The organism is Mycobacterium sp. 3519A (assembly GCF_900240945.1).
Classification (GTDB): domain Bacteria; phylum Actinomycetota; class Actinomycetes; order Mycobacteriales; family Mycobacteriaceae; genus Mycobacterium.
The window spans coordinates 970,982-1,028,652 of the sequence record NZ_OESG01000013.1; the positions used below are offsets into that span (position 1 = coordinate 970,982).

The 57,671-nt window shown below is 66.5% G+C and carries 56 protein-coding genes (1 of these 56 cut by a window edge); 39 read left to right on the top strand and 17 right to left on the bottom strand.

Features of this window, described 5'->3' with window-relative positions; genetic code table 11:
• A protein-coding gene (locus C1A30_RS12550; protein ID WP_101948633.1) for a glycosyltransferase crosses the window boundary here: on the top strand, positions 1-518 show its 3' end. Its footprint begins 613 nt before the window's first position; only the last 518 of its 1,131 coding nucleotides appear in the window; its start codon lies beyond the left edge, outside the window; it ends in the stop codon at positions 516-518.
• On the opposite strand, the gene C1A30_RS12555 is transcribed toward C1A30_RS12550, so the two are convergent.
• Positions 515-1,927 carry a cellulase family glycosylhydrolase gene (locus tag C1A30_RS12555; protein ID WP_235009848.1) on the bottom strand — a complete coding sequence of 471 codons (1,413 nt, stop codon included), beginning with the start codon at positions 1,925-1,927 and terminating at the stop codon, positions 515-517. The two genes, C1A30_RS12550 and C1A30_RS12555, sit on opposite strands and share 4 nt — an antisense overlap.
• Before the next feature lie 461 nt (positions 1,928-2,388).
• On the opposite strand from C1A30_RS12555, the gene C1A30_RS12560 reads away from it, so the two are divergent.
• The gene (locus C1A30_RS12560; RefSeq protein WP_142392596.1) at positions 2,389-3,855 is read left to right on the top strand and encodes a hypothetical protein; all 1,467 of its coding nucleotides are present in this window, start codon (positions 2,389-2,391) and stop codon (positions 3,853-3,855) included.
• A gap of 50 nt (positions 3,856-3,905) precedes the next feature.
• On the opposite strand, the gene C1A30_RS12565 is transcribed toward C1A30_RS12560, so the two are convergent.
• A complete protein-coding gene (locus C1A30_RS12565; RefSeq protein WP_101948636.1) occupies positions 3,906-5,348 on the bottom strand; it encodes an O-antigen ligase in 1,443 nt (480 codons plus the stop codon).
• 133 nt (positions 5,349-5,481) lie between these two features.
• Between C1A30_RS12565 and C1A30_RS12570 the strand changes: the two genes are divergently transcribed.
• From C1A30_RS12570 to C1A30_RS12630, 13 genes are all read left to right on the top strand, one after another.
• On the top strand, positions 5,482-7,002 hold the full coding sequence (locus tag C1A30_RS12570; RefSeq protein WP_235009850.1) for a polysaccharide biosynthesis tyrosine autokinase: 1,521 nt from the start codon (positions 5,482-5,484) through the stop codon (positions 7,000-7,002).
• Positions 7,003-7,004: 2 nt separating this feature from the next.
• Complete coding sequence (locus C1A30_RS12575; RefSeq protein WP_101948638.1) at positions 7,005-8,249, top strand: lipase family protein; 1,245 nt, start codon at positions 7,005-7,007, stop codon at positions 8,247-8,249.
• Positions 8,246-8,914 (top strand): YveK family protein, encoded by a 669-nt coding sequence (locus C1A30_RS12580; protein ID WP_101948639.1) that lies wholly within the window; start codon positions 8,246-8,248, stop codon positions 8,912-8,914. The genes C1A30_RS12575 and C1A30_RS12580 overlap by 4 nt, the downstream gene beginning before the upstream one ends.
• A complete protein-coding gene (locus C1A30_RS12585) occupies positions 8,911-10,221 on the top strand; it encodes a lipase family protein (protein WP_235009852.1) in 1,311 nt (436 codons plus the stop codon). The genes C1A30_RS12580 and C1A30_RS12585 overlap by 4 nt, the downstream gene beginning before the upstream one ends.
• On the top strand, positions 10,218-11,480 hold the full coding sequence (locus tag C1A30_RS12590; RefSeq protein ID WP_101948640.1) for an acyltransferase: 1,263 nt from the start codon (positions 10,218-10,220) through the stop codon (positions 11,478-11,480). The genes C1A30_RS12585 and C1A30_RS12590 overlap by 4 nt, the downstream gene beginning before the upstream one ends.
• A complete protein-coding gene (locus C1A30_RS12595; protein WP_101950156.1) occupies positions 11,480-12,700 on the top strand; it encodes a lipase family protein in 1,221 nt (406 codons plus the stop codon). Before C1A30_RS12590 ends, C1A30_RS12595 begins: the two co-directional genes overlap by 1 nt.
• Positions 12,687-13,571, top strand: coding sequence for a sialate O-acetylesterase (locus tag C1A30_RS12600; RefSeq protein ID WP_235009854.1), 885 nt, complete (start codon positions 12,687-12,689; stop codon positions 13,569-13,571). The genes C1A30_RS12595 and C1A30_RS12600 overlap by 14 nt, the downstream gene beginning before the upstream one ends.
• A complete protein-coding gene (locus C1A30_RS12605; RefSeq protein ID WP_101948641.1) occupies positions 13,558-14,169 on the top strand; it encodes a YdcF family protein in 612 nt (203 codons plus the stop codon). Before C1A30_RS12600 ends, C1A30_RS12605 begins: the two co-directional genes overlap by 14 nt.
• 21 nt (positions 14,170-14,190) lie before the next feature.
• Positions 14,191-15,591 carry an alpha/beta hydrolase family protein gene (locus tag C1A30_RS12610; RefSeq protein WP_101948642.1) on the top strand — a complete coding sequence of 467 codons (1,401 nt, stop codon included), beginning with the start codon at positions 14,191-14,193 and terminating at the stop codon, positions 15,589-15,591.
• Positions 15,592-15,994: 403 nt separating this feature from the next.
• Positions 15,995-17,485 carry a sugar transferase gene (locus C1A30_RS12615; protein WP_235009856.1) on the top strand — a complete coding sequence of 497 codons (1,491 nt, stop codon included), beginning with the start codon at positions 15,995-15,997 and terminating at the stop codon, positions 17,483-17,485.
• A 194-nt stretch (positions 17,486-17,679) separates the two neighbouring features.
• Positions 17,680-18,474, top strand: coding sequence for a biotin--[acetyl-CoA-carboxylase] ligase (locus tag C1A30_RS12620; RefSeq protein WP_101948643.1), 795 nt, complete (start codon positions 17,680-17,682; stop codon positions 18,472-18,474).
• Between the two features lie 103 nt (positions 18,475-18,577).
• Complete coding sequence (locus tag C1A30_RS12625) at positions 18,578-19,816, top strand: lipase family protein (protein ID WP_101948644.1); 1,239 nt, start codon at positions 18,578-18,580, stop codon at positions 19,814-19,816.
• Between the two features lie 40 nt (positions 19,817-19,856).
• Positions 19,857-20,375, top strand: coding sequence for a PH domain-containing protein (locus tag C1A30_RS12630; RefSeq protein WP_101948645.1), 519 nt, complete (start codon positions 19,857-19,859; stop codon positions 20,373-20,375).
• Here the strand turns inward: C1A30_RS12630 and C1A30_RS12635 are convergent.
• Complete coding sequence (locus C1A30_RS12635; protein WP_101948646.1) at positions 20,330-20,998, bottom strand: GtrA family protein; 669 nt, start codon at positions 20,996-20,998, stop codon at positions 20,330-20,332. The two genes, C1A30_RS12630 and C1A30_RS12635, sit on opposite strands and share 46 nt — an antisense overlap.
• 86 nt (positions 20,999-21,084) lie before the next feature.
• On the opposite strand from C1A30_RS12635, the gene C1A30_RS12640 reads away from it, so the two are divergent.
• From C1A30_RS12640 to C1A30_RS12660, 5 genes are read left to right on the top strand one after another with little or no spacing between them, the layout of a single operon-like run.
• Positions 21,085-22,314, top strand: a complete 1,230-nt coding sequence (locus C1A30_RS12640) for a 5-(carboxyamino)imidazole ribonucleotide synthase (RefSeq protein WP_369974154.1) — start codon at positions 21,085-21,087, stop codon at positions 22,312-22,314.
• Entirely contained in the window at positions 22,307-22,813 is a 507-nt protein-coding gene (purE, locus tag C1A30_RS12645; RefSeq protein ID WP_200828246.1) for a 5-(carboxyamino)imidazole ribonucleotide mutase, read from the top strand. The genes C1A30_RS12640 and purE overlap by 8 nt, the downstream gene beginning before the upstream one ends.
• An 11-nt stretch (positions 22,814-22,824) precedes the next feature.
• On the top strand, positions 22,825-23,649 hold the full coding sequence (locus C1A30_RS12650; protein ID WP_101948648.1) for a class I SAM-dependent methyltransferase: 825 nt from the start codon (positions 22,825-22,827) through the stop codon (positions 23,647-23,649).
• 28 nt (positions 23,650-23,677) lie between these two features.
• Positions 23,678-24,841, top strand: coding sequence for an acyl-CoA dehydrogenase (locus tag C1A30_RS12655; protein WP_101948649.1), 1,164 nt, complete (start codon positions 23,678-23,680; stop codon positions 24,839-24,841).
• Positions 24,842-24,884: 43 nt separating this feature from the next.
• The gene (locus tag C1A30_RS12660) at positions 24,885-25,244 is read left to right on the top strand and encodes a cupin domain-containing protein (RefSeq protein ID WP_200828247.1); all 360 of its coding nucleotides are present in this window, start codon (positions 24,885-24,887) and stop codon (positions 25,242-25,244) included.
• On the opposite strand, the gene C1A30_RS12665 is transcribed toward C1A30_RS12660, so the two are convergent.
• Genes C1A30_RS12665 through C1A30_RS12675 form a run of 3 tightly spaced genes read right to left on the bottom strand, consistent with a single transcriptional unit; the run spans position 25,241 to position 28,844 of the window.
• Positions 25,241-26,650, bottom strand: a complete 1,410-nt coding sequence (locus C1A30_RS12665) for a multicopper oxidase family protein (protein ID WP_101948651.1) — start codon at positions 26,648-26,650, stop codon at positions 25,241-25,243. The two genes, C1A30_RS12660 and C1A30_RS12665, sit on opposite strands and share 4 nt — an antisense overlap.
• 23 nt (positions 26,651-26,673) lie before the next feature.
• On the bottom strand, positions 26,674-27,378 hold the full coding sequence (locus tag C1A30_RS12670) for a TIGR03089 family protein (protein WP_101950159.1): 705 nt from the start codon (positions 27,376-27,378) through the stop codon (positions 26,674-26,676).
• Positions 27,375-28,844, bottom strand: a complete 1,470-nt coding sequence (locus tag C1A30_RS12675) for an LCP family protein (RefSeq protein WP_101948652.1) — start codon at positions 28,842-28,844, stop codon at positions 27,375-27,377. Before C1A30_RS12675 ends, C1A30_RS12670 begins: the two co-directional genes overlap by 4 nt.
• A 67-nt stretch (positions 28,845-28,911) precedes the next feature.
• Here C1A30_RS12675 and rfbD point away from each other — a divergent pair, with 67 nt between their 5' ends.
• Positions 28,912-29,760: a dTDP-4-dehydrorhamnose reductase gene (gene rfbD, locus C1A30_RS12680; RefSeq protein ID WP_101948653.1), complete on the top strand. Its 849-nt coding sequence runs from the start codon at positions 28,912-28,914 to the stop codon at positions 29,758-29,760.
• Here rfbD and C1A30_RS12685 read toward each other — a convergent pair whose 3' ends face one another.
• Entirely contained in the window at positions 29,761-31,425 is a 1,665-nt protein-coding gene (locus tag C1A30_RS12685; RefSeq protein ID WP_101948654.1) for a GMC family oxidoreductase, read from the bottom strand.
• Between the two features lie 161 nt (positions 31,426-31,586).
• Here C1A30_RS12685 and C1A30_RS12690 point away from each other — a divergent pair, with 161 nt between their 5' ends.
• From C1A30_RS12690 to C1A30_RS12700, 3 genes are all read left to right on the top strand, one after another.
• Positions 31,587-32,462 (top strand): glycosyltransferase family 2 protein, encoded by an 876-nt coding sequence (locus C1A30_RS12690; RefSeq protein WP_101948655.1) that lies wholly within the window; start codon positions 31,587-31,589, stop codon positions 32,460-32,462.
• Complete coding sequence (locus C1A30_RS12695; protein ID WP_067806881.1) at positions 32,462-33,541, top strand: sugar phosphate nucleotidyltransferase; 1,080 nt, start codon at positions 32,462-32,464, stop codon at positions 33,539-33,541. The genes C1A30_RS12690 and C1A30_RS12695 overlap by 1 nt, the downstream gene beginning before the upstream one ends.
• Before the next feature lie 86 nt (positions 33,542-33,627).
• Positions 33,628-34,881: an IS30 family transposase gene (locus tag C1A30_RS12700; RefSeq protein WP_235009817.1), complete on the top strand. Its 1,254-nt coding sequence runs from the start codon at positions 33,628-33,630 to the stop codon at positions 34,879-34,881.
• Here the strand turns inward: C1A30_RS12700 and C1A30_RS12705 are convergent.
• Genes C1A30_RS12705 through cofD form a run of 3 tightly spaced genes read right to left on the bottom strand, consistent with a single transcriptional unit; the run spans position 34,871 to position 37,778 of the window.
• A complete protein-coding gene (locus C1A30_RS12705) occupies positions 34,871-35,449 on the bottom strand; it encodes an NUDIX hydrolase (protein ID WP_101948656.1) in 579 nt (192 codons plus the stop codon). The two genes, C1A30_RS12700 and C1A30_RS12705, sit on opposite strands and share 11 nt — an antisense overlap.
• Positions 35,446-36,786, bottom strand: coding sequence for a coenzyme F420-0:L-glutamate ligase (locus tag C1A30_RS12710; RefSeq protein WP_101948657.1), 1,341 nt, complete (start codon positions 36,784-36,786; stop codon positions 35,446-35,448). The genes C1A30_RS12705 and C1A30_RS12710 overlap by 4 nt, the downstream gene beginning before the upstream one ends.
• On the bottom strand, positions 36,783-37,778 hold the full coding sequence (gene cofD, locus C1A30_RS12715; RefSeq protein WP_101950160.1) for a 2-phospho-L-lactate transferase: 996 nt from the start codon (positions 37,776-37,778) through the stop codon (positions 36,783-36,785). Before cofD ends, C1A30_RS12710 begins: the two co-directional genes overlap by 4 nt.
• A 425-nt stretch (positions 37,779-38,203) precedes the next feature.
• Here cofD and C1A30_RS12725 point away from each other — a divergent pair, with 425 nt between their 5' ends.
• Positions 38,204-38,473 (top strand): WhiB family transcriptional regulator, encoded by a 270-nt coding sequence (locus C1A30_RS12725; RefSeq protein WP_197518751.1) that lies wholly within the window; start codon positions 38,204-38,206, stop codon positions 38,471-38,473.
• 9 nt (positions 38,474-38,482) lie between these two features.
• Here C1A30_RS12725 and C1A30_RS12730 read toward each other — a convergent pair whose 3' ends face one another.
• On the bottom strand, positions 38,483-38,905 hold the full coding sequence (locus tag C1A30_RS12730) for a metallopeptidase family protein (RefSeq protein ID WP_067806873.1): 423 nt from the start codon (positions 38,903-38,905) through the stop codon (positions 38,483-38,485).
• Positions 38,906-39,034: 129 nt separating this feature from the next.
• Between C1A30_RS12730 and C1A30_RS12735 the strand changes: the two genes are divergently transcribed.
• From C1A30_RS12735 to manA, 4 genes are all read left to right on the top strand, one after another.
• The gene (locus C1A30_RS12735; protein ID WP_101948659.1) at positions 39,035-39,454 is read left to right on the top strand and encodes a DUF3499 domain-containing protein; all 420 of its coding nucleotides are present in this window, start codon (positions 39,035-39,037) and stop codon (positions 39,452-39,454) included.
• A gap of 83 nt (positions 39,455-39,537) precedes the next feature.
• Entirely contained in the window at positions 39,538-40,923 is a 1,386-nt protein-coding gene (locus C1A30_RS12740; protein ID WP_101948660.1) for a phosphomannomutase/phosphoglucomutase, read from the top strand.
• A complete protein-coding gene (locus C1A30_RS12745) occupies positions 40,920-42,011 on the top strand; it encodes a TobH protein (RefSeq protein WP_101948661.1) in 1,092 nt (363 codons plus the stop codon). Before C1A30_RS12740 ends, C1A30_RS12745 begins: the two co-directional genes overlap by 4 nt.
• A 4-nt stretch (positions 42,012-42,015) precedes the next feature.
• Positions 42,016-43,242 (top strand): mannose-6-phosphate isomerase, class I, encoded by a 1,227-nt coding sequence (manA, locus tag C1A30_RS12750; RefSeq protein WP_101948662.1) that lies wholly within the window; start codon positions 42,016-42,018, stop codon positions 43,240-43,242.
• On the opposite strand, the gene C1A30_RS12755 is transcribed toward manA, so the two are convergent.
• The 4 genes from C1A30_RS12755 to C1A30_RS12770 all read right to left on the bottom strand — a co-directional run bounded on the left by C1A30_RS12755 (position 43,239) and on the right by C1A30_RS12770 (position 47,879).
• Positions 43,239-44,177 carry a DUF808 domain-containing protein gene (locus C1A30_RS12755; RefSeq protein ID WP_101948663.1) on the bottom strand — a complete coding sequence of 313 codons (939 nt, stop codon included), beginning with the start codon at positions 44,175-44,177 and terminating at the stop codon, positions 43,239-43,241. The two genes, manA and C1A30_RS12755, sit on opposite strands and share 4 nt — an antisense overlap.
• A gap of 25 nt (positions 44,178-44,202) precedes the next feature.
• A complete protein-coding gene (locus tag C1A30_RS12760; RefSeq protein ID WP_101948664.1) occupies positions 44,203-44,505 on the bottom strand; it encodes a hypothetical protein in 303 nt (100 codons plus the stop codon).
• A 10-nt stretch (positions 44,506-44,515) separates the two neighbouring features.
• Positions 44,516-46,435 (bottom strand): acyl-CoA dehydrogenase family protein, encoded by a 1,920-nt coding sequence (locus C1A30_RS12765; protein WP_101948665.1) that lies wholly within the window; start codon positions 46,433-46,435, stop codon positions 44,516-44,518.
• A gap of 73 nt (positions 46,436-46,508) precedes the next feature.
• The gene (locus C1A30_RS12770; RefSeq protein WP_101948666.1) at positions 46,509-47,879 is read right to left on the bottom strand and encodes an NAD(P)/FAD-dependent oxidoreductase; all 1,371 of its coding nucleotides are present in this window, start codon (positions 47,877-47,879) and stop codon (positions 46,509-46,511) included.
• A 53-nt stretch (positions 47,880-47,932) separates the two neighbouring features.
• Between C1A30_RS12770 and C1A30_RS12775 the strand changes: the two genes are divergently transcribed.
• Positions 47,933-49,402, top strand: a complete 1,470-nt coding sequence (locus C1A30_RS12775) for an amino acid permease (RefSeq protein ID WP_101948667.1) — start codon at positions 47,933-47,935, stop codon at positions 49,400-49,402.
• Positions 49,403-49,407: 5 nt separating this feature from the next.
• Here the strand turns inward: C1A30_RS12775 and C1A30_RS12780 are convergent, their stop codons facing one another.
• Positions 49,408-50,259, bottom strand: a complete 852-nt coding sequence (locus C1A30_RS12780) for an oxidoreductase (RefSeq protein WP_101950162.1) — start codon at positions 50,257-50,259, stop codon at positions 49,408-49,410.
• 55 nt (positions 50,260-50,314) lie between these two features.
• Here C1A30_RS12780 and C1A30_RS12785 point away from each other — a divergent pair, with 55 nt between their 5' ends.
• From C1A30_RS12785 to C1A30_RS12815, 7 genes are all read left to right on the top strand, one after another.
• On the top strand, positions 50,315-50,932 hold the full coding sequence (locus C1A30_RS12785; protein WP_101948668.1) for a TetR/AcrR family transcriptional regulator: 618 nt from the start codon (positions 50,315-50,317) through the stop codon (positions 50,930-50,932).
• 163 nt (positions 50,933-51,095) lie between these two features.
• Entirely contained in the window at positions 51,096-52,295 is a 1,200-nt protein-coding gene (locus C1A30_RS12790) for an alkane 1-monooxygenase (protein WP_101950163.1), read from the top strand.
• A complete protein-coding gene (locus tag C1A30_RS12795; protein ID WP_101948669.1) occupies positions 52,295-52,456 on the top strand; it encodes a rubredoxin in 162 nt (53 codons plus the stop codon). The genes C1A30_RS12790 and C1A30_RS12795 overlap by 1 nt, the downstream gene beginning before the upstream one ends.
• An 83-nt stretch (positions 52,457-52,539) precedes the next feature.
• Complete coding sequence (locus C1A30_RS12800) at positions 52,540-52,722, top strand: rubredoxin (RefSeq protein ID WP_101948670.1); 183 nt, start codon at positions 52,540-52,542, stop codon at positions 52,720-52,722.
• Entirely contained in the window at positions 52,719-53,363 is a 645-nt protein-coding gene (locus tag C1A30_RS12805) for a TetR family transcriptional regulator (protein ID WP_101948671.1), read from the top strand. The genes C1A30_RS12800 and C1A30_RS12805 overlap by 4 nt, the downstream gene beginning before the upstream one ends.
• 87 nt (positions 53,364-53,450) lie before the next feature.
• Positions 53,451-54,920 (top strand): adenosylhomocysteinase, encoded by a 1,470-nt coding sequence (gene ahcY, locus C1A30_RS12810; protein ID WP_101948672.1) that lies wholly within the window; start codon positions 53,451-53,453, stop codon positions 54,918-54,920.
• Positions 54,921-55,009: 89 nt separating this feature from the next.
• Positions 55,010-55,561 carry a sigma-70 family RNA polymerase sigma factor gene (locus C1A30_RS12815; RefSeq protein WP_101948673.1) on the top strand — a complete coding sequence of 184 codons (552 nt, stop codon included), beginning with the start codon at positions 55,010-55,012 and terminating at the stop codon, positions 55,559-55,561.
• Here C1A30_RS12815 and C1A30_RS12820 read toward each other — a convergent pair.
• Positions 55,558-55,917, bottom strand: a complete 360-nt coding sequence (locus C1A30_RS12820; RefSeq protein WP_101948674.1) for a heme-binding protein — start codon at positions 55,915-55,917, stop codon at positions 55,558-55,560. The genes C1A30_RS12815 and C1A30_RS12820 overlap by 4 nt on opposite strands.
• Positions 55,918-56,285: 368 nt before the next feature.
• Between C1A30_RS12820 and C1A30_RS12825 the strand changes: the two genes are divergently transcribed.
• Both C1A30_RS12825 and mtrA read left to right on the top strand, forming a co-directional pair.
• Complete coding sequence (locus C1A30_RS12825) at positions 56,286-56,915, top strand: dTMP kinase (protein WP_101948675.1); 630 nt, start codon at positions 56,286-56,288, stop codon at positions 56,913-56,915.
• A gap of 48 nt (positions 56,916-56,963) precedes the next feature.
• Positions 56,964-57,650 carry a two-component system response regulator MtrA gene (gene mtrA / locus C1A30_RS12830; protein WP_014814652.1) on the top strand — a complete coding sequence of 229 codons (687 nt, stop codon included), beginning with the start codon at positions 56,964-56,966 and terminating at the stop codon, positions 57,648-57,650.
• The last annotated feature ends 21 nt before the right edge of the window (positions 57,651-57,671 follow it).

Sequence of the window (57,671 nt, forward strand, 5' to 3'; positions counted from 1 at the left end):
GACTGGCGTTCATGGGCTTACGTGACTGGCCGCCGAACCAGGAGGCGTTCCTGTACGCGCTGAGGTTGTGGCCGCGAATCGCCGCGGGCATTCCCGATGCGGAGTTGTGCGTGATCGGCAAGAAGAAGCCGGGCGCCGCGGACCCGGTGTATCCGGACGGGGTTCGCGACCTCGGTTTCGTCGACGACCTGCAGGCGTTTCTCGGCACCTGCCGGGCCATGATCGCGCCGATCAAAACCGGTGGCGGCGTCCGGGTGAAGATCCTCGACTCGCTGCGGATGGGGCTGCCGGTGATCGGCACCAGCGCCGCGATCGGGGACCTGGGGTCGCTGTTCGGCCTCGAAACCTTCGACGACGACGACGGTTTCGTCGAAGAGTGCCGCAGGCATCTGATGGATCAGTCGGCCGCCGCGGCGATCGGCGATCGGCTGTACGAGATCAATCGGCAGCGCTGGGAGCAGCGTCTGCCGCATCGCGCGGTGGAGGCGCTGCTGCGCGCCGACACCGTCGCGGCCTAGGTGAGCGTCACCTGCACGCCCGTGAACGGTGCCCACGTGATGAATCCGTGCTCGAAATCCATTCTGGCAGTGCCGCTTTGGGGGGAGTACTTGTCGCTGGTCGCCAACCCCAGCGCGGGGACGTAGGCCGCGGCCATCTGACCGTCCAGCCAGTGCGCACCGGTGGCCGGTGACCACCACGCCTTGATGCCGTTCTCGAATTGCTGCATGCCGTTGGCGAATTGGGTGGTCGGTGCGACCTTCTTGGGAATCACCAATTGGGCAATCGGGGTCGGTGCGGCGATGAACGAACCGGCCTTCGGTGTTTCGTAAAGCGTGCGCACCGTGCGCATCTGCGCCCACACCGTCGGGGTCGCCCGGAACACCGGGCTGAGCACCTCGCCGAGGTCCGGGCTGGTTTGTTTGGCGAACCGGGTGAACTCCAACGACTTGCCCGGCGCGAACAGCATGATCTGCTGCGCCGGTTTCGGCGTCCAGTCGCTGCGGTAGACGCCGAACGTGTCCTGCACGTCGGTGCTGCCGGTGGCCCGGTCACGCGTCGTGTAGATCAGCAGCGGGCCGGTGAACGGCATCTCCTGCCACTTGAGCAGGACGTCCTTGATGAACGCGGCCTGGTCGGCCTCGCTGACCTTCGACGTCGGCTGGCCGTACTCGGTGCACCAGATTCTCTTGGCGGCATCGCCGTTGGCGACCATCGTCTGACGCATGCCGATCAATTGGTTGACCGGAGAATTCGCGAGCGGAACGCCGTCGGAGAACTTCAGGGTGTAGTGGTACGGATGAAACGACAGCGCGTCGAAGAAGTTCTTCGCACCCGCGGCGTACATCTCGGAGACGAATCGGACCGGGTTGATGGTGACGTTTCCGAAATCGATCACCGCGCCGAGCACACCGCCGATGATCGTGACCGACGGGTCGACGGCCTTGATCTTCGGATAAGCGGCCTTCAACAGGTCGGTGTAGCCGGCGGCATCGGGGGCAGGCGTGTAGAAGGTGATCGCGTTGGGTTCGTTCCAGATCTCGTAGGCGGCGATCTTGCCCTGGTAGCGCTGGGCCACCTTCGCGGCGAAGTCGGCGTAGACGTCGGGGGACGCGGGCCGCCCGCTGAGTGGCCGCCCGCCCGGCGCCACCGCCCACGCCGGGGTCGAGTTGATGAACCCCATCACGGACAGGTTCTTCGCCACCGCGGCGTTGACGACCTTGTCGACGTTGGCCCAGTTCAGCGTGCCTCCCCTGACGGGCTCGATCCCCGCCCACGGGATCATCACCCGCACGGTGTCGACCTTCGTCAGCGCCCATTTGGCGGCCGTTTTGTCGACGTCGGCCTGCGTCATCCCGTACGTGTCGGCGTCGGCGAAACCAATTGTGGTGGGCAGCGGATTAATTGCGGCGGCGTCAATTACTGTCACCTGCCGCGGCTTTTGCCCCGGCATTACTGCGACGATTGCGATTACGCAGACAATCGCAATAGCGATAGCGGTAACGACCAAAAAGAAGGCGCGGTGAGATCCCCGATAATGCGCGCGTGGCACGTGAGTCTCCAAGAGTATGTCGGCGAGGAGTGCGGGATTTTCGATCTTGATCCAGGCGCTAGTTTGATGCATGGACCAGCAATTTCACGCCTACGACGGCAACGGGCGTGTCGCAAAAGAATGGCGCCGTCCAGTGTCGCGATTGCCAGGCCGCACCAAACGCATTCCCAGCAAATTCTGAATCGAGGATCATCGAGAAGGCGTCGCCGGTCGAATCGATGCCGTTACAGGTTTTCGGGGAGGCCGGGCAAGCTCGTCAGGTGCGGGCTTGCGGGGACCGATACCATGCTTGTCATCGCATCCAGCTAACGCCAACCTAGCTCAAGGGGGACGTGCCGATGGCCGGCCGCAAGCGAGACGTGATCCTGTACGAGCTCAACGAAGTCCCGTGGAGCATCGTCGACTATTACGTGCAGCGTCGCCCGAACTCGAATCTCGCCGGGCTGCTCGACGGAGGGCAGTCGCTGACCACCCGGCATTCCGACGACCCGAAGCTGGGCGGTCTGCAGCCGTGGCGGACCTGGCCTTCACTGCACAATTCGACGTACGACCACAACTCGTTCGATCTTGGCCAGGATCCGGGCACCTTTCGCGGCGATCCGATCTGGGATGTGGCCGAGCGCGCAGGCCTGCGCGTGGGGCTGTTCGGTCCGCTGCAGAGTTGGCCGGCGCGGCAGTTCCGGCACGGCGGCTTCTACGTGCCCGACACCTTCAGCCAGGACGCCAAGACCTATCCGGCGTCGCTGAGCAGTTTTCAGGCCTTCAACCTGGCGATGACCGGGCAGAACGGGTTCACCTCGGATGCGGCGCTGAACCCGCAGTCACTGCTGAAGACCGGCGTCGATCTGCTCCGCCAGGGGCTGACCCCGACGTCGGCGGCGACGCTCGCCGGTCATCTGGTCCGCGAAGTTCGCGACGAACGCTACAAGCAACTGCGCGCCTCGATGCAGGTGCTGCCCAGCTTCGACCTGTACTGGCGGCTGCACCGCAAGCATCAGCCCAACCTCAGCATCTTCTTCACCAATCACGTTGCGAGCATGATGCACCGGTTCTGGGGTGACGCGATCCCCGGCTACACCGACGAGCACGACTACGTCGCCGACGACGTCTACGGCAGCTTCATCATGACCGCGATGGATTTCACCGATCGCCAACTCGGCCGGATCCGCAAATACATGGCCTCGCACCCGGATTCGATGCTGGTGCTGGCCGCCAGCATGGGGCAGGGCCCGGTCGATCCCCGCTTCACCGACATCGGTCTGTTCGTGCTCGAGGAGCACGCCAAGCTGGTGTCCCGACTGGGCCTGCCGCCGGCAGAACCGGGCTTGACGATGTACCCGCATCTGTCGCTGGTGTTCGCCGACGAGGCCGCCGCGCAGGCGGCGGTGGCGCCGTTGGAGTCCGTCGTCGTCGAGAACGTCGGCCCGCTGTTCGCCCGCTTCAGGGTCCAAGGTCGCACCGTCACCTTTGCGATCGCCAACGTGATCGACAACCCCGAAGAGCGGCCGGAGGCCTCGATTTCGGTGCACCTCAAACCGGTGGGCGTCCAGACGGAAATCACGGTCACGCCATCGGATCTCGGCTTCACGTTGAAGTCCCGCGTCGGCGGTGACAACACGGCTTACCACATCCCGGAAGGGATCATGCTGGCCTACGGCGCAGGTGTCACCCGCGATCCGTCGCGCAAGGAGGTCGACGTCCTCGATGTCGCACCGTCGCTGCTGGCCAACGTGCTCGGTGTCGAGCCGGCCGATTCGATGCGCGGGGTGCCCAGCCTGTTCGAACAAGTGCCTGTCGCGCGGTAGGCGCCTGTAGCTGGCGTCTCCCATTCGCTAATGGCGCATGAGAGATCCGGTCACCGAATGGCGGCGGGAACCGGTTGGGTCAGTGCGCTGGCGTCCGGTGGCACCGCGGTTTCACCCAGTCGTCTGGATTCCTCGACGTAGACCATGAACGCCAGGAACATCGAGAACTGCAGCGCCATCACGGGCATGTCGACAACGGACTGCGCCAAATTCATGTACACCACGGCGATGCCGATGAACACGCCGCCGAAGACGGCATTCGGCAGCGAATCCGAGCGCATGGCGCGGTATCCCAGCACGCACCCGATGACGAGAATGGCGACGAAGATCAGGCCCGTGATGATGCCGCCGCGGTACACGGTGAGCAGCGGCGCATTGGATACGTAATTGAGGCTCTGGGCCGCTTGTCCGCTGCGGAATTCGGGCCTGTCCCAGCCGAGCCCGAAGACCCAATGGCCCGATAGCTGATGCGGGAAGTTGTGCAGTGCGGCCACCCGGTCCGATCGCCCTTTGTCGTCGCTGGCGAACGACGCCAGGACGCGATCGCGGATCATGGGGGTGAGGAACACAGCGGCCGCGCCGAGCAGCACGGCTCCGATGGCCAACTGCCGGTCGCGACTGCGCATGCTGTGGAACAGGAACACCAACAGCAGCCCGACCGCGACGCTGAACAGCGTGGCTCTGCTCAACGTGAGCAGCATGGCCGCGAACAGGATCACGGCCAGCGACGTCCGGATCCACCCGCGGAACAGGATCAGGCACAGCAGCAGCGCGATCGTCAGGCAGAAGCCCGCGCTGTTGGGCAGCACCCAGGTGCCGCCGAGTCGGATGGTCTTGCCCACCACGCCGGACCCCTCGTCGGAGTAGACGTAGAGCGCGGTGTTCTGGCGCAATTCGGCGCCGACGCCGTAGCCGAAGATCTTCAACGGTTTCAGCAGGCGTTGCTGCTGGTCGATGGTGGACATCGCGATGCCGGCGAGCGCGTTGACCGTTGCTGAGACCACGAAAACCCGACCGAACCGGGCCAGGTTTTCCCGTGACAGCCGAAGCAGGCCGACGATCAACAGCGAGGCGATCGCCCACCGGGTGAACGACATCAGGCTGAAAAGGGTGACTCCTGTGGCAATCACCGAAATGCCTGCTGCGACAATCAACAGCAAAACCGCAATTTCGAGCCTGGTGAGCCTGCTTCGCTCGGTGGTATGAATGAGCGCGGCCAGCAGTACCCCAGCGGCGAACAGCAAATACATCGGCACGTGTACGCCGGGCAGGTAGCCGAATGGAATAGCGCCCATCACCACGGCTAAGCCCCAATAAAGCCACAGTGGATGCCGCAAACCGATGTAGACCCCTACGACGAACGCGAGGAGGGCCACCAGCCCGAAGGTCGCCAGCCTGCCCTGGGTGATGACTGCCCAGACCCCCAGGGGGACTACAGCAACAGTTGCGGCGGCTAACATGTATTTGCCGAGCGGATTCCAGCGGGCCTTCACGAGGTCTATGGTGTCAGGTCGAACGATGTGACACCAGCTTGGCCCGAGAACTTCATAGACGCCTCGGGCGGCACAACCCGATACCCTAGACATTGTTTGCCGAGTTTTTCGAAAGGGCTGGATCTTGGAGATCATGGATTACCTGCGCATATTTCGCAGGTACTGGTGGCTGGTAGTGGTCCTGACGATCGTCGGCGCGGGCGGCGGGTATGTGACGACGCTTTTCCTGACCCCCGAATATCAGTCGACGGCCCGGTTGTTCGTGGCAACTCAGAACGGCACTTCTGTCACAGAGGCATACCAGAACAATCTCTTTTCTCAAGAACGGGTGAATTCATATGCCGGGTTGGCGACCAGCGAACAAGTCGCGGCCCGAGCAGTCGACCAGCTGAAGGCGCCCATTTCTCCCGAAGAACTCCGCAGCAAGATTGTCGCCGCCCCGGAAGGCAAAACCGTCCTGCTCGATGTCGCGGTCAGCGATCCCAACCCGGCCCAGGCCCAGACCTATGCGAACGCGGTGGCCGATCAGCTCGTCGGACTGGTCAGTGAACTGGAGACCTCGCGCCGCGGTGGCAGCCCTGCCGCGGGTGTCGTCGTGGTCGACGAAGCGAGCTATCCGACCGAAGCGACCGGACTCGGCTTCTGGACGATCATCGGCCTCGGCGCCGTCGCAGGCCTGGTGCTCGGCATCATCGCCGCCGTGCTGTGGGGCGTGTTCGACAAGCGACTGCGCGGCCGCGACTCCGTCGAGGGCACTGCGGGCACCAACCTGATCGGCGCGCTGCCGGAGGATTCGACGCGGCCCCGCGTCGAGGTGGTCGACCTGGACGGCAACGGCCTCTACGCGGAGCGCATCCGCGAGCTGCGCACCAACCTGCGCTTCGCCGTGCCCGCAGGCGGCAGCGGCCCCGCCCGCAGCCTGGCGGTGACCAGCGCGGGTAGCGGAGAAGGCCGCACCACCACGGCCATCGACCTGGCCGCCGCGCTGGCGGAATCGGGCCGCTCGGTGGTGCTGGTCGAAGGCGACCTGCGCAACCCGACGCTGGCGGATCGCCTGACGCTGGAACCGCAGGCCAGGATGGGCGCATCCGAGCGCGGGGTCAGCACGGTGCTCTCCGGTGAGCACGCGCTGCCCCAGGCGCTGATCGGCGACGTGCCGGTCGGCGCGCACGCCATCGCGCTGCTTCCCGCCGGCCCCAAGCCGCCGCGGCCGGGCGAGCTGTGGGCCAACGACCGCGCGGGGTCACTGTTCGAAGACCTCTCGCGCGGCTTCGACTACGTGATCGTCGACACGCCGCCACTGAACACCTACGCCGACGGCGCCAACGTGGGTGCGTTGTGCGACGGCGTGCTGGTGCTGTCACGCATTGGCCGCACCACCAGTTCGGCGCTGCGCCAAGCGATTCAGGCGCTGCGGGCCGCAAACGTCAGGATCCTCGGGCCGGTCGTCACCTTCGACCGCGTCGGCATGCTCACCAAGCGCCAGCACCGCAAGCAGGTCGAGCACGACGCCGCGGCCAACGGCGGACCCCGCAGCGATGAGCAGCGCGGCAACGACACGTCGGACGACACCGCGGTGATCGGCACGCAGGAAGGCCAGCTGGTCGGGTCGGGCGGCCAGCGGCGCCCCAGGGCCAGGCACGGAAGCGACTGATCGTGCGGTTGCGGCTTGTCGCAGCCGTTATCGGCGCGATGTCGATCCTGGCTGGCTGCGCCCCGAGTCCACCGGCGCCGCCACCGGATTACGACCGCCCACAACGGTCGCTGGTCCCGCCGTTCGTCGGCGCGGCCGAGTTGCCCCCGCCGAACCTGACCGACGACGGTCCCGGGTCGCTGGTGGACGTGAAGCCGTACACGAGCAGCGTGGTGCTGCAGAGCGCCAACGCGACCGCAGTGCGGGTGGTGTATCGCTCGACGTCGAGCACCGGCGATGCGACGGAGGTCTCCGGCATCGTCGCGGTGCCAGCGGGCAAGCCGCCGAAAGACGGATGGCCAATAGTGTCGTTCGGGCACTCCTTGACGGGCCTGGACATGAAGTGCGCGCCGTCGATGGCCAAGGAACTCGGCGGCTATTCGTCGGCGATGGTGACGCTGCTCAATCGCGGCTACGTGGTCGTGATGTCGGACTATCAGGGCTTGGGCATCAAGGGCGAGGACCACGACGCCACCGACTGGACCACCTTGGGCAACAACATGATCGACGCGGTCCGCGCCGCCCGCCGGGTGTCGCCTGACACCAGTGAGAACTGGGCCGCCGACGGCAGCGGCCAGGGCGGCCTTGCCGCATGGGCCGCGGCGCAGCGGGCCCGCGACTACGGCGCTGGGCTCAATATGGTTGGCGCCGTTGTGCTTTCGCCGTTCGCCGATCTCTCACCACTGGTGGACGTCGCGAACAAGGGCGCGTTGAGCGCGATGCAGAAGCGGTTGATGATGGTGCTGCTGGCCAACGAGGCAGCGCACGATCCCGGGTTTGACCTCGACCAGTACCGATCTGGTGTCGCCAAGGACAACTGGGATGTGCTGACCGACTGCGCGCCCACCGATCCGAACGCGGCGCAGAAGATCGCCAACCAGGTCAAGGCCGACGACCTGCGGCCCCGCGACGACGCTGCGGCCAACGCGCTGCGCGATCTGCTGAGCGGCGCCGCGTTGCCGGGCAACTCTGGGCCCGCGGCCGCGCCGGTCCTGGTCGTCTATGCCACCGACGACACCCTGGTGCCGCAGGCGGGCATCGCGCGGGCGCTGAAAAGCGCGTGCGCCAAGGGCGATCAGGTGGTGGTGATGAAGCTGATCGGCGACACCTCGACCACCAACTACCAGATCATCCAGACGTCGCTGAGTTGGCTGACCAACCGGTTCAACGGGGTGAAGCCGACCGACATCTGCGTCGGTGCGTCATGAGGTCGCCCGCCCGCGCACCGCTGGTGCGCGACTACCTGCAGATGCTGCGCAACGGCTGGATCGTGATCCTGTGCGCGACAGCGCTGTCCGTCGGCGCCGGCTGGCTGGCCTGGGAGACCTCGGCCCCGGTGTACAAGTCGACGGCCAAGGTGTTCGCGACGACGAAGGGCAGCGCGACACCGGTCGACGCCTACTACGGGCACCTCAACTCGGTGTCGCGCACGCTCACCATTCAGAGCCTGGCGCGCAGCCCGCAGGTCACCATGCGGACCATCGATCAACTCGGCCTCGAGCAGACACCGAGCGATCTGGCCAGCAAGATCACCGTGGTGGTGACCAACTCCGCGCTGATGGACATCATCGTCACCGGTGGTGATCCAGGACTGACGCGCCGCACCGCGAACGCGGTCGCGGCCAACCTGATGCAGCTCACCCGTGAGATCGGCGGCATCGACACCTCCAATGTCGACCTGACGTTGGTCGACAGCGGCAGTGTGCCGGAGCGAGTAGGTTCGATGTGGCAGTTCATGTTCCATGCGGGTGCGCTCGGCCTGGCCCTGAGCGCCATTCTGGTGCTCGGCTACGGCCTGGTGAGAAACAAACTGCTTGGCAAAAACCATGTCGGCCGCGTCGTTGACGAGGCTGTCGCGGGAAGGGATGCATGAACCGCGCTCCGATCGGAACTGCATTGGCGTGCCTGGCCCTGGTGGCCGGCATCGCCGTCTCGGGCTGCGGCAAGGACAAGGCGCCCCAGCAGGAGCCCGCGGCGGCCCAGGGCATGCACCTCGACGCCGACTACAGCGGCGCGGGCCAGGAGCCCGGCGCACTGTCGAATGCCACCACGCTGCCCACCATCGACCGCCGGTTGCGGGCCGCCACCTCGCTGGCCGCCCGCATCGAATACACCTCGACCTCCGGCATCACCGGCGGCACCGAACAGGTGACGGGCACCGTGTTCGTGCCGCCGGGCAAGCCGCCGGAAAGCGGTTGGCCGATCGTGGCCTACGCGCACGCCACCACCGGCATCGAACCCGAGTGCGCGCCGTCGCTGTCGCCGACGCTGTTGAAGTCCTCGACCGTCGTCACCGCGTTGGTGAAGGCGGGCTTCGTCGTCACGATGCCGGATTACCAGGGGCTCGGGCTGGACAAGACGTACCACCCGTATCTGGACGCCTCCACCGCAGGCTACAACGTGATCGACGCGGTGCGGGCGACACGCAAGCTGGTCCCCGCCGCATCGAAAGAGTGGGTGGCGCTTGGTCTTTCGCAGGGCGGGCAGGCGACCTGGGCGGCCAACGAGCTGGCCGCCAACTACAACGGCGGCCTCGCGCTGGTCGGCTCGGTCAGCCTGGCCCCTCCAGCCGACATCACCGGCTTCGCCGACGCGGCGGCCGCAGGCCAGCTGACCCCCGAGCAGGCGCCTGCGTTGCCGCTGATCCTGTCGTGGCTGAAGAAGGCGCATCCCGAACTCAACCTCGACGACTACCGGCGCGGCATCGTCGCCGACAACTGGGACACGCTGCTGGCCTGTTCGGGCCCCAAGGCCGCCGAGCGGGACAAGGTGACGGATCAGATCACCCCCGACGATCTGCGGCCCAGTTCTCCGGAGGCCGTCGAGACGCTGCGTGACTATCTGCAGAAGATGAGCCTGCCGCAGGGGCCCGCCGCAGCGCCGATGCTGGTCATCTACGGCGGCCAGGACAACCTGGTGCCGTCGTCGTGGACCGATCGCGCGCTGACCGCGGCGTGCGGCATGGGTGACGTGATCGACATCTTGACGCAACCGGACAAGGGCCACAGCGATATCGACGTGTCTTCGGCGTTCGGCTGGATCAACGACCGCTTCCGCGGTGAGCCCGCGCCGAACAGTTGCACGTCGTTCACCGCCGCGCAACGGTTGGGGGCGACCGCCGAACAGGGGCTCGGGGACGACGGCGCCGGCGAGGCGAATGCGGGGGAGCCGCCTGCGTGACGGTTTCGCCGAAATCCGCCACCGACGCCAAGGCCACCGCCTCGCCGGGCAGCGGCGCACGGATCATCGGACTGGACGGTGCGCGTGGACTGTCCGCCGTCGGGGTGGCCGTCATGCACGTGGCGGGCAACTTCTCGCCGCACGCCGCGGCAAGCACGAAGATCACGCTGCTCGGCATGAGCCTGATCTTCTTCTACGTGTTAAGCGGCTTCCTGTTGTTTCTGCCCTACGTTCGCCGGTTGACCGAAGACCCTTCTGTCGCAACCATTCCCAGCACCCGCAACTTCGCCATCCACCGGTTCGCCCGCATCGTACCCGGCTACGTGGTGATCTTCCTGCTGTGCAACTACGTCTTCCAGGTCGTTTACGTCGACAACCCGGCGCTGCAGCCGATCGGCACCGACAAGGGCACCGGCATGATCACCGACCCGTGGCAGCTGCTGGCCAACCTGACGTTGGTGCAGACCTACATTCCCAAGTACGCGCTGACCGGTCTGAACCCGTCCTGGTCGCTGACCCTGGAGTTCGCGTTCTACGCGTCGCTGCCGCTGCTCGGCTATCTGCTCTTCGCCACGAGGAAGCGGTCGTCGCTGCGACCGATGCGCGTCGCGCTGATCGCCCCGGTCATCCTGATCGCCATCGGATTCCTCGGAAAGGCGTTGGCCCCGCTGGTCGTGGCGCATTTCGGCATCACCGACCCCGAACTCATCCAGTGGGGACCCAACTGGGTGGCGGTGTACATGCGCAGCTTCCTGGCCAACGCGGACAACTTCGCGTTCGGCATGCTCGCCGCGATGCTCATGGTGGCGATGGAACAGCGCACGATCAGTGAGCGGATCAGCCGCCGGGTCCGGATGTACTCAGCGATCGCCATCCCGGTCTCGCTGGTGGGCTCGCTGGTGCTGATCGCCGCCGGAAACCTGTTCGGGCTCAGTGGAATCGCGCTCGCATCGGCTTTGGTCATCATGGTGATCGTCGCGCCGCTGGCGCGCGGTGAGCGCTCAGGGCTTGGCGAGGCGCTAGAGCTAGCGCCGTTTCGGTACGTCGGAAAGGTTTCGTTGTCGCTCTATCTCTTGCACTTCCCGGTGATGTTGATGTTGTACCGGTTCGGCCTGTTGGCGCAGGACTCGATGGTGGGCATGTGCGTCAACATCGGGCTGGTGCTGGCCGTGACGATGGTGGTGTCCACGCTGACGTACTACGCCGTTGAACAACCCGCGATGAACCTCGCGAGGCGTTACCGGTATCGGTGGCGCTGATGCGCAGATCAACCGTGACCCTGGCAGTGAGCCTCGGGATAGCTCTGGTCGCCGCGTCGGTCGCGGTGGCGTGGATGTTCGGGCCGGACATCGTGAATCGTTTCAACGGCACGTCCGCGGAAACGTCGCAGATTGCGACCGCGCACATCGGCGGATCGCAACCCGGTTCGTTGGTCAGCGCGACGGCGATGCCCGAACTCGACAAGGACCCGGACAGCGCGCTGTGGAAATCGGCGCGCGTGCTGTATCACTCCACCAACGGCGACACCGGCCAGTCGACGGTCGTTTCCGGGTCGGTGTATGTGCCGAAAACGCCTGCGCCGGCGGGTGGTTGGCCGGTGATGGCATTCGGGCACGGCACCACGGGTATCGACGAACCGTGCGCGCCGTCGCTGTCGCCGAAGCTGTTGAACATGACCGTCTGGGTCACCTCGCTGATCAAGCGGGGGTACGCGGTCGCGTTCACCGACTATCAGGGGCTCGGCGCGCCGGGGGTGCATCCGTACACCGACAACAAGACCGAAGGCCTCAACATCATCGACTCGGTGCGTGCCCTGCGTAACACCTTCCCCGACGTCTCCAACCGGTGGGCGGCGTTCGGCGGATCCCAGGGTGGCGGAGCGGTGTGGTCCGCCGACGAGCAGGCAGCCACGTACGCACCGGAACTCGACCTCGTCGGCGTCGTCGCGATGTCGCCGGCCGCCGACGTCAGCGGAATCGTCGACAAGGCCATGTCGCAGACGTTGACCACCGATCAGGCGCCCGCCTGGTTCCCGCTCGTCGAGGTGCTGGCCCGGCTGCATCCGGACTTCAATCGTGACGACTACCGCGGTGGCGCGGCGGCCAAGTACTGGGACATCCTGACGTCGTGTTCGGGCCCTAAGTCGTTGGACCGCAACGCCGCAGCCGCTGAAGTCAAAGACACCGACCTGATGCCCCATTCGCCGGAGGCGGCGGACAAGATGCGGGCGCTGCTCAAGCAGTGGGCGGTCCCGCAGCAGCGGGTCACCGCGCCGCTGTCCATCCTGTACGGCGGCGAGGACACCCTGATCGACCCGCAGTGGACCACCGACGCGATCGCCAGGGCGTGCGCCCTCGGCGGGCCGATCGTGTGGGATCTGCAGCCGGACAAGGGCCATGGCAACGTGGACGTCAGCACTCAATTCGATTGGCTAGCAGATCGATTCGCTGGAAAGCCGGTGGTCAGTGAGTGCCCGTAGGAATCCCGACGGCGACGCTCCGCTGTGGCGGCGCGCGCTGATGGAGGCCAAGTCCGCCGTCAAGCGAAGGCTGGCGCCCGCGGGCACCCCCGTCGACCCGCCGCAGGCGCCGTATCTGATCGTGCCGGTGCTCGGCCAGTCCAACGCCGTCGGGATGGGTCTCGGGCTCGACCTCGACGGGCCCGATCGCCCCGATCCGCGCGTGCACCAGTGGGCGATGTGCGGACCGTCGAAGGGCACCGCGGTGCTGGCCGTCGACCCGCTGCTGCACGAAATACCCGCGGGCGGTGTGGGATTCGGTGTCACCTTCGGCAAGCAACTGGCCGCCGAGACGGGCCGCGCGGTGCTGTTGATTCCCGGTGCCCGCGGCGACACCTCGTTCACGCCCAAGAACGGTTGGACGTGGGATCCCGCCGACACCCGCACCCGCAGAAACCTCTACCGCAACGCCGTCGCCGCGATCGACGCGGCACTGGCCCGCTACCCCGGCAGCACCGTCGCCGCGATCCTGTGGCACCAGGGCGAAACAGACGTGCCGCTGATGGCGGCGCAGGTCTATGCGACCAGGTTGGACTCGGTCATCGACGACCTGCGCAGCCGCTACGGCGCCGAGATGCCCTTTCTGGTCGGCCAGATGGTCGGTGAGGAAATGGAATTGAGCGGTAAGGATTACGGCCCGATCAACGCCGTGCACGCCGACACCCCGAACCGGCGGCCGCGCACGGCGTTCGTTCCCGGCGCTCGGGCGTCGATCAACGGCGGAACCGATCGGCACTACAACGCCGAGGGCCAGCGCGAGATGGGCCGGGCGATGTGGCTGGCCTACCGCGCGATAGCAGTCGAAGCCCTGGCCCACTATGGCGCTCGATGAGCTACGGCGCGCGGCGGTCATAGTCGCCGCGATCCTCGTCGCACTCACTGTGCTGATGGGGATCTCCGGGATGGCCGTGTTCACCAACGCGAAGGTCGACCCGCTGCAGAAGGCGGATGCGGTGGTGGTGCTCGGCGGCGAGCATGACGGGCGCGAGGACTACGGCATCGAACTGGCCCGTGGCGGCTGGGCGCCGACCGTGGTGATCTCGAATGCGTATCCGGCCGACGATCCGGTGATGGACCGGGTGTGCAAGCCGCAGCCGCCGATCGAGGTGATCTGCGCGCGTGCGCCGCAGATGAACACCCGCGGCGAGGCGCAGATGGTGCACCGGTTGGCCGTCAAGCGGTCGTGGTCGAAGATCATCGTCGTCACGTGGCGTTATCACCTGCCGCGGGCGCGGCTCATTTTTCAGCAGTGCTTCTCCCCGGATTCGGACGCGGTTGTGATGGAAGCCGTTCCTCGGCGATACGACTATTCCTTGGCGCGTTGGCAATTCATCTACGCGTATCAGTACGCGGCGTTTGCGAAGGCGGAGGCGATGGGCGACTGCAGCTCTGTTGAGGGGGCACCACTGTCGACGGATACGGGCGAATGATGACGCAGGTACGGTAGCGGAATGCCCCATTCGGAACCGATGGCGCTAGCCCCCATCTCGCTGCTGAACGGATGGGCACCGTTGGCAATACAGGCCGTCGCCGCCGCGGTGCTGGTCTATGCCGTCGGCTGGCGCACCCGGCGGTGGCGGCTGATCTGGCTGCCGGTCGCGCTGGTGGTCGGCTTGATCGCGGCGGCGCTGACGTACTGGTACATCCAGTGGTCGGATCTTTCGAGCGGCCGGTTGGCGCCGTACTACTTCTGGATCTGGGTGGTGCTCGGCGGTGTCGCCCTCACTGTGGTGGTCGCGGGGTGGCGCGGAACCCACTGGTGGCGACGCAGCGCGTCGGTGCTTGCGGTGCCGCTGTGCCTGCTGTGCGTCGCCCTGGCACTGAACATGTGGACCGGGTACGTCCCGACGCTGCAGACCGCATACGACCAACTCGCAGGCAAACCGGTGGCCGGGCAGACCGACGCGGCGGGCGTGAAGGCGATCCAGGACAAGGGCGGCATCCCGGACAAAGGCACCGTGATGACGGTGACCATCCCCGACAACGGATCCGGCTTCAAACACCGCGACGAGGTGGTCTATCTCCCGCCGGCCTGGTATGCCAGCAACCCGCCGCCCAAGCTGCCGGTCGTGATGATGATCGGCGGGGTGATCGGCCGCCCGGGGGACTGGCTGCGGGCAGGCGACGCGCAGAAGACCCTCGATGACTTCGCGGCCAAACATGGCGGCAACGCGCCGGTGGTGGTGTTCGTCGACGTCCTCGGCGCCTTCCTCAACGACACCGAATGCGTCAACAGCCAGCGCGGCAACGCCGCCGACCACCTCACCAAAGATGTTGTGCCCTATATGATTTCGAAGTTCGGGGTGAGTGCCGACCCGGCCAACTGGGGGGTGGCGGGCTTCTCGATGGGCGGCACCTGCGCGGTGACACTGGCGATGAAGTACCCGGAGTTGTTCAGCGCATTCGTCGACATCGGCGGCGACCTGTTTCCCCGCGACGGCGGAGGCCGCGACGAGACGATCGCCCGGTTGTTCAACGGCGATGAAGAGGCCTTCACATCGTGGGAGCCCGCCAGCGTGATCCAGGCGCACGGGCCGTACTCCTCGACCGCCGGATGGTTCGTCGTCGGTGAGCAGGTGCCGAGCATGTACCGGCCGCCGGATCCGAATCCCGGCACGGTGCCGTTGCCGGACCCGCCCACGAGCCCCAGCGACCACGCAGGGGCGGCGCAGTACCTGTGCGAATTGGCCAGTGACTACGGCGTCGAGTGCGCCGTGGTGTCGGATCCGGGCAAGCACGACTGGCCGTCGGCGGCGAGCGCGTTTCCGATCGCGCTTCCTTGGCTGGCCGCCCGGATCGGCACACCGGACGTGCCGGTGGTCCCCATGCCGGGCGCCCCTGGGTCGTCCTAGGAAGCTATTGGGAAGCTACACAGCCGTCCCGGCGTTAGCCCTACTGGGTCCAGCAGCTTGCCGGACGGCTCCCAGCGACCACACAGCGCAAGATCGCGTGTAACGAAATTCGGTCACGGGCCGATTCAACAAGTGTCGCTGGGCAATGCAATTCCGGAACGTCGCTACGGCTTCGTAATACGGATCGGCACGCGCTATTATTGGCTCGCTCAGCGGCCGCCGAAGCTTATCTTGGCCGATCAAAACGTCGTAACGGGCAATGCGGCCATCCGAGGGATTGTGATTGACCAGCGTCTTTTCCGGTTCGCTCAGCGAACTCTTGACAGTAGTGCAATAGTTAACCAGTGGCCGCTATGATCCGTCTCGGCTACCGATTCTTAGCAAACGGAAGGTACGCACTGCTGTGACCGCGGTTGAGACGTTTCTAGCGCCTGCCGAGTCGCCGGCGGCGGATGTCCCCCCAGCTTCCCGCGCCAACTGGCAAAGGCGGTACCGGCTCTCCCTGATCATCACCGACGTCGTCGTGGTCGCGATCGCGCTGATCTGCGGTCAGATGGTGCGCCTCGGTCAACCATTCACCAAGTTCGACCTGGCAATGGCTTATTACACCCTGGCCTCGCTGATCGTCGGCACCATTTGGTTGACACTGCTGGCGGCGTATCGCACCCGCTCGCCGCGGATTATCGGCGCCGGTGTCGAGGAGTATCGCCGGGTGTTCTCCGCGACGCTGGCCACCGTCGGCGTCATCGCGGTCGGCTTGATGATTTTCCGCCCCGAGTATGCGCGCGGATATCTCGCCCTTGCTCTTCCGCTCGGCCTGTTCGCACTTCTTCTCGGCCGCAGCCTGTGCCGGCGTGCACTGGCCACGCAGCGGCGCAGGGGCAGGGCCCTGATCTCCGTGCTCGCCGTCGGAGATCCGCGCGCGGTCCGCAGCCTCGTCCAATGCCTGTCGCGCGAGGTCTGCTACGGCTACTCGGTGATCGGCGTTTGCCTGACCGGCCGCGGCACCGGCGGGACGATCGAAATCCCCGGTGCGGGCACGCTGCCTGTGCTGGGTGACGAGAACGACGTCGAACGCGCCATCTCGGAGACCGGCGCCGACACCGTCGCGCTGACCGCCACCGAGCATCTCGGCCCGGAGGGCATCCGCGAGTTGTCCTGGCAGCTGGACAAACTCGGCGTCGATCTGGTGGTGTCGCCCGGCGTCGTCGACGTCGCAGGGCCCCGGCTGACCATGCAACCGGTGTCGGGCCTGCCGCTGATTCACGTGGAGAAGCCCCAGTACAGCGGCACCAAGCGGCTGCAGAAGCGCGCGTTCGACATCTGCGTTTCGTTGACCGTGCTCGCGGGCGCGCTGCCCGTGATGCTGCTCGCCGCCATCGCGATCAAGCTGACCAGTCGGGGACCGGTGTTCTACCGCTCCGAGCGCATCGGCCTGGACGGCAGGCCGTTCCAGATGATCAAGTTCCGCACCATGGTCCAGGGCGCCGACAAGCAGATCTCGGCCCTCGAGGCGCTCAATGAAAGCGCAGGCGGGGTGCTGTTCAAGATCCGCCAGGATCCGCGGGTGACCAAGGTGGGCCGGGTGCTGCGCCGTTACAGCATCGACGAGCTGCCCCAGTTCTTCAACGTGTTGCGTCGCGACATGAGCGTGGTGGGACCGCGGCCGCCGTTGCGCCGCGAGGTCGACACGTACGACTATCAGGTCCGCCGTCGCCTTCTCGTCCTCCCGGGCATCACCGGGCTGTGGCAGGTCAGCGGCCGTTCCGATCTGTCGTGGGAGGACTCGGTCCGGCTGGACCTGTCCTATGTGGAGAACTGGTCGATCGCCAACGATCTGCTCATCGCGGCCAAGACCGTTCGCACTGTGTTCGCCGGAACCGGCGCGTATTGATCGGCTGCGGCGCTGACCCGCAGGCTCACAGCAACGCCACAGTTTGCTCGCCCACGCCAGCGGCTCCGTAAACCGTGAGTAAGGCGAGGGTACGTTATAGCTAATCCGAAATTGACGCTTGTGCTGAAAGTTTGTTACTTACGCTTACGAAAATTAGAAAAGCAGGTTTCGCTCATTGGATATAAGTTCGAACCATGGCAAATGTGAATGCCTCTTCTCCAATTGACGCGGCGGCGCTTCGCGACGGCCTAGCGGCGCCGTGGTGGCAATTGGACGTGGTCGAGCGCACCGAGTCGACCAACGCCGATCTGCTCGCCCGCGCGGCGTCCGGCGAGAGTATCGCCGGGGCGGTTCTGATTGCCGAACATCAGACCGCAGGGCGGGGCCGCAACGGCCGCGTGTGGACGTCTCCCGGCGCCCAGTTGACGATGTCGGTGGGTGTCGACCCCGGCGGGGTACCGCCCGACGCGTGGGGTTGGCTGCCCCTTGCCACCGGCGTGGCCGTCGTCGACGCCGTGGCTGCGGTGGCCGGTGTCGAGGCGGGGCTCAAGTGGCCCAACGACGTACTGGCGCGTGGCCGGAAGTTGGCAGGCATCCTGACCGAGGTCGCCGCGGCCCAGCGGTTCATCGTCATCGGCATCGGGCTCAACGTGACGCTGCGCGACGACGAGGTGCCGGACGCGCAGGCGACGTCGCTGCGCAGCCTGGGAGTCGAGGCGCCCGATCGCACCGATCTCGCGCGGGCGTTGTTGCGTGAGTTGGGCCGCCGCATCGACCGCTGGCAGGCGGCGGGCGGCGCCGACGCCGAGTTGATCGGACAGTACCGGGCACGCAGCGTGACCATCGGCTCGCAGGTGCGTGCGATTCTGCCCGGCGGGCGGGACGTGGTCGGTGTTGCACGGTCGATCGACGAGCAGGGCAGGTTGCACATCGATTCGGGCGGCGACGAGGTCGCGGTATCCGCCGGAGACATCGAGCACCTGCGCTGAAACCGGTGTGCCGCGTTCGCTTCCGACGATGCGAAGGTTGGTCGGGTAGGTTGTGCCGCGGGTCTTGGACACATTGCTGACGAGGAGAAAGCCAAGGAGGCGCATGCGCCGTTCAGTGCTCTGGTCCGGTGTAGCGCTTGTTCTGGTTGCCGGGATCGCGGCGGTGGTGATGGTGTTTCCTTATCTTCAGCCGTCGGCCGTCAAATTCCTCGATCTGTTCCCGTCCTCGGGTGGCCCGCCGACACGCGTGGCGTCGGCCGATCTGACGGGATCGGGTCCGGGCAGCCTGGTCTCGGCCACCACGATGCCGGGAGTCACCCGCACCTTCATGGGTAGGGACTTGCAGGCCGCAAGATTGCTGTACCGGTCCACCTCCGGCGACACCGGAGCGCCGACGGTGGTGTCGGGATCGGTGTTCGTGCCGAGGGGCAAGGCACCCGAGGGCGGGTGGCCGGTGGTCGGCTTCGGGCACGGCACGCTGGGCATCGACAACGAGTGTGCGCCGTCGCTGTCTCCTGACCTTTCCTCCTACATCGGCGTGGTGCGGGTGCTGACCAAGCTCGGATACGCGGTCGCTTTCCCCGACTATCAGGGCCTTGGCACCAAAGGTGTTCACCCCTATGCGGATTCGAAGACCGCCGGGCTGAACATGATCGACGCGGTGCGTGCGTTGCGCCGCACCTTTCCCGACATCTCCACCAAATGGGCCGCGATGGGCGGTTCGCAGGGTGGCGGCGCGGCATGGGCGGCAGACGAACAGGCGGCCAGCTATGCACCTGAGTTGACCCTGGTCGGCGCCGCCGCGACGTCACCACCGACCGATCTGTCGGGGCTCGTCGACAAGGCGCAGGACGGCAAGCTGAGCCGCGAGCAGGGCGCGGTGACGCAGGCGATCATCGAATCGCTCGCGCGTCTGCACCCCGATCTCGACCGCGACCTGTATCGCCACGGCACGGCCAAAGAGTTCTGGAACGCGATGTCGGCGTGCAGTGAGGATACGGCTTACCAACGCGGCGAGGCGATCAAGCGGTTGGGCCCCAACGATTTCGCGCCCGACAACGCCGATGCGGCGATTCATCTGCGGGACCTGCTGAAGCAGTGGGCGATACCGCAGAAGCCGCTGTCTGCACCGCTTTACGTCTGGTACGGCGGTCAGGACCCGTACATCGACGCGGAGTGGACCACGGCCGGGATTGCGCAGGCATGCGAGATGGGTGGCACGATCACCATCGACTTCGACCCCAGCGGCGGCCACAATCCGCCGACGGGTGAGACCGTGCTGGCCTGGTTGGCGGACCGGTTCGCGGGCAAACCGGCGGCCAACGACTGCAAGTCGGGTTAACTCCCGCTCGACGGGGGTTCGGCTGGGTAGAGTCGCTGCCGTGGGCTACCCGGACAATGTGCTCGCCGGCGACGAGCAGGTCGTGTTGCACCGCCATCCGCACTGGAAGCGGTTGATCGGCCCGGTGCTGATCCTGTTGATCGTCACGGCGTTGGCCGCGTTCGGCGCAGGTTACGTCAACCAGACGAACTGGGATCGCACCGCGCGCAACGTCATCCTCATCGTCATCGGGGTGATCTGGCTGGTGATCATCGGATGGCTGACGGTGTGGCCGTTCCTCAATTGGTGGACAACACATTTCGTCATCACCGACCGCCGGGTGATGTTCCGGCACGGGTTGCTCACCAGGGCGGGTATCGACATTCCGCTGGCGCGGATCAACAGCGTCGAGTTCCGGCACGGGCTGACCGACCGGGTGTTGCGCACGGGGACGCTGATCATCGAGTCGGCGTCGCAGGATCCCCTTGAGTTCCACGACATTCCACGGGTGGAACGCGTGCACTCACTGCTGTATCACGAAGTCTTCGACACCCTGGGCTCGGAGGAATCGCCGAGCTGACCCAGCCGGCGAGCGCGCCGGGTGGGGCGCAGCGGCGTGACCTTGCCGTCTTCATGCGTGCGCTCGTACTCGTCTTCGAGCACCTCGGCCAGACCGCCCGCGGTGAAGGTGGATTCGATGGCCATATCGGGGTGACGGCCGAACTCGTCGGGGAACACCCAACGGCGGAACGCCCAGAACCGGAACGCCATCTGCAGCAGGTTGCCGATGATGTACGCGGAGACGAAGTCGGCGATGTTCTCGACGGTCAGCGACACGTCGGGAACACGCAACTGCAGCACGTAGCTGGAGAAGTACAACGGGGCCATGGACAGCAGCACGCCGACACCGCTGAACGCGAAGAACATCAGCGCCTCGTGATGGCGTTCACGTCCGCCGCGATTCTGGAAGCTCCATTCGCGGTTGAGGATGTACGACGCGATCACCGCGACGATGCCCGCGATGATCTTGGCGGTCACCGGCTTGGGCTCGAGCACCGTGAGCTTCAGGGTGTAGAACACCGCCGAGTCGATGACGAACGTCGTCGCGCCCACGATGGCGAACTTGATCAGTTCGTGATGCCGCTCGAAGTATGGCCGGACCGGGCGGGGCAGCCGTGCGATCGTGGCATCGGTGAAGGACACAACAGCGCAGTCTACGGAAATACCGGAAGGCACGCGTACCCGCGCAGGTCACGGTATGTAAATGCGCCGGTTACGGTCATGACAACATATTGGGCGTGCCCCGTGACCCGAAGACGCCTCCTGTCGTGACCATGGTCGGCGGTGGGCAACTGGCCAGGATGACCCATCAGGCGGCGATTGCGCTGGGTCAGACGCTGCGCGTGCTGGCCGCCAGCCCCGACGACCCGGCCGCCCAGGTCAGCCCGGATGTCGTGATCGGCGCGCACACCGACCTGCAGGCCCTGCAGAAGGCCGCTGCCGGGGCCGATGCGCTGACGTTCGACCACGAGCACGTGCCCACCGAACTGCTGGAAAAGCTGGTCGCCGACGGTGTGAACGTCGCGCCGCCGCCCTTGGCGCTGATTCACGCGCAGGACAAGCTGGTGATGCGGCGCCGCCTCGAGGCGATCGGCGCCCCGGTGCCGCGATTCGCGGAGGTGACCGAACCCGCAGACGTCGAGAAGTTCGCGGCCCGCGTCGGCACCGACGTGGTGGTCAAAAGGGCCCGCGGCGGCTACGACGGCCGCGGCGTGACGCTGGCGCGCGACGTCGAACAGGCGCGTGAGGTCGCAAGCGGCTACCTGGCCGACGGCACGGCGGTGCTGGTCGAGGAGAAGGTCGCGATGCGCCGCGAGTTGGCTGCGCTGGTGGCGCGCTCACCGTTCGGGCAGGGCGCGGCGTGGCCGGTGGTGCAAACCGTTCAGCGCGACGGGATCTGCGTCGAGGTGATCGCTCCCGCACCCCGGCTGGATGCCGAATTAGCGAGCGCGGCAGGGCAACTCGCCTTGCGACTGGCCCACGAGCTCGGCGTGGTTGGTGTGTTGGCGGTCGAACTCTTCGAAACGGTGGACGGCAAGCTGGTGGTCAACGAGTTGGCGATGCGTCCGCACAACTCGGGGCACTGGAGCATGGACGGCGCGCGCACAGGGCAATTCGAGCAGCACCTGAGGGCGGTGCTCGACTATCCACTCGGTGAGACGTCGCCGATCGCGCCGGTCACGGTGATGGGCAACGTGATTGGCGCGCAGCAGACCCCGGCGATGAGCATGGATGAGCGGCTGCACCACCTGTTCGGCCGGATCCCGGAGGCCAGGGTGCACCTGTACGGCAAGGGGGAGCGGCCGAACCGCAAGATCGGCCACGTCAACATTCTCGGTGCACCCGGCGGATCGCTGGACGACGACGACTACGTCGCCGATGTCAGGGAGCGTGCGATGCGGGCCGCGCACTGGTTGTCGCATGCCGAGTGGACGGACGGATGGAGTGGACATGACTAGCCACGCGCGGGTCGGCGTGATCATGGGCAGCGACAGCGACTGGTCGGTGATGGAGGAGGCCGCCCACGCGCTGGCCGAATTCGACGTGCCGTTCGAGGTGGGCGTGGTGTCCGCACATCGCACCCCCGCCCGGATGCTCGAGTACGCGCAGAGCGCGGCGGGCCGCGGCATCGAGGTGATCATCGCCGGCGCGGGCGGCGCCGCCCATCTGCCCGGCATGGTCGCCTCGGCGACACCGCTGCCCGTGATCGGGGTGCCGGTGCCGCTGGCCAAGCTCGACGGCATGGATTCGCTGCTGTCGATCGTGCAGATGCCCGCGGGCGTGCCGGTGGCGACGGTGTCGATCGGCGGCGCCCGCAACGCCGGACTGCTCGCGGTGCGGATCCTGGGGGCGTCCGACGAGGCGTTGCGGACGCGGATGGCCGAATTCCAGAGCAACCTGGCAGACATGGTGCTGCAAAAGGACGCCGCACTGCGAAATCGGCTGCTCGGGCAGTAGGCTGCCTACCGATGCAGCCAAACTTCAATCGATACCGGGCAATTGGCCAGCGGTTCGTCACAGGCTTCCTGGAGCCAGAGATTCTTCTGGTTCTCGATGTCCTCGACGCGGCTCAGCGCGCAAAGCAGGTGTCGGGTGCCGTCGCTGAGATCGGCGTGCACCACGGCAAACTGTTCATCGGTTTGCGCCTGCTGCAGCGGCCGGGGGGCCGGTCGGTGGCCATCGACATCTTCGGCGACCAGGATCTCAACGTCGACGGCTCCGGGCACGGCGACTACGAGAAGTTCGCCAACAACGTCAAGCTGTGGTCCTCGATGGACGACGTCTCGGTGCATCAGGGCGACTCGACCAAGCTCGACCCTGGCAAGCTGCGTGAGCTCGCGGGCGGCGACGTCCGCTTCTTCTCCGTCGACGGCGGGCACACCGACGACATCGTCTACAGCGATATGAAACTGGCCGAGGCGACGCTGGCCGACGGCGGCATCGTGATCGCCGACGACGTGTTCAACGAGTACTGGCCCGGCGTCGCCACCGGCACGCTGCGGTATCTGAACGATGGCGCCAAGCTGGTGCCGTTCCTGATCGGCTTCAACAAGGTGTTCTTCACCCAGGCCGAGCACAGCGAGTTCTACCGCGGCGAGGTCGAGTCGGCGCTGGCGGGCAAGCTGCGGCTGACGACGGCGACGTCGGAGTTCGCCGGTCACGAGGTCGGGCTCATCGCGCCGCAGGGCGCCAAGGACATCCTCCGTAAGAGCCAGTTGGCCCGCACGCTCTACCACAGCACCTACCGTTCGATGGTGCGAGGGCTTCAGGTCGTGTCCGGAGGTAAACGGTAAGGTTACCGGCGAGTAGCAAGGAGTCGCCATGGCCTTTGGTAATCCGTCGTTCGACGCTTTCAAGCTTCCCGACGAGCACATCGAGTTGCGCGCGGTGCTGCGTGATCTGTGTGAGAAGGAGATCGCGCCGTACGCGGCCGACGTCGACGAGAAGGCCCGATACACCGATGAAGCGCTGGCGGCGCTGACGTCGTCGGGGTTCGCCGCGATCCACATTCCCGAGGAGTACGGCGGCCAGGGCGGCGACTCGATCGCCGCCTGCATCGTCATCGAAGAAGTGGCGCGGGTGTGCGCGTCGTCGTCGCTGATCCCGATCTGCAACAAGCTGGGCACCATGGGCATGCTGTTGCGGGGTTCCGAGGAACTCAAGAAGCGGGTGCTGCCGTCGATCGCGTCGGGTGAGGCTGTCGCGTCGTACGCGCTCTCCGAACGGGAGGCGGGCAGCGACGCCGCGTCGATGCGCACACGCGCGCGCCAGGAGGGCGACGAGTGGGTGCTCAACGGCGCCAAGTGCTGGATCTCCAACGGCGGACACTCGACGTGGTACACCGTGATGGCCGTGACCGATCCGGACAAGGGCGCCAACGGCATCTCGGCGTTCGTGGTGCACAAGGACGATCCCGGTTTCTCGGTGGGCGCCAAGGAACACAAGATGGGCATCAAGGGTTCGCCCACCACCGAGTTGTACTTCGAGGACTGCCGCATCCCCGGCGACCGGATCATCGGCGAACCGGGCACCGGCTTCAAGACGGCGCTTGCGACGCTCGACCACACCCGGCCGACCATCGGCGCTCAGGCGGTGGGTATCGCGCAGGGGGCGCTGGATGCGGCCATCGCATATGTCAAGGAGCGCAAGCAGTTCGGCAAGGCGATCGCCGACTTCCAGGCTGTGCAGTTCATGCTCGCCGACATGGCGATGAAGTTGGAGGCCGCTCGGCTGATGGTGTACACCGCGGCGGCGCGGGCAGAGCGCGGCGAGGCCAACCTCGGCTTCATCTCATCGGCGTCGAAATGCTTCGCCTCCGACGTCGCGATGGAGGTCACCACCGATGCCGTGCAGTTGTTCGGCGGCTACGGATACACCACCGACTTCCCGGTCGAGCGGTTCATGCGTGACGCCAAGATCACCCAGATCTACGAGGGCACCAACCAGATTCAGCGCGTCGTCATGTCGCGTGCGCTGCTGAAGTAGGACGCTTGGCGCGGCGCCCGGCACGCGTCCTACCCTGGGGTGTGTGAGTCAACAGCATGCGGGAGATCTGGCCCTGTTCGGCCCGAACGCTCCCGGCTACGAATGGGTTCACACGTCGGATGTGCCGGAGCGGGAAGTCTTTCCCGGGATCACCGTCCGGCTGCTGTGGACAGGGCCCAACGGAGCGAAGGCCGCGATCACGACGATCCGCCCCGGCGCGGTGTGGCGCGGGGAGGATCACCACAGTCCCGGGCCGGAGGAGGTGTACGTGGTGTCCGGGGTGTTCAACGACGGGGTGAACGACTATCCCGCGGGCACCTTCCTGCATGCGCCCGCCGGTTCCTGGCACGTGCCGCAGTCGGCGGAGGGGTGCGTGCTGTTCCTGTTCTATCCCGAGGGTTAGACGTACTCCACGAAGAACGCCATACCGGCTTCCAGGTGATAGGTGTTGTGGCAGTGGCTGATCCACTTGCCGGGGTTGTCGGTGTCGAAGTCGACCGTGACGGTTTGCTTCGGTGGCACCAGCACCGTGTCCTTGCGCGCCTTGGGTGTCTCGCCGTCCATCACTTCAAAGGTGTGGCCGTGCAAGTGAAATGGGTGGAACATCATCGAATCGTTGATGAACCGGATTCGCACCCGTTGCTTCGGGTGCACCGGCACACCACTGGCTTTTGGGTCGTAGAGCTTGCCGTTGACCGGCCAGTTGTAGCCGTCGACCGGCCCGGTCAGATGGGCGTCGAAGACCTGATCCGGCGCCCTGGCAGGCAGTGTCACCTCCGGTGTCGGTGACAACGATGCGGTGTCCAGCGGGGTCTCTTTGCGCACCGCGGCAACGAACTCATCGACGTTGACGGTGCTCGCAACGTTGTTGACCCGCAGGTTCAACTGCGCGTGACCCTGTTTGCCCTCCGGCACCGCCACCAGCGGCCGTGAGTCGTTCACCGTCACCAGCGCATCGACTCGTTCACCCATGCCGAGGATCACCGAATTGACCTGCACCGGCACCACCGGGTAGCCGTCGGTCTGGATGACCCGCATCGACGCGTCCGGCACCGCGACGCGGAAGGCGGTATCTGATCCGGCGTTGATGATCCGAAGTCGAATCCGTTGGCCGGCAAGGTAGTTCACCACCTGCGGATCGGTGGGGACGCGGCCGTTGACGATGAAGTACGGATAGTCGACGTCACCGCCGTCCGCGCCCAGCGGGCTGGTCGGCGTCACACCGGGGCCGCCAGGCGCCATCGGCCTCATGCCCGTCCTGCGTAGTTTGGCGAACACCTGGTCCGGGTCGGTGCCAGTGCCGTCGATCCAGTCGTCGAGAACGACCACCAGTTCGTCGTCGTAGTCGGCCTTTTCGCCGGGGTCCTCGATGATCAGCGGACCGTACAGGCCGCGGTCGAGTTGTGTGCCGACATGCGAATGGAACCAGTACGTTCCGGCGTCGGGCACCACGAAGTCGTAGGTGAACTTCTGGCCGGTCGCCACCGGTGCCTGCGTCAGGTCGGGGACGCCGTCCATGTCGTTGACGATCGCGATGCCGTGCCAGTGCACGGTCACGCCCTGGGGCAAGGAGTTGGTCAACTCGGCACGCAACCGGTCACCCTTCTTCAACCGGATCTCGCGTGCCGGCACCTGATCGCCGTAGGTCCACGTGTGGACCCTGACGCCGCCCAGGTCGATGTCGGTCTCGCGCGCCGCCATCGCGACGTCGGTCGCCGGCGGGCCTGCAGGCGACTGCTGCGGTTTCGAGCAGGCGGCCGCCACCCCCGCAGCGGCCCCGAACACCAGAAACTCGCGCCGACCGATCATGTCGTCAGCGTGGCACTCTGGCGCTATCCGCGGGTGACTTTCTCCATCTCGCGACGACGGTCCAGCGCCGCGGTGTCCGGGTTGGCCACCTGCACCAGCGAGGCGCCCGCGGCGAACACCGCCAGCAGGTTGGCGATCAGCTCGTCGGCGGTCGCCCAGCCTGCCGTCGACATCACCCGGTCGTCACCGGTGAAACCCTGTGCGGCGGCCGAAGATTGGGCGGCCGCGAGCACGTCGGCGACCGTGCGGCCGTCCAGTGCCGGCCCGGGCCGGGATTCCGGGGAGATCTGGTCGCCGTGCACCCGCACCGCGGTCGCGTAATCGGTGAGCCCGACCGGCAGATCGGCGACCGGCTTGCCGAACGGGTCGAGCGAGAGCACCGCGATCTCGCCGACGCCGACGGCAGCGTCGGCATCCGCCAACCGGTCCGCCGTGCACAACGCGACCTCAGCATCTCCGTCCATTACGACTTCCGCGCCGATCCACCAGATTCCGAGCAGGACGGCGGCCGTCTGCCAGTGCGCGGGCAGCAGCACCGCGACCCGGCTGCCCGGCCCGGCGCCCAACTCGTCGCGCAGCAGGTTGCCGGTCTTGGCCGCCCAGTTGGCCAGCGTGACGGTCGACAGTTCGATGCGTTCGGCGGTGGCGTCGTCGTAGTACGTGATGCGCGGGCCCATCGGGTCGGCCGCCATCAGCGGATCCAGCAGTGCCGATGTCAGCGTGGTCAGTTCACGCACTCCGGGTCGTTGGTGCCCGCGGTGAGGATCGGCGACGGCGCAGGCTCGGCATCGCCCGCATCGGAGCTTCCCGCGGCGGCCTGGTCTACGGTGCCAAGCGAAGGATCGACACCGCTGGACCCCGGCCCCGTGTAGTCACCGGCCAGCACCACACGCGCCGAACCCGGCGCCACCGAGGCGTTCTCGACCACCGGGATGCCGCCGAGTTCCTTGGCGACCGCTTGCGCTCCGAGGTCGTCGGCCTTGGCGGCCTGCACCTGGCTGCCGGTGACGTGACCGCCGTCGTTGTTGCCGACGTTGCCCGACGCGAAACCCTTGCTGGTGAGCACCTGCGACACGGCAGCCGCCAAACCGTTGATGTCGGTGTCGTTGATCACGTCGACGGTCGTTTTGCTTGGCGCATAAGCCAATTGCTCGGTCTTACCCTGGTCCTGGTCGTGCAGCAGGCTGGCCACCCACTCCTTGACGTGGGCCGGGTCGACGCGCACCACGCTCTGCATCCCGTCGTCGCTCCAGCCGGCCTCTTCGACGATCGGGATGGTGGCGAACGCGACGCTGCCCGCCGCCAGCTTCTGCAGTTGCTCGATGAAATCCATGATGTCCCAACCGTCGGACAGCACCACCGAGCGCTGCACCGCGTCCTGCAGGCGGTTCAGGGTCGCCGGGCTCGACAGCGTCTTGCTGGAGATCACGTCGTGCGCCAGCGACGCCATCACCGCCTGCTGGCGGGTCACCCGGTCCAGGTCGCCGCGCGGAAGGTCGTGGCGCTGCCTGACGAAACTCAGCGCCTGCGGGCCGTTCAGCTTCTGCCAGCCCGCCGGGAAATCGGCTCCGGAAAGAGGTTCGTACACAGGGTTTTTCAGGCAGACGTTGACGCCGCCGAGCGCGTCGGTGATCAACGCGAAACCGAGCAGACCGATTTCGGCGTAATGGTCGACGGTCACCCCGGTCAGGTTGGCGACCGTCTTGATCAAGGCTTCGCGGCCCGCTTCGGTCGCTTCCGGTTCGGCCTTCGCCGGGTCCATGCCGTCCTGCTCGACGAGTTCGGTCTTCTTCTCGAAGTACGCCGAACCGTAGACCCCGTTGATCTTCATCTTGTTCCCGCCCGGCGTCTGGACGTAGGAGTCGCGGGGAATGGAGATGGCCGTCGCCGACTTTCCGTTGTTCGGGATGCGGACCAGGATGATCGTGTCGGTGTTGGTGGATTCGTCGTCGCCTGCCCGCAGCGTCGCCAGTTCCTCCGCCGACAACGGGTTGCCGTGCGCGTCGGTGCGACTGTCCAACCCGACCAGCAAAATGTCGATCGCGCCGTCGGCGCCGCCCTCGCCGAGCGCGATGGACGAGAAGTGGTTGATGCCGGATTCGAACGAGCGGATCTTTCCCCACGCGACACCGGTGCCGACGACGATGGCCAGGGCCACCGCGACAGCGATGACGCGGGTCAGGCGAGCGGGCACCTGCCCAGGTTACTTGCGACGCCGCCGCAGACGGGGTAGCCAGGGTCGGCGTGCCAGACTCGAGTGCATGTCTGACCGAATTGTTATCTCCGGTGCCGGCGGCATGGTGGGGCGTCGTCTGGCCGCGAAATCCCGCCAGCAGGGCCGCGACGTGCTGGCGCTGACCTCGGCCGAATGGGACATCACCGATGCGACCGCCGCCGAACGCCATATCCAAGCCGGCGACGTCGTGATCAACTGCGCGGCGTATACCCAGGTCGACGCCGCCGAACAGGAACCCGACCGGGCGCACGCGGTCAACGCCGTCGGCGTCGAGAACATCGCGCGGGCCTGCGCGCGTGCGGGCGCCGACCTGATCCACATCTCCACCGACTACGTGTTTGCCGGCGATCAGCGCCATCCCTACGAGATCGACGACGAAACCGGGCCGCTGAGCGTGTACGGCCGCACCAAGCTGGAGGGTGAGGTGCTGGCGCTGGCGGCGATGCCTGATGCGCACATCGTGCGGACCGCGTGGGTGTATGAAGGCGCCGACGGCAAGGACTTCGCCGCCGTCATGCGTCGGTTGGCGGCCGGTGACGGCGAAGTGGAGGTGGTGGCCGATCAGATCGGATCACCCACGTACGTGGGCGATCTCGTCGACGCCCTGCTTCAACTCGCCGACGACGGCTCGATCCGCGAGCCGATCCTGCACGCCGCCAACGAGGGCGCGGTCAGTCGCTTCGAGCAGGCGCAAGCGGTGTTCGAAGCGGTGGGCGCCGATCCGGCGCGGGTTCGTCCGGTGGGCACCGACCGGCATCCGCGGCCGGCGCCGCGACCGGCCTATTCGGCGCTGTCGGCGCGGCGCTCGACCGAGGCGGGTCTGGAGCCGCTGCGTCCGTGGCGCGCTGCGGTGGTCGCCGCGATGGCGCAGTGATCAGGCGCGACGGGCCTTTTCAGCGGGCGCGGTGTCCAAGATCAACTCCGCGGCGCGCGCGGCCATTGCCAGCATCGGACCGGCGAGGTTGCCCGACATCTGCTTCGGCATGATCGAGCAGTCGACGATGCGCAGTCCCTCGATACCGCGGACGCGCAACTGATCGTCGACGATCTCGTCGTCGGTGGGCCCCATCATGCACGTGCCTGCCGCATGGCTGCCGGTGGCGCCGGTCTTGATGGTGGCGTCGATGATCTCCTCGTCGGTCTGCACGCTCTTACCCGGCGTCGTCTCCTTCTCGACGTGTTCGGCCAGCGGCGACTGCTCGAAGATCTGCCGGATCTTGCGCACCACACCGACCATCGTCGTGCGGTCGTACTCGGTGGCCAGGTAATTGGGCTCGATCGACAGCGCAGCGCTGGGATCGGGTGAGGTAATCCACAGTCGGCCCTCCGACGTCGGCCGCAGGATCTCAGCCGCGCACGAAACGCCGCCGTGCGAATCGATTTGACCGCGTTCACCGCCGCTGACATCGGCCACCGACATCAGCCGGGCGAGGAACTGGCCGTCGACGCGGTCGAGTTCGGGCCTGGTCTTGAAGATCGCCATCACGTCGCCGGTCGGGGTGGCCAGCGGGCCCCTGCGGGTGGCCGCAAACTTCAGCGCCGCAAGGGCTTTGCCGACCGTGGTGCGCAGCTGCCGGTTGTAGCCGAGGTCGTCCTTCAGCCGGTAGGTGACGATGGCGCAGAAGTGCTCGGTCATCCGGCGACCGACATTGTCGCGCTCGAGATACACTGGCACACCGGCCTTTTCGAGCACATCGCGGGGGCCGACGCCGGACAGCTGCAGGATCTTCGGCGTGTGCAGTGCGCCCATCGCCACGATCACCTCTCGACGCGCGCGCACTTCGGAAGTGTTGCCGCCGGTGCGGATCTCGGCGCCGACGGCGCGGCCGTTCTCGAAGATCAACCGCTGCGCGTAGGTGTCGGTGGCCAGGTGCAGGTTGGGCCGCTTGAGCACCGGATCGAGGAACGCCTTGGCCGCGCTGACCCGTAGTCCGCGGCGGATCATGGCCATCGCGGGCCCGACGCGTTCCTCGTCGGATTCGTTGTAGTCCTCGACGCTGTGCAGGCCGGTGTTGGCTGCGGCGTCAATGATGTACTGGCTCAATTCATCTGGGAACCGCGGCTGCGAGATGTGCAGCGGGCCGCCGACGCCGCGTGTCGGTGAGGGCCCGAACTGGTTGTCCTCGAAAGCCTTGAAGATCGGCAGAATGTTGTCCCAACCCCAGCCGTGGTTGCCGAGCCGCTCGAGCTCGTCGTAGTCCTCGCGGTTGCCGCGGTTGTAGACCAGGCCGTTGATGGCGGTGGAGCCGCCGACCGCTTTGCCGCGCACCCAGCGTTCGTTGAGTTTGTCGGCGGCGCCGTAGGGCTGCAGTTGGTAGACGAAGCTGTGCCTATAACCCTCGTACGCGAGCGGGTCCGGGTGGTCGGTCCGTTGCTCGAACAGGCCTGCGCCCATCATCGGGATGGCGAAGTACGGGCCGCGGGCCGGTGGGCCCGCTTCGACCAGCAGCACCTCGGTTCGGGGATCCTCCGAGAGCCGATTGGCCAGCACACAGCCGGCGGCTCCGGCACCGAGAATGACGTAGTCGAACGCGGGCATACTGCTCGTCCTTTCCCGGCCGCCGTCTCCCTACCCCTTAGCGGCCGTTAGACAGACTACCGGGCTGAAGGGCAGACACTGTTGTTGGTTGCCGTTGCTGCGGTGGCCCATTCGGATGGGGCTACCCTCTAGCCAATGAGTGACGAACTGGTTTCTGTCGCGTGAGCGACGGCCTGGCCGTGGTGACGGTGACGTATTCACCGGGCCCACACCTCGATCGGTTCCTGGCGTCCCTCTCGCATGCCACCGAACGGCCCGTGACGGTGATCATGGCCGACAACGGTTCGACCGACGGTGCGCCCGAGGAGGCGACGCAGCGCTATCCCAACGCCCGACTGCTGCGCATGGACGGCAACCTGGGCTACGGCACCGCGGTGAACCGCGCGGTCGCGGAGATCATGCCGGAGTCCGAGTTTCTGGTGGTCGCCAACCCGGATGTGCAGTGGGGGCCGCGCAGCATCGACCTGCTGTTGGAGGCGGCCGAACGGTGGCCCAAGGCGGGCGCGCTTGGGCCGCTGATCCGTGATCCGGACGGTTCGGTATATCCGTCGGCCCGCCACCTGCCCAGCCTGATCCGCGGCGGCATGCACGCCGTCGTCGGCCCGTTCTGGAAAACCAACCCGTGGACGGCCGAATACCGCCAGGAGCGCACCGAACCCAGCGAACGTCCTGTCGGCTGGTTGTCCGGGTCCTGCTTGTTGCTGAGGCGCGCCGCCTTCGATGAGGTGGCCGGCTTCGATGAGCGCTATTTCATGTACATGGAGGACGTCGACCTGGGAGATCGCCTCGGCAGGGCGGGCTGGCAGAACATTTATGTGCCGTCGGCGGAGATTTTGCACGACAAGGGCCACGCCACGGGTCGCGATCCGGCCCGCAACTTGGCGGCCCACCATACGAGCACCTACACTTTCCTGGCAGATCGGCATCCGAAGCTGTGGCAGGCGCCACTGCGGTGGACGATCAGGGGCGCGCTGGCTGCGCGGGCGGGCCTGGTGGTTCGCGATACCCGGCGCAAGCAGAGGAAGGGGCGGCTCTAGTGGTCAATCCGGCGGAGGTGGATGCGGTCGTACTCGTCGGCGGCATGGGCACGCGGCTGCGCCCGTTGACCCTGTCGGCGCCCAAACCGATGCTGCCGACCGCGGGGTTGCCGTTCCTGACCCATTTGCTGTCGCGTATCGCCGATGCGGGCATCGAGCACGTCGTACTGGGCACCTCCTACAAGGCGGGGGTGTTCGAGTCGGAGTTCGGTGACGGGTCGAAGCTGGGTTTGCAGATCGACTATGTGGTCGAAGAGGAACCGCTGGGCACCGGCGGCGGCATCGCCAACGTGTCGGAGAAGCTGCGCTACGACACCGCGCTGGTGTTCAACGGCGACGTGCTCTCCGGTGCGGATCTGCGGGCACTGCTCGACTCGCACGGCGACAGCGGCGCCGACGTCACGCTGCATCTGGTCCGCGTCGGCGATCCGCGCGCATTCGGTTGTGTGCCCACCGATTCCGACGGTGTGGTGACCGCGTTCCTCGAAAAGACGCAGGATCCGCCGACCGACCAGATCAACGCGGGCTGCTACGTGTTCAAGCGTGAGGTGATCGAGCAGATCCCGAAGGGCCGCGCGCTGTCGGTGGAGCGTGAGATCTTCCCCGGTCTGTTGTCCGACGGTCTTCGGGTGTGCGGTTACGTCGACTCGACGTACTGGCGTGACATGGGCACCCCTGACGACTTCGTGCGCGGCTCAGCCGATCTGGTCCGCGGCATTGCGCCGTCGCCCGCGCTCGGTGGTCAGCGGGGCGAGAAGTTGGTGCACGACGGTGCGGCCGTGGCGCCGGGCGCGCTGTTGATCGGCGGCACGGTGGTCGGCCGCGGCGCCGAGATCGGCGCGGGTGCGCGGCTGGACGGTGCGGTGATCTTCGACGGTGCGTGCATCGGGGCGGGCGCGGTGATCGAACGCTCGATCATCGGCTTCGGCGCTCGCATCGGCCCGAGGGCGCTGATCCGCGACGGTGTCATCGGCGACGGCGCGGACATCGGTGCGCGGTGCGAATTGTTGCGCGGCGCAAGGGTCTGGCCGGGGGTCACCATCCCCGACGGCGGCATCCGCTACTCGACCGACGTCTAGCTTTTCGCCGAGTGGCCCGTTATCGCACGCTAATCGCGCTCAGGTTCAAGGGGTGATTGCAACGGCTCCTAGCTGAGGAGTTGTTGATGCGTCCGTCGCGTTATGCCTGTGTTGGTCGTCAGTTCTGGGGTCATGTCGGCGATGGCACGTCGGTGGTGGAGGCGGCGCAGGCAGTCGGTGTGTCGGTGCGCACCGGCTGGCGCTGGTTTGCCGATGCTGGCGGGGTGAGACCCAAATTTCCTGATGAGACCGGTGTGCGGAAGTGGTCGCGGCTGGGCGAAGACGAACGTAACGAAATTCAAGACGGCATTGCCAGAGGGGAAAGCATTCGGCAGATCGGCAGGCGGCTGGGCCGCCCGGCCTCGACGGTCATGCGTGAGATCGACCGAAACGCGTTCTGCCGTGGACGATATCGTTCGCGGTACCGGTTCGGGGCGCAACGGCACGGCGGCTGGGATGCCACGCCGAGGTATCGGGCCGGCGTCGCACAGGCGCGTGCTCACGCGCGGGCTCGACGCCCGAAACCGCGCAAGCTGGCCACCAATGAACGGTTGCACCTTGAGGTGCAGAATCGGCTGCTAGACGACCACAGTCCTCAACAGATCGCCAACCGGCTGCCGATCGAATTTCCCGACGATGCGGAGATGCGGGTGTCCCACGAGACCATCTATCAGTCGATCTACGTGCAGGGTAAAGGAAATCTGCGCCGTGAGCTGCACAAATGTCTACGCACTGGGCGGGCGTTGCGCAAGCCTCAACGACGCGGTAACCAGCGCCGAGGGCAAATCCGCGACATGGTCAACATCAGCGAGCGTCCACCGGAGGTCGAAGACCGTGCCGTACCCGGCCACTGGGAAGGTGACCTGATCATGGGTAGCACCGCATCGGGTTCGGCGATCGGCACCGTGGTCGAACGCATGACTCGGTTCGTGCTGCTGCTGCATCTGCCTGACGACCACGGTGCCCTGGCAGTGCAAGAGGCCATCGTCGCGAAAATGGCTCAGCTGCCGGCGATTCTGCGTAAGACACTGACCTGGGATCAAGGCAAAGAGATGGCCAATCACGCCGCTATCGCCGCAGCGACGGAATTAGATATCTACTTCTGTGATCCGCACTCACCATGGCAGCGCGGGACCAACGAGAACACCAACGGACTGCTGCGCCAATACTTTGCTAAAGGCACCGACTTGTCGATCTTCCCGGCAGACTATCTGGACTACGTCGCCGCCAAGCTCAACAACCGGCCCCGGCAAACCCTGAGCTGGAAGACCCCAGCCGAAACCCTCGACGAACTACTCTCAAACCCGTCAAAACCACCCGCTGTTGCAATCACAGCGTGAAACCGCCGCGGCGAACCGTGTCAAAAGTGGCCACTCGACGGCGCGCGGCGTCCACCAGTTGGGTGAGACCGAAGTCGCAGTCCTCCGGTAGCGCGTCGAGCGGCCACCAGCGCAGGTCCAAAGACTCGTCGCTGACCGCGATTTCGGCGTTCGCGGGCGCGTGCGCGATGAACTGGATGTCGAGGTGACGCGTCGGCACCCCCAACGAGCAGGTGACCGGGTGCACGTGTAGCGCGGCGGGCTCGGGATCGATGGTGAGGTCGTCGATGCCGGACTCCTCGGTGGCCTCGCGCAGTGCGGCGGCGACGATGCCGGCGTCGGTGTCCTCACAGTGCCCACCCAACTGCAGCCATCGCCCGATCCGCGGATGCAGTGTCAGCAGCGCATGGGTGCCGGTGTGGTCGAGCACCAGCGCGGAGCCGGTCACATGGCCGGGCGCACACGAGCGCAGACATCCGTCGGGCCGTGCGGCGAGAAACGCCAGCGCCGCGTGCCGCAGCGTGTCCTGCGTGGGATCCGTTGTGCACCAACGTGTCAGCGTCGTCACCGCCGATTCGTGCAGGCTCACTTGCGGATCAGCAGACCGTCAGTGCCGACCGGATCGCGGGGTCCGGACTCCTCATCGGGGTAGCCGATCGCAATGGCGCCCAACGGTTCCCAGTCCGACGGCAGGTCCAGTTCCTCGCGCACCAGGTCGGCGGCGAAGATCGTCGAACCGATCCAGCAGCTGCCGACGCCACGCACGGCCAGCCCCACCAACAAGGCCTGTACCGCGGCGCCGACCGCGACCGTGAACATGGTGTGCTCGGCGGCGGTGCGCGCGGCGTCCGGATAGCTGTGCGCGCCGTCGGGCACCATGAACGGGATGACGAGTTCGGGCGCGTCGTAGAGGATCTGGCCGCGGCCGACGCGCCGTTGAACCGCATCCGGCGTACGGCCGTCGCCGGTCAGGTCGGCGCGCCAGCGATCCTTCATCCGGTCCAACAGCCGAACCCGCCTGCCTGAGTCCTGCAGCCACACGAACCGCACCGGCCGGGTGTGGTGCGGTGCCGGCGCGGTGAGTGCTTCGCCGACAGCCGCCTCGACGAGGTCAGGCGGCACCGGCGCTGCGCTGAACCGGCGCACCGACCGGCGCAGCAGTTGCGCTTGACTGCGACCGAGGGCGATGGCTTCTTCGGTGCCGAGCCAGAACAGGTCGTCGTCTCCCGGCCGCAGCAGTGTGCGCGCGTTTGATCCGTTGTCCGACAACGTGAGTCCACGCACCACCGCCACCGGGATATCGGTCAGCTTGCCCTTCACCAGATCAGCCGCCGCGGCGATCTCGTCGGCGACGGCGATCTCGGTGACGATCAGGTCGTTGCCGTGCCGGTCCTGCGACCCCGCATAGCCGTGCAGCACGGTCAGGCCCGCGGCGCCTATCGCGAAGTCGGTCTGGCCGTTGCGCCACGCCCGGCCCATGGTGTCGGTGATCACGACGCCGACGGTGACGCCGAGTCGTTCGCGCAGCCCGTCGCGCAGCGCCGCCGCACTGCCGTCGGGATCGGTGGGCAGCAGCGCCAACTCGCCCGAGTCGACGTTGGAGCCGTCGACGCCCGCGGCGGCCTGCACCAGGCCGAGCGCGTTCTCGGTGATCAGCGTGCGCCCCTTGCGTGCGAGCACCCGCACGGCCTCCGCGTCGATCAGCTTGCGCCGCAGCGCGTCCCGCTGCTCCGGGTCGGTCGGTGCGTCGACGATGCGGCCCTCGCACTTGGAGACCACCTTGCTGGTGATCACCACGACGTCGTCGTCGCGCAACCACGATGCGGCGTCTGCGAGCGCCGCGGCGAGGTCGTCACCAGGCCGGAACTCTGGAAGTCCGCGCACCGGAAGGATTTCGACGGACGCCGCCGAACCGTGCTCCGTCATGGCTTCACCCCCGCGAGATCGAGTCCGGCGCGCACCATCTCGGCGGTGGTCTGCGGGTCGGTCATCAGCAGCGGCACCGATCGCACCTCGACACCGGGGATCTCGGCATGGTCGCCCTCGTGCACCAGCCAGCCGTCGAGGATGCCGACACCGGAACGGGCCCCGTAATAGCCGCCGACCGCTTCGGATGTGCTGGCCACGCCGATCACCGAAAGGCATTCATCGGCCATGCCGCGCAGCGGCTTTCCGTCGATGATGGGGGAGTAGCCGATCACCCTGGCCGTCGTCGAGCGCAGCGCGCCACGGATGCCAGGCACGGCGAGTATGGCGCCGATGCTCACCACCGGGTTGGACGGCGCAAGCAGCACCACGTCGGCGTTCTCGATGGCCTCGGCCACACCGGGACCCGCGGTGGCTTTGTCGGCGCCGACGAACGCGAAACTGTGCGTCGGCACCTGCGCGCGGTAGCGAACCCACCATTCCTCGAAGTGGATGGCGCGTTTCTCGCCGTCCGCCGGATCCGTGATGACGACGTGGGTTTCGCTGCGGTCGTCGCTGGCCGGAAGCAGTCGCGCGCCGGGTTGCCATCGGTCGCACAGCGCCTCGGTCACTTGCGACAGCGGATAACCCGCGCGCAGCATCTGGCTGCGGACCAGATGAGTGGCGAGATCGCGGTCGCCGAGGCCGAACCAATCCGGTTGTACGCCATAGGCCGCGAGTTCCTCTTTGGCGTGCCAGGTTTCGTCGCGACGACCCCAACCGCGTTCGGTGTCGATGCCGCCGCCAAGGGTGTACATGCACGTGTCGAGATCGGGGCAGATCCGCACCCCGAACATCCACGAGTCGTCGCCCACATTGACGATCGCAGTCAGTTCGTTATCTGATTGGGACCCGGCGGACGACCCGCTGAAGCGGCCGAGCCCCAACAGGTGCTGCACGCCCAGCAGGAAGCGCGCACCGCCGACGCCGCCGACCAGAACCGTGACCTTCACATTGATCGAGACTAGGCGGTGCCCCATGACGTCCGTGCGGCGCGGTGGTGTGACGGACACGCCGACGTGACGACGCGCCGAATTCGTGTCACGAAATGGTATGAATTCCTGTTCCAGCGCTTGACCCCGGCAGCTAACACGTGTGTAATCACAGCAGTGTCATTTCCTGGTTGGACGGCCGGTTTCGGTGGCGCAGACCGAGATTCGATCACTTGTTCGAATTGAGATGGCCACACATGGAAATAGTGCGGCTCAAAGCAGGGATCTACGAGACACAGGTGAGGAGGCGGAGCATGGCGTTTGAGCAGGCCCAATCCGGGCAAGATGATCGTTTCGACAACCGGATTCTCGGCTCAGTAGGCGACATCCGTCACACCATTACCGGACCTACACCGATTGGGTTGCCGGGACGTCCTCAATTGAGTTTGGTGCCCGACCAACCCGAGAGATATGACGTTGCTCCGGCAACTACCGAAGATGATCAATGGCAAGAGCGCGCATTGTGCGCTCAAACCGACCCGGAGGCGTTTTTCCCCGAAAAGGGCGGCTCGACCCGCGAAGCCAAGCGAATCTGCCTGGGTTGCGAGGTCCGCGATCGCTGCCTGGAATACGCACTGGCCCACGACGAGCGCTTTGGGATCTGGGGCGGGCTTTCCGAGCGGGAGCGTCGCCGCCTCAAGCGCGGGATCGTCTGATTCGTTAGCTCATTCGTCGTCGATCGTCGGGTCGATGACAGAAGGTTCGACACCGAGATACGTGGCCACCTGAGCCACCAGAACTTCATGCAGCAGGTCGGCGAGGTCGACGGTGTCCTTCGCCCGACGCTCAATCGGCTTGCGGAACAACACAATTCGCGCGCGTGTCGCGTTGCCGCGGACATCGACCCCGGCCGGTATCAAACGTGCAAGTGCGATCGGCCCGTCTGCCACCACTTCCGGCGGCCACTGCACGGAATCAGGATCCTTCGGCGAGATCCGGGGGATCTCGTCGACCGCGACGTCGAGTCCGGACACTCGATCCTGCCATCGCCGCTCGATCGGTTCATAAGCCTCCAGCACCGCCATGTCGAACCGTTCGGCGCGACTGCGCCAACCCGGAACGGTCGGTGGGAGCAGCGGACCGCGCATCTCCCGGCTGCGGCGTGATCCGCGTAATCTGCGCTCGGCCACATCCGAAGAGTAACGGTTGGAGATCGGGGCTCCGATAGCTGCGCGTGTCCGGCGGCTTACGACGTTTCCGCACGATAACCTCTCGCTGTGAATGTTCCCCGTCGCTGCTGTCGGCCCGGGTGTCCCCACTATGCGGTCGCGACGCTGACGTTCGTGTACTCGGACTCGACAGCCGTCGTCGGGCCGTTGGCCACCGTGTCCGAGCCGCATTCCTGGGATCTGTGTGTCGCACACGCCGGCCGGATCACCGCGCCGCGCGGCTGGGAGCTGGTGCGGCACGCGGGGCCGCTGCCCACGCATCCCGACGAGGACGATCTGGTGGCGCTCGCCGACGCCGTTCGCGAGCGCCGCGACGGTCCACCGCCGATCAACGGGGTGGCGGCGGGCTTCTCCGATCCCGCCACCGGCGTACACGGTGGCGCGCTCATGGCACCCGTCGCTCGACGGCCGGAGTCCAACGGCAGGCGCCGAGGCCACCTGCGGGTTCTGCCGGACCCGACGGACTAGCCCGGGCGTAGCCCGACTAGCCGCCATCTGCGTGCAGCCCGACGGTTAGGCTGGCGCCAACGGTCCCCTTCGCAAGGAGCTTTATGTCTCGGCCCGCCGCGGCAGTTCACCGCGTCATCAAGGCGTATGACGTCCGCGGCTTGGTTGGGGAGGAAATCGACGAGGCTTTCGTCGCCGACGTCGGCGGCGCGTTCGCCCGACTGGTCCGCGACGGTGCCTCGCAGGTGGTGATCGGCCACGACATGCGGGCCAGCTCGCCTGCGCTCGCGGCCGCGTTCGCCGACGGCGTGATGGCGCAGGGGTTGGACGTCGTACAAATCGGGCTGGCGTCCACCGATCAGTTGTACTTCGCGTCCGGGCTGCTGGACTGCCCCGGCGCGATGTTCACCGCGAGCCATAATCCCGCCGCCTACAACGGCATCAAGCTGTGCCGTGCCGGCGCCAAGCCGGTGGGCAAGGACACCGGGCTGACACAGATCAGCGAGGAGATCATCGCCGGAGTGCCCGCATACGACGGCCCGCGCGGCGCGGACTCCAAGCGCGACGTGTTGACCGAATACGGCGAATTCCTGCGGACCCTGGTCAGTCTCGCCGAGCTGCGCTCGCTGCGGGTGGCCGTGGACGCGGGTAACGGCATGGGCGGCCACACCACGCCCGCGGTGCTCGGCGCGATCCCGTCAATCACGCTGCTGCCGTTGTACTTCGAGCTCGACGGCACGTTCCCCAATCACGAGGCCAACCCGCTGGACCCGGCGAACCTCGTCGACCTGCAGGCTCACGTCGTGGAAACCGGTGCCGACATCGGGTTGGCTTTCGACGGCGACGCCGACCGCTGTTTCGTCGTCGACGAAAAGGGGCATCCGGTGTCACCGTCGGCGGTGACCGCCTTGGTCGCCGCCCGGGAATTGAACAGAGAGATCGGCGCGACGGTGATCCACAACCTGATCACCTCCCGTGCGGTGCCGGAACTGGTCGCCGAGCGGGGCGGTACCCCTGTGCGCTCGCGCGTCGGGCACTCGTACATCAAGGCGCTGATGGCCGACACCGGAGCGATTTTCGGTGGCGAGCACTCCGCGCACTACTACTTCCGCGACTTCTGGGGCGCCGACTCCGGCATGCTGGCAGCGCTGTACGTGCTGGCCGCGCTGGGCGAGCAGGACCGGCCGCTGTCCGAGCTGATGGCCGACTACCAGCGCTATGAAGCGTCCGGCGAGATCAACTTCACCGTCACCGACGCCGAACGCTGTGTCGACGCGGTGCTCAAGACGTTCGGCGCGCGCATCCACTCGATCGACCACCTCGACGGCGTCACCGTCGACCTGGGCGACGGCAGCTGGTTCAACCTGCGGATGTCCAACACCGAACCGTTGCTGCGGTTGAACGTGGAAGCGCGCACCACGGAGGAGATCGACGAGATCGTCGCGCTCATCGCCGCCCAGATCGCCTCGCGCAACGAGGCGGCCGTGTGAACGGCACCCAGTCCGCCGTGGACCTCGACGACGTCGAGGGCCTGCTCGCCGCCGATCGCGACGGTTTGCTGCGCGCGGCGTCGATGGCAGGCGCGCAGGTGCGTGCCACCGCGGCAGCGCTCGACGAGGGCGACCTCGACTCGCTGACATCCGATCAACCTCCGCGCACCATCATCTGGGTGGCGGGCCGCGGCAACGCCGAGACGGCGGGGGCGATGCTGTCCGCGACGCTCGGAGGTTCCGTCGGTGCGCCCATTGTGGTGGCGTCCGAGGCGCCGCCGTGGATCGGCGCACTCGATGTGTTGATCCTCGCCGGTGACGATCCGGGTGACCAGGCACTGGTGTCGGCCGCCGCGACGGGGGTTCGCCGCGGCGCGCGCATCGCGGTGGTGGCGCCGTACGAAGGCCCGCTGCGCGATGCGACCGCGGGCCGCTCGGCCGCACTGGCCCCCCGACTGCAGGTGCGCGACGAATTCGGCCTGACCCGCTATCTCGCGGCGGGTCTGGCCGTGCTGCACACCGTGGATCCCGGTCTGCACGTAGACCTTTCGGCGCTGGCCGACGAACTGGACGCCGAGGCCTTCCGCAACAGCGCGGGGCGCGAACTGTTCACCAACCCGGCCAAAACGCTTGCGGACCGCATGTCGGGCCGCGACGTGGTGTTGGCCGGGGACAACCCGGCCACCCTGGCCTTGGCCCGCCACGGCGCGGCCGTGCTGCTGAGGATCGCGCACCAGTCGGTGGCCGCGGTGGGGTTGGCCGACGCGCTGGTGGCACTGCACGGCGGACTCGGCAACGAACCCGGTGGCGCACAGTCGATCTTCCACGACGAGCAGATCGACGGTCCGCTGCCGAGGCGGCTCCGCACCTTCGTGTTGACCACCGACAGCGAGCGGCCCGTTGTGCTGGCACGAGTGGGCGGGCTCGACGACGTCTCGGTGATCAACGCCGAGGACGTGCCCGAAGCGCTGGGGATGGTGGACGCGCCGCCGGCCGTCGCACCCCCTGGGCGACCGGAACAACAACTGGCGATGTTGGCCGTACGGTTGGAGATGACGGCCACATACCTGCGACTGGTTCGAGGTTAAGCGAGTGCATCTGCTACGCGGAGCGGTCCGAACCTATGCATGGGGTTCGCGGACCGCGATTGCCGATTTCACCGGGCGGCCAAGTCCGACAGCGCATCCCGAGGCCGAACTGTGGTTCGGTGCGCATCCGGGTGATCCGGCGTGGCTGGAGACCGACGACGGTGAGGTGTCGCTGCTCGACGCGCTGCGCGCCGATCCGGAAGGCCAACTGGGTGCGGCGGTGCGTGGCCGCTTCGGCGACTGTCTGCCGTTCTTGGTCAAGGTGCTCGCGGCCGACGAACCGCTGTCGCTGCAGGCGCATCCCAGCGCGGAACAGGCGGTGGAAGGGTTCGCGCGCGAGGAGAAGCTGGGCATTCCGATTTCGGCGCCAACCCGCAACTACCGTGACCGCAGCCACAAGCCCGAATTACTGGTCGCGCTAGGGGATTTCGAAGCGCTGGCCGGATTCCGCTCCGCCGAGAGCAGCGTCGAGTTGATGCGTGCGCTGGCGGTCAGTGACCTCGATCCGTTCGTCAATCTGCTCTCCGGTCAGTCCGACGCCGACGGCCTACGCGCGCTGTTCACCACCTGGATCACCGCGCCGCAGCCCGACCTCGACGTGTTGGTGCCCGCGGTGATCGAGGGTGCGATCGAATACCTCCGGTCGGGCAAGAAGAAGTTCGCGGCGGAAGCCAAGACGGTGCTCGAACTCGGCGAGCGGTATCCCGGCGATGCCGGTGTGCTGGCCTCGTTGCTGCTCAACCGGATCAGCCTGAAACCCGGTGAAGCCATCTACCTGCCTGCGGGAAATCTGCACGCGTATCTGCACGGCGTCGGCGTCGAGGTGATGGCCAACTCGGACAACGTGTTGCGCGGCGGGTTGACGCCCAAACACGTCGACGTGCCCGAACTGTTGCGGGTGCTGGACTTCACCCCCGCCGTCGACGACGTCATCCATCCCCGAATCACAAGGGACGGAACAGAACTCGTGTACAACACGCCAGCCCCCGAGTTCGCGGTGTCGGTGGTGTGCATCGAGGGCGAGCACCTCGGCCACGAGATCGACGCGCCGACGCATCACGACGGGCCGCAGATCCTGCTCTGCACAGAGGGTTCGACGGTGGTACATGCGAAGTCGACCGCGGTGACACTGGAGCGCGGTGCGGCGGCGTGGGTTTCCGCCGATGACGGTCCGATCCGCCTGGTGGCGCAGACGCCGACGAAGTTGTTCAGGGCGACCGTCGGGATCTAGTGTTCGGCTTTCTTGCCGAACGGCAGCAGGTGCATGATCGCCACCACGATCGAGCCGATCACCATGCCGACGATCGCCGACACGACGGTGTTGAGCAGCCAGGCCAGCAGCGCACCGGCGCCGAGCACGGCGTGATGCACCCATTCCTCGGCGTGGTGCACCAGCCCGTACGGGGCGTGCCAGCCCAGCGTATCGGTGCCCTGCAACAGGATGTGTCCGCCGACCCAGAGCATCGCCACCGTGCCGATGATCGACAGCGCCGACAGCAGTTTGGGCATCGCCGACACCAGACCCCTGCCGACCTTCTTGGTGAAGTTCGACGTCCGCTGCGCCAGGCTCAAGCCGATGTCGTCCATCTTCACGATCAGCCCGACGACCCCGTACACGCCGAGCGTGATCACGATCGCGACGATCACCAAGATCACCAACCGCGGCCAGAACGACTGGTCGGACACCTCGTTCAGCGCGATGACCATGATCTCGGCGGACAGGATGAAATCGGTCCGGATGGCGCCTGCCGTCATCTTCTTCTCGGCATCCCCGCCTTCGGTGGCCGTTGGCGCGGCGTGCGCGTCGTGGCCGGTGATCCACCCCCACACCTTCTCCGCGCCCTCGTAGCACAGATAGGTCGCGCCGAGCATCAGGATCGGCGTGATCACCCACGGCACGAACTGGCTGAGCAGCAGGGCGGCGGGCAGGATGAAGACGAGCTTGTTGCGTAGCGACCCGACCGCGATTCGCTTGATCATCGGCAGTTCGCGGTCTGCGGTGATGCCGTGCACGTACTGCGGTGTCACCGCGGTGTCGTCGATGACGACACCTGCTGCCTTTGCCGTGGCGCGGCCCGCGGCAGCCCCGATGTCGTCGACCGACGCCGCGGTCAACCGGGCCAGAGCGGCGACGTCGTCGAGAAGCCCGAACAGACCAGCGCTCATCGCGTCGTCCTCATGGCACCGAAGGCTACCTGGCCCGCATGAACCGGATCAGCACGTCCTCGGCCAGCCCGTACTGCATCGCGTCGACCCACACCCGCGAGCAGACCGGCCCGCGCGCCCGCGCCCGCCTACCGCCGGGCACCGCGACGTAGCCGCCGACGTCGGCGCAGGCCAGCAGATCGAGAAAGGTGCCTGCGTCCTGCGAGTCGAGATCGGCGATGGCCACCCAGATGTCGGCCCACACACCGTTGTCCCTGCCACCCGGCGGCAACCAGTACGCGATGCCGAAGCCGCCCACGTCCTCCAGCGGCCGGATCTGCGAGGTCATGTCACCAGTATCAGGCCGCACCCCGACTCGACGCACCACCGATCACGCGATGCACGTCCATTGTCGAACCGGCCGCCCCCTCCTGCGCGATCCACGGCCCCTCGATGGACGGGTCGAGGATGCCTGCCTCCAGCCAGGTGAACCGGCCGTCGAGCAGATGTCGGGACAGCGTGCGGTCGCTGTCGTCGGTGTTGTGCCAGAGTTCGTCGAACAACCGGTCGGCCCGCATCCTGGCCTGCCTGCAGAACGCGTCGGCGAGTTCGACCGCCGAGGGATCGGTCCGGTCGCGTTGCGCACGCACGCACGCGGCCGTCATCGCGAACAACTCTGCGCCGATGTCGACGAGGCGGGCCAGGAACCGCTGTCTGTGCTCCAGCCTGCCCTGCCAGCGCGACATGCCGTAGAACGTGCTGCGAGCCACCCGCCTGCTGGCGCGCTCGACGTAGCGCAGGTGCGTCGCAAGCGGCCCGAATTCACCGAATGATGTTGGTAGTTGCCCTTTTCCGGCGACAAGGCTGGGCAGCCAGCGGGCGTAGAAGCGGCCTGCGTTCGCGGCGGCGCGGGCTTTGCGTCGCATATCGGCGTCCGGGTCGATGATGTCGCCTGCCACGGACAGATGTACGTCCACCGCCTCCCGCGCGATGAGCAGATGCATGATCTCCGTCGAACCTTCGAAGATCCGGTTGATGCGCGCATCGCGCAGCACCTGTTCGGCGGGCACACCCCGCTCGCCGCGGGCGGCCTGCGATTCGGCGGTCTCGAAGCCGCGGCCGCCGCGGATCTGGACGAGTTCGTCGGCGATCAGCCAGCCCATCTCGGAGCCGTACAGTTTCGCCAGCGCCGCCTCGATACGGATGTCGTTGTGGCCGGCGTCGGCGAGTTCACTAGACAGTTCGACCATCGCCTCCAGGCCGTAGGCAGTGGCCGCCATGAAGGCCAATTTGCCTGCGACAGCGTCGTGTTCACCGACCGGCTTGCCCCACTGCACGCGCTCGTTCGACCATTCCCTTGCGATCTTGACCGACCACTTCGCCACCCCGACGCACGTCGCTGGCAGCGACAATCGCCCGACGTTCAGCGTGGACAGCGCGATCCGCAGCCCGTCGCCTTCGGCGCCGATCCGGTTGGCCGCGGGCACCCGTACATCGGTGAACCGGGTCAGCCCGTTCTCGATGCCCCGCAGTCCCATGAACGCGTTGCGGTTCTCCACCACGATGCCCGGGGTATCGGCCTCGACGACGAATGCGGTGATGCCGCCGCGGTGGCCTTCACTCTTGGGCACCTTGGCCATCACCACGATCAGGTCGGCGATCACGCCGTTGGTGGTCCACAGCTTCACCCCGTTCAGCACGTAGTCGTCGCCGTCCGGGACGGCGGTGGCGTGCAGGCGCGCCGGGTCGCTGCCGACGTCGGGTTCGGTCAGCAGGAACGCGCTGATCTCCCGCGCGCAGCGCGGTAGCCACGTCCGCTTCTGCTCCTCGGTGCCGAACATCGAGATCGGCTGCGGCACCCCGATGGACTGATGCGCCGACAGCAATGCGCCGAGGGCGGGGTGAACCGAGCAGACCAACATCAGCGCCCTGGTGTAGTACACCTGCGACAGCCCGAGGCCGCCGTACTCGGTGCCGATCTTCATGCCGAGCGCGCCGAGTTCCTTCAGGCCGAGGATCACGTCGTCAGGGATCTGCGCATCGCGTTCGATCACCGACGGGTCGACCTGCGTCTCGCAGAAGTCGCGCAGCTTGGCCAGGAAAGCCTCACCGCGCTCGGCGGCTTGCGCAGACCCGGTCGGATGCGGGTGAATCAGGTCCAACCGCAGCCTGCCGAGGAACAACTCCTTGCCGAAGCTGGGCGCCAGCCACTCGGCTGCGCGCGCGTGCTCGGCGACCTCCCTGGCGTGCTTTTCGCTGATTTCCCCGGTAACGGTCATGGCGCCTCCCCAAGCAACTGGACCTACTCGACAGTAACTCTGGCTGTCAACGGGGGACTACAGGTTGATCAGATCAGCTGACGCGGCTGGTTGCAGGCGCAACCGCAGGGCGCCGCCGCTCGGCCAGCCAGAGTCGCATGTTGTGCCGGATGGTGCGGCCAACCAGCCGGGCGGACGGCACCATGTACAGGCTGTCGAGCAGGCTGAACCGGCGCAGAAACCATTCGGCGAGAACAGGATCCGTCTCGGCGGCGCCGAGGAACTGGTCGAACAGGTTGCCCACCGCGGGGTACCACCACGGTGTCGGCCCGGTGGCGCGGTGCAGCACCAGGTCGCCGATCGCGTTCATCGTCCAGACCGGGAAGGTGGTCTTGGCCGCGGCGCGGGTGAAGTCGCGCTCGAGGTCGGCGCCCGGCGTCTGCAGCAAGCGGCGCAGATGTCCGGTCTGCAGCGACGTCATCGTCATGCCCTGGCCGAATGTCGGGTTGAAGCTGACGACGGCGTCGCCGAACGGGACGATGCCCTCGGGGAACCGGCTGAGCTTGTCGTAGCGACGCCACCGACTGGCGGGGTATTTGTGCAGTGCGACCTCGCCGATCGGCTCGCCCTTTCGGATCGCCGCGGCGACATGCGGCGGCACGATCTCATTGGCGAGCGCGCACATGCCCGCGAAGTCGTGCGGGGGTTCCACCTTGCCGACCCCGAACGTGGTCAGCCCCCAGGTGCCGTCCTCGTAGTGGAGCATCCCGAGCCCGAGCGGCTGCTCGCGGGAGGCGCCCGCGACGATGACCTTCTCGGTCAGCAACCCGTCGGGGATGCGCAGCTGATGGGTGGCGTATCCGATGCCGACGAATACGACGTCCTCGCGGGGGCGCTCAAAACCCCACTGCGCCAACCACACCGGAAGTCGCGTGCCGCGTCCCGCGGCGTCGACGACGAGATCGGCGTCCACCGCGTCCCCCGTATCGAGCAGGACGCCGGTGACCCGCTGCCGCGTCGCGTCGAAGCGTGGTTCACGCACCCCCGCCCGAACGACGTCGACGTTGTCGATGGCCTTCACCCGGCGCCGGATCTGCCATTCCAGGTGCTTACGGCTCGGCACGTAGGCGGTGAATTCGTTCTGCAGCCGATGGTGGGTGCCCAGCACGTGGCCGGCCGCGCCGAAGTGGATGCAGTCGGGCCGGTTCTCCAGAATCGGGACGCCGTCGGCGACCATGTCGGCCAGCAGGCCAGGGAAGTGTGATTCGAACTCCTGCGCGCCGCGCGCCATCAGCAGGTGCACGTGTCGGTCCTGGGGGACCGCGGACCGGTGGGCGGGGGCGTCGGGCAACTCGTCGCGCTCGTAGACCGTGACCCGCTCGTAGCAGTCCGAAAGCACCCGGGCCGCGCACAGGCCGGCGAGGCTGGCCCCGATGACAACTGCGTGTTTAGTAGTCCGCCCCATCGGGTGCACAGTACTCGGTAAATTCCGGACTACGGACCAGGGAAGGCGTGCTCATGGCCGGAAGATGGCGAACGAAGTCGGTTGAACAGTCCATCGCTGACACCGATGAGCCCGACACCCGATTGCGCAAGGACCTGACGTGGTGGGACCTGACCGTGTTCGGCGTGTCCGTGGTGATCGGGGCAGGCATCTTCACGATCACCGCGTCGACGGCTGGCAACATCACCGGCCCGGCGATTTCCATCTCGTTCGTCATCGCGGCGATCGCGTGCGGGCTGGCCGCGTTGTGCTACGCCGAATTCGCGTCGACGGTACCGGTGGCGGGCAGTGCGTACACCTTCTCCTATGCCACCTTCGGTGAGTTCGTCGCGTGGATCATCGGCTGGGATCTGATCCTGGAATTCGCCGTCGCCGCCGCCGTCGTGGCCAAGGGCTGGTCGAGCTATCTGGGCACGGTGTTCGGATTCGGCGGCGGTGTGGCCGATTTCGGCGCGCTGCAACTCGATTGGGGCGCGCTGCTGATCATCGCGTTCGTCACCGTGATCTTGGCGTGGGGCACCAAGTTGTCGGCGGAGGTGAGCCTGGCCATCACGGTGGTCAAGGTGGCGGTGGTGCTGCTGGTCGTGGTGGTCGGCGCGTTCTACATCAAGACCGCCAACTTCTCGCCGTTCATCCCGCCTGCGGAGGCGGGCGAGGGCGGTAGTGGCGCGGAACAGTCGCTGTTCTCGCTGTTGACAGGCGCCGAAGGCAGCCACTACGGCTGGTACGGCGTGCTCGCCGGTTCGTCGATCGTGTTCTTCGCGTTCATCGGTTTCGACATCGTCGCGACGACGGCCGAGGAGGTCAAGAATCCGCAGCGCGACGTATCCCGCGGCATCCTCGCGTCGCTGGCGATCGTCACCGTGCTGTATGTCGCGGTGGCCGTGGTGCTTTCGGGCATGGTGAGCTACACCGAACTGCGCGACGCGGGGGAGAAGGCCAACCTCGCGACGGCGTTCGCCGCCAACGGCATTGACTGGGCCGCCAAAGTGATCTCGATCGGCGCGCTGGCAGGGCTGACGACGGTGGTGATCGTGCTGGTGCTCGGCCAGACCCGTGTGCTGTTCGCGATGTGCCGCGACGGCCTGCTGCCGCGTCCGCTGGCGAAGACCGGCCCGCACGGCACGCCGGTGCGCATCACCCTGCTGGTCGGGGTGTTGGTCGCGATCACCGCGTCGGTGTTCCCGATCGGCAAGCTCGAGGAGATGGTCAACATCGGCACGCTGTTCGCTTTCGTGCTGGTGTCGGCGGGCGTGATCGCGCTGCGTCGCACGCGGCCGGACCTCAAGCGTGGGTTCCGCGCGCCGGGGGTGCCCCTACTGCCGATCGCTTCGATCATCGCCTGCGTCTGGTTGATGCTGAACCTGACCGGGCTGACCTGGATTCGGTTCCTGATCTGGATGGCCATCGGCATGGTCGTCTACTTCGTGTACGGCCGGAGCCATTCGGTGCTTGGCAGGCGCGAGCGGGCAATTTCCGCGTGATCAGGTCAGCTGGCGGCTAGCTGCGCGCCGTCGGGGAAATCGGTGCTGCGGGAGACGGTTTCCCACTTGCGGATGTCTTCGTCGAATGCACTTCGGGCAGCTGAGATGAGCCTGAGGGCGTCAGAGCCCAGCACCAGGTGGGCGGGTGGCTCGTCAGCGTCCACGATCGCCAGGACTGCCTGCGCAGCCTTCGCGGGATCGCCCAATTGGTTGCCGCTGGCGGCCTGGCGGGCGCGGCGGATCGGATCGAACAGCTCGTCATAGTCGGGTATGGAGCGCTGCGCGCGGGTCATCGAGCGGCCCGCCCAGTCGGTGCGGAACGAGCCCGGTTCGATCGCGGTGACGCGAATCCCGAACGCCGCCACCTCTTTACGCAGACTTTCCAGCATGCCTTCCACCGCGAACTTGCTCGCACAGTAGGCAGACATGCCAGGAACGGCCATGAGGCCGCCCATCGAGGTGACCGCCATCAGGTGTCCGGCCCGGCGCTGTCGCATGTACGGCAGGGCACCCTGCAGGGTCGCGGCGACGCCGAACACATTGGTGGCGAACTGTGCGCGAACCTCGGACAGCGGCGTCTCCTCGAAGATGCCCTCGAGACCGTAACCGGCGTTCGCGATCACGACGTCGATCGGCCCGACCGACGACTCGACGTCGGCCACCGTGCGAAAGACGGCCGCATCATCGGTGACGTCGAGGGACCGGGCATGAGCGCGCCCCGGGGCCAGTGCCTCGAAGTCGTTGGCGTCGTTGGTGTTTCGCACCGTACCGACAACCTGGTGACCGGCGTTCAGGGCGCCCTCGGCGAATGCGCGCCCCAAGCCGGAGCTCACGCCGGTGATGAAAATCGTTCGCATGCCGTCCCCGTCGAATTGAGTCTTAATCTGCACAGTGTCGAATATAATCGACAGTATGTCAACTAAGCCCTGGTCCTCTCGTCGCTCGGCACCCACGGTGCGCAAGGGTGATCTACGAGAGCAGCAGATCCTCGAGGCTGCCGAGACGATGCTCAGTACCGTCGGCTACGCGGAGATGACGGTGGCCGGTATCGCCAAGGCGGCCGGAATCACCCGCGGAGCGTTGTACTTCTACTTCGGGTCCAAGCAGGAAGTCCTGACGGCGTTGGTCGCCCGCATCACGGATGCCCTCGAAGACACGGCAGGCGCAGCGCGCACGGATGGCGGTCCTGTGCCGGAGGTCATCGACGCCGCCGTGCGACGCACCGCCGACCTTTGGCTCGAGCATGGTCCGGTGATGCGGATGGCCGTGGATCTCGGCTCTACCGTCCCGGAAATCGACCTCCTGTGGGCGGGTGCCGCCGAAGCGTCGATCGAGGCGATCGGCGACGTTCTTCGTCGCGCAAAAGTGCCGTCCGGCGATGGGCCTGCCGACGCCCCGGCGCTGGCCAGGGCGTTGTGCTGGATGATCGAACGCAGCTTCTATCAGGCATCCAAGGTCTCGCCGGCAGCCGTCGACGAGGCCACGCAAAGCTGCCAAGCGGTATGGAGGCGGGTTGCGATTTCGGTGTGATCGGTAGCGCTGAGCGCGACTCATCACACCGAAATCGGAATTGCGCGGCACTACGAGTGTTTACAAAACATGCCTCTGTGTCTAGACAGGCGACAAATTGGGCTATAAAGTCAAGCCGACGCCGTGATGGGACTCACCGAGGAGGCAGGCAGTGACCACGCAAATGTCCGATATCGACATCGCCCAGTGGCGGGACAGGAAGCGCTATCTGTGGCTGATGGGGCTGATCGCCCCGACGGCCTTGTTCGTGATGCTGCCGTTGGTGTGGGCCTTCAACCAGTGGGGCTGGCATGTCGCGGCGCAGGTCCCGTTCTGGATCGGGCCGATCCTGCTCTACGTTTTGCTGCCCGCCCTTGATCTGCGCTTCGGCCCGGACGGACAGAATCCGCCCGACGAGGTGATGGAGCGGCTGGAGAACGACAAGTACTACCGCTACTGCACCTACATCTACATCCCGTTCCAGTACGCGAGCGTGATTCTGGGCGCCTACCTCTTCACCGCATCGGATCTGAGCTGGCTCGGATTCGACGGTGGCCTTGGCTGGCCCGCCAAGATCGGCCTGGCGCTGTCGGTGGGTGTGCTCGGCGGCGTCGGAATCAACACCGCGCATGAGATGGGCCACAAGAAGGACTCGCTGGAACGCTGGTTGAGCAAGATCACGTTGGCCCAGACCTGCTACGGCCACTTCTACATCGAGCACAACCGCGGCCACCACGTCCGTGTCGCGACGCCGGAGGATCCCGCGTCGGCCCGCTTCGGCGAGACGTTCTGGGAATTCTTGCCGCGCAGCGTGTTCGGCAGCCTGAAGTCGTCGTGGCAGTTGGAGGCGCAGCGGCTGCGCCGGGCCGGCAAGAGTCCGTGGCACTGGTCCAACGACGTGCTCAACGCATGGGCGATGTCGGTGGTGTTCTACGGTGCGCTGATCGCGGTGTTCGGCTGGGCGCTGGTGCCCTACATCGTCATCTCGGCGGTGTTCGGGTTCACGTTGTTGGAGACGGTGAACTATCTCGAGCACTATGGGCTGCTACGGCAGAAGACCGACAGTGGCCGCTACGAACGGTGCGCGCCGGTGCACAGTTGGAACTCCGACCACATCGTCACCAACCTGTTCCTGTATCACCTGCAGCGGCACAGCGATCACCACGCCAACCCGACGCGGCGCTACCAGACGCTGCGCAGCATGGCGGCCGCACCGAACCTGCCGAGCGGGTATGCGTCGATGATCGCGCTGACCTACTTTCCGCCGCTGTGGCGCAAGGTCATGGATCATCGGGTGCTCGCGCATTACGACGGCGACATCGCCCGGGTCAACGTGCACCCGCGGGTCCGCGACAAGGTGCTGGCGAAGTATGGAGTGGCCTGATGAGCGCCTACCGCTGCCCCGGCTGCGACTACGTGTACGACGAGACGAAAGGTGCTCCGCGGGAAGGGTTTCCGGCGGGCACGCCGTTCAGTGAAATCCCCGACGACTGGTGCTGCCCGGACTGTGCAGTGCGCGAGAAAGTCGACTTCGAGACCGTCTAGATCCGTTGACTCTGCGTCCAGGGCGGAAAAGTGCGAGGAGCCGACGCCCTCAGCGCAGAGTCAACACAAGAAAGGGAACTGAAATGAACGACTACAAGCTGTTCGTCTGCGTGCAGTGCGGATTCGAGTACGACGAGGCCAAGGGCTGGCCGGAGGACGGCATCGCCCCCGGCACCCGGTGGGACGACATCCCCGACGACTGGAGCTGCCCGGACTGCGGCGCGGCGAAATCCGATTTCGAGATGGTGGAGGTTGTCCGCCCGTGACCGCTACGGTTGCGGCTGTGAACGAAAGTCGAAGCGCGCAGCGCATTCCGTACGCCGAGGCGTCGCGAGTGCTGCTGCGCGATTCGATTTTGGATGGCATGCGGGAGTTGCTGCTCAGCCGCGACTGGTCGTCGATCACGCTGTCGGACGTCGCGAAGGCGGCCGGCATCAGCAGGCAGACGATTTACAACGAGTTCGGGTCGCGGCAGGGGCTGGCGCAGGGCTACGCGCTGCGGCTCGCCGATCGGCTGGTGGATCAGATCGAGGAAGCCATCGGCGGCAACGTCGGCGACATCTACGCCGCGTTCCTGCAGGGGTTCCGCGATTTCTTCGCCGAGTCCGCCGCCGACCCGCTGGTGATCTCGCTTCTCACCGGCACCACCAAACCGGATCTGCTGCAGCTGATCACCACCGACTCGGCGCCGATCATCACGCACTGCTCGGCGCGGTTGACCGAGTCGTTCATGGATAGCTGGGTGCGCACCAGCGAGGAGGACGCCGGCGTGCTGGCCCGCGCCATCGTCAGGCTCGCGATGAGCTACGTCTCGATGCCGCCGGAGGCCGACCACGATGTGGCGCGGGACCTCGCTAGACTCATGACGCCGTTTGCCGAACGCTACGGTGTGATCGAGCAGAGCTAGCGCGACGGCGCCGCGCCCGATCGCGGCCTAATATGTAACAAAGCTAAGTAAGTGCGACGCGCCCACGAGCCACGAGAAGGAACCTTTATGACCACGACTGAGCAGCGGCTGACCGCCGATGTTCGCAACGGCATCGACTTCAAGGTCGCCGATCTTTCCCTGGCCGACTTCGGCCGCAAGGAGATCCGGCTCGCCGAGCACGAGATGCCGGGGCTGATGGCGCTGCGGCGCGAGTACGCCGATGTGCTGCCGCTGAAGGGTGCGCGGATCTCGGGCTCGCTGCACATGACGGTGCAGACCGCGGTGCTGATCGAGACCCTCGTCGCGTTGGGCGCTGAAGTTCGCTGGGCGTCGTGCAACATCTTCTCGACTCAGGACCACGCGGCCGCGGCCGTCGTCGTCGGCCCGCACGGCACCCCGGAGGAGCCGAAGGGCACTCCGGTGTTCGCGTGGAAGGGCGAGACGCTCGAGGAGTACTGGTGGGCCGCCGAGCAGATGCTCACCTGGGAGGGCGAGCCCGCCAACATGATCCTCGACGACGGCGGTGACGCCACCATGATGGTGCTGCGCGGTGCGCAGTACGAGAAGGCCGGTGTCGTTCCGCCCGCCGAGGACGACGATCCCGCGGAGTGGAAGGTCTTCCTCGGCGTGCTGCGCGAGCGCTTCGAGACCGACAAGAACAAGTGGACCAAGATCGCCGAGTCGGTCAAGGGTGTCACCGAGGAGACCACCACCGGCGTGCTGCGGCTGTATCAGTTCGAGGCCTCCGGCGAGCTGCCGTTCCCGGCGATCAACGTCAACGACTCGGTCACCAAGTCCAAGTTCGACAACAAGTACGGCACCCGGCACTCGCTGATCGACGGCATCAACCGCGGCACCGATGTGCTGATCGGCGGCAAGAAGGTGCTGATCTGCGGCTACGGCGACGTCGGCAAGGGCTGCGCTGAGTCGCTGGCAGGCCAGGGCGCGCGGGTGTCGGTCACCGAGATCGACCCGATCAACGCGCTGCAGGCGCTGATGGACGGCTTTGACGTGGTGACCGTGGAGGACGGCATCGGCCAGGCCGACATCGTCATCACCGCCACCGGCAACAAGGACATCATCACCCTCGAGCACATGAAGGCGATGAAGGACCAGGCGATCCTGGGCAACATCGGCCACTTCGACAACGAGATCGACATGGCCGCACTCGAGCGGTCGGGCGCCAAGAAGCTCAACATCAAGCCGCAGGTCGACCAGTGGATCTTCGACGACGGTAAGTCGATCATCGTGCTGTCCGAGGGCCGACTGCTGAACCTGGGCAACGCGACGGGCCACCCGTCGTTCGTGATGAGCAACAGCTTCTCCAACCAGGTGATCGCGCAGATCGAGCTGTGGACCAAGAACGACGAGTACGACAACGCGGTGTACCGGTTGGCCAAGCATCTCGACGAGAAGGTGGCGCGCATCCACGTCGAGGCGCTCGGCGGCACGCTGACCAAGCTCACCAAAGAGCAGGCGGAGTACATCAACGTCGACGTCGAGGGTCCGTACAAGCCGGAGCACTACCGCTACTGATCCTTCGTTAGATCGCCGCAGTTTCGCGTTTGCGGGCCCAGCTAAAAATGGCTTGACCTCAAGTGCGGTTGAGGTGCCACGCTGGTCATATGAGCGACGGGACAGATGACCAGGAAGCGCGGTTCGTTCGCGACGTGTTGCCGTTGGTCGACCAGTTGTACCGCGCGGCACTGCGGTACACGCGGCGGCCCGCTGACGCTGAGGACCTGGTGCAGGAGACGATGGTCAAGGCGTACACGGGTTTTCATGGGTACCGCGACGGATCAAATGTGCGCGCATGGCTTTTCCGCATCATGACCAACATCTGGATCAGCTCGTACCGCAGCGCGCAACGCCGCGTGGAGGAGGTGCTGTCCGCCGACGTGGCCGAGGTCTGGCCGACCGCGGGTGGCAACCCGTCGGCTGAGCTGGCCGTGCTCGAGGAGATGGGCGACGACGAGGTGCGCGACGCGCTGCAGGCGCTGCCAGAGGCTCAGCGGTTGGTGGTCTACTACGCCGACGTAGAAGGTTTCCGGTACAAGGAGATTGCCGAAATCCTGGATGTGCCGCTCGGCACGGTGATGTCGCGGCTACACCGCGGCCGCGCCAACCTGCGGGCGCTGCTGATGGACTTCGCGACAGCGCGCGGCTATGCGGCCTAGGCGCTCGGCGGTGCGCCGCAGCGGTTCTTGATGTCGAGGAGCGGCTGGCGGATGTTCTTCATGTCGGTTTGTTCGTCTGGGTGAGACGCCATGTAGCCCTTGACTTTTGCCGCCACCTGCTCACGCGACATGGCCTTGAGGCTGGACATGAAGTCGTTGAGGTCGGGGTGGGTGAACAAGTAGGCCGACGTGGACGCGTCGACTCCGGCGCGTACGCCTTCGAGGTCGGCGGCGGTGCAGTTCGGGGGATCGGCGGCGGGATCCTGGTTGGCGTTGGCGAGCGGGCTGGCGACGAACAGTGCCGCGCCGATCCCGGCGCCGGCGCACACGGTGGTGACGAGGCGAGTGAAAATCATGGCTCACAGTCTGCGCACATCCGGCGCTAATACGCGCTAGTCGCAAGCAGTTTCACAGGAGATTGGGTTCGCGTCCACAGGCGGCGGGCGTTTCCGGGCGACGGCGCAGGTGCCAGTTAGGTCGGCGAATTCAACAGGGATCGAGAGATAGTGCAGACCCGAATTCGTCTCTACGTCAATGGCATAGCGGTCTTCACTAGAGAAGAACTTGTCGTCGTACGCCACTGCGGACCCTTCTGGTTTCCCCGACCCAGCTGCCCGCGCAACTGACCGTGAGCTTGTGCGCGAAAAACCGCAAGCTTTTCGAGCGGTAATTCACGTTCGCGCCAGCCGGCCGCGCCAGCCAGGCGGCCGGTTAGGCTCCACGCGTGCTCATCGTTATCGAGGGTGTCGACGGTGCGGGCAAGCGCACGCTGACCGACGGGCTGCGCTCGGCGTTCGAAGCCGCCCACAAGTCCGTCGCGAGCCTGGCCTTCCCGCGCTACGGCCGCTCGATCGAAGCCGACCTCGCCGCCGAGGCGCTGCACGGCCAACACGGCGACCTCGCCGAGTCGGTATCCGCGATGGCCGTCCTGTTCGCCCTCGACCGCGCCGGCGCCAAAGACGAGATTGGCCACCTCATCGCCGCCTATGACGTGGTGATTCTCGACCGCTATGTCGCATCGAACGCCGCCTACAGCGCCGCACGGCTGCATCAGGGCGCCGACGGCGACGTCGTCGAATGGGTCCGCACCCTCGAATACGAGCGGCTGCGCCTGCCGGAACCCGACGTCCAGGTGCTGCTCGACGTGCCCACCGAACTCGCCGCCGAACGCGCCGAGCACCGCGCCAACACCGAATCCGACCGGGCCAAGGACACCTACGAACGCGACGACGCGCTGCAGCGCCGCACCAACGAGGTGTACTCCGCGCTGGCCGCGGCGCACTGGTGCGGGCGCTGGGTCAAGGCCGGACCCGACGTGAACGCCGCCGCGCTGGCCGCAGAGCTGGGTCAATAGCCGACTCGCGGGTGCGCTACCGGCGTTTTATCGCAATCTGGTGCCACCATGGACACCATGAGGCAAAGGATTCTGGTTGTCGATGACGACCCGTCGCTGGCCGAGATGCTCACCATCGTCCTGCGCGGGGAAGGTTTCGACACCGCGGTCATCGGCGATGGCACGCAGGCACTCACGGCGGTCCGCGAGCTGCGGCCCGATTTGGTGTTGCTTGACCTGATGCTGCCAGGCATGAACGGCATCGACGTGTGCCGCGTTCTGCGCGCCGACTCCGGTGTGCCGATCGTCATGTTGACGGCCAAGACCGACACCGTCGACGTGGTGCTCGGCCTCGAGTCGGGCGCCGACGACTACGTGATGAAGCCGTTCAAGCCCAAAGAGCTGGTCGCCCGGGTGCGCGCCCGGTTGCGCCGCAACGAGGACGAGCCCGCCGAGATGCTGTCGATCGGCGACGTCGACATCGACGTGCCCGCACACAAGGTGACTCGGCAAGGTGAGCAGATTTCCCTGACGCCGCTGGAGTTCGACCTGTTGGTGGCGTTGGCGCGCAAACCCAGGCAGGTGTTTACTCGTGATGTGCTGCTCGAACAGGTGTGGGGATACCGGCACCCCGCCGACACCCGTTTGGTGAACGTACATGTCCAACGTTTGCGGGCCAAGGTTGAGAAAGACCCGGAGAACCCGCAGGTGGTCCTGACCGTTCGAGGAGTGGGATACAAGGCCGGACCACCGTGACATTGACCGCTCGGCGGTCGC

Coding starts and splice junctions, on each gene's coding strand:
- C1A30_RS12560 (WP_142392596.1), top strand. CDS start 2,389: ATGGCCGGCCGCAAGCGAGACGTGATCCTGTACGAGCTCAACGAAGTC.
- C1A30_RS12570 (WP_235009850.1), top strand. CDS start 5,482: ATGGATTACCTGCGCATATTTCGCAGGTACTGGTGGCTGGTAGTGGTC.
- C1A30_RS12580 (WP_101948639.1), top strand. CDS start 8,246: ATGAGGTCGCCCGCCCGCGCACCGCTGGTGCGCGACTACCTGCAGATG.
- C1A30_RS12585 (WP_235009852.1), top strand. CDS start 8,911: ATGAACCGCGCTCCGATCGGAACTGCATTGGCGTGCCTGGCCCTGGTG.
- C1A30_RS12595 (WP_101950156.1), top strand. CDS start 11,480: ATGCGCAGATCAACCGTGACCCTGGCAGTGAGCCTCGGGATAGCTCTG.
- C1A30_RS12605 (WP_101948641.1), top strand. CDS start 13,558: ATGGCGCTCGATGAGCTACGGCGCGCGGCGGTCATAGTCGCCGCGATC.
- C1A30_RS12610 (WP_101948642.1), top strand. CDS start 14,191: ATGCCCCATTCGGAACCGATGGCGCTAGCCCCCATCTCGCTGCTGAAC.
- C1A30_RS12620 (WP_101948643.1), top strand. CDS start 17,680: ATGGCAAATGTGAATGCCTCTTCTCCAATTGACGCGGCGGCGCTTCGC.
- C1A30_RS12625 (WP_101948644.1), top strand. CDS start 18,578: ATGCGCCGTTCAGTGCTCTGGTCCGGTGTAGCGCTTGTTCTGGTTGCC.
- purE (WP_200828246.1), top strand. CDS start 22,307: ATGACTAGCCACGCGCGGGTCGGCGTGATCATGGGCAGCGACAGCGAC.
- C1A30_RS12650 (WP_101948648.1), top strand. CDS start 22,825: ATGCAGCCAAACTTCAATCGATACCGGGCAATTGGCCAGCGGTTCGTC.
- C1A30_RS12655 (WP_101948649.1), top strand. CDS start 23,678: ATGGCCTTTGGTAATCCGTCGTTCGACGCTTTCAAGCTTCCCGACGAG.
- C1A30_RS12665 (WP_101948651.1), bottom strand. CDS start 26,650: ATGATCGGTCGGCGCGAGTTTCTGGTGTTCGGGGCCGCTGCGGGGGTG.
- rfbD (WP_101948653.1), top strand. CDS start 28,912: ATGTCTGACCGAATTGTTATCTCCGGTGCCGGCGGCATGGTGGGGCGT.
- C1A30_RS12685 (WP_101948654.1), bottom strand. CDS start 31,425: ATGCCCGCGTTCGACTACGTCATTCTCGGTGCCGGAGCCGCCGGCTGT.
- C1A30_RS12700 (WP_235009817.1), top strand. CDS start 33,628: ATGCGTCCGTCGCGTTATGCCTGTGTTGGTCGTCAGTTCTGGGGTCAT.
- C1A30_RS12710 (WP_101948657.1), bottom strand. CDS start 36,786: ATGACGGAGCACGGTTCGGCGGCGTCCGTCGAAATCCTTCCGGTGCGC.
- C1A30_RS12730 (WP_067806873.1), bottom strand. CDS start 38,905: ATGCGCGGTCCGCTGCTCCCACCGACCGTTCCGGGTTGGCGCAGTCGC.
- C1A30_RS12740 (WP_101948660.1), top strand. CDS start 39,538: ATGTCTCGGCCCGCCGCGGCAGTTCACCGCGTCATCAAGGCGTATGAC.
- C1A30_RS12755 (WP_101948663.1), bottom strand. CDS start 44,177: ATGAGCGCTGGTCTGTTCGGGCTTCTCGACGACGTCGCCGCTCTGGCC.
- C1A30_RS12760 (WP_101948664.1), bottom strand. CDS start 44,505: ATGACCTCGCAGATCCGGCCGCTGGAGGACGTGGGCGGCTTCGGCATC.
- C1A30_RS12765 (WP_101948665.1), bottom strand. CDS start 46,435: ATGACCGTTACCGGGGAAATCAGCGAAAAGCACGCCAGGGAGGTCGCC.
- C1A30_RS12770 (WP_101948666.1), bottom strand. CDS start 47,879: ATGGGGCGGACTACTAAACACGCAGTTGTCATCGGGGCCAGCCTCGCC.
- C1A30_RS12775 (WP_101948667.1), top strand. CDS start 47,933: ATGGCCGGAAGATGGCGAACGAAGTCGGTTGAACAGTCCATCGCTGAC.
- C1A30_RS12780 (WP_101950162.1), bottom strand. CDS start 50,259: ATGCGAACGATTTTCATCACCGGCGTGAGCTCCGGCTTGGGGCGCGCA.
- C1A30_RS12785 (WP_101948668.1), top strand. CDS start 50,315: ATGTCAACTAAGCCCTGGTCCTCTCGTCGCTCGGCACCCACGGTGCGC.
- C1A30_RS12790 (WP_101950163.1), top strand. CDS start 51,096: ATGTCCGATATCGACATCGCCCAGTGGCGGGACAGGAAGCGCTATCTG.
- C1A30_RS12795 (WP_101948669.1), top strand. CDS start 52,295: ATGAGCGCCTACCGCTGCCCCGGCTGCGACTACGTGTACGACGAGACG.
- C1A30_RS12800 (WP_101948670.1), top strand. CDS start 52,540: ATGAACGACTACAAGCTGTTCGTCTGCGTGCAGTGCGGATTCGAGTAC.
- ahcY (WP_101948672.1), top strand. CDS start 53,451: ATGACCACGACTGAGCAGCGGCTGACCGCCGATGTTCGCAACGGCATC.
- C1A30_RS12815 (WP_101948673.1), top strand. CDS start 55,010: ATGAGCGACGGGACAGATGACCAGGAAGCGCGGTTCGTTCGCGACGTG.
- C1A30_RS12820 (WP_101948674.1), bottom strand. CDS start 55,917: ATGATTTTCACTCGCCTCGTCACCACCGTGTGCGCCGGCGCCGGGATC.
- mtrA (WP_014814652.1), top strand. CDS start 56,964: ATGGACACCATGAGGCAAAGGATTCTGGTTGTCGATGACGACCCGTCG.